Origin of the sequence: Mesorhizobium sp. M7A.F.Ca.MR.245.00.0.0 (genome assembly GCF_003997415.1) — a bacterium.
Lineage (GTDB): Bacteria > Pseudomonadota > Alphaproteobacteria > Rhizobiales > Rhizobiaceae > Mesorhizobium.
Map to the genome: position 1 here is coordinate 17,491 of NZ_RZTE01000005.1, position 57,671 is coordinate 75,161.

46 protein-coding genes and 2 pseudogenes (2 of these 48 only partly in view) are annotated in these 57,671 nt (G+C 62.9%); 29 read left to right on the forward strand and 19 right to left on the reverse strand.

The features are described from left to right. Window positions 1–608, reverse strand: a pseudogene (recG, locus tag EOB80_RS08035) (ATP-dependent DNA helicase RecG) (it extends 1,499 nt beyond the left edge of the window). A 94-nt stretch (window positions 609–702) separates the two neighbouring features. Here recG and EOB80_RS08040 point away from each other — a divergent pair. The 3 genes from EOB80_RS08040 (at window position 703) to EOB80_RS08050 (ending at window position 6,069) form a co-directional block, all read left to right on the forward strand. Further along, window positions 703–990: a succinate dehydrogenase assembly factor 2 gene (locus EOB80_RS08040; RefSeq protein WP_127327276.1), complete on the forward strand. Its 288-nt coding sequence runs from the start codon at window positions 703–705 to the stop codon at window positions 988–990. A 71-nt stretch (window positions 991–1,061) separates the two neighbouring features. Then, on the forward strand, window positions 1,062–4,559 hold the full coding sequence (mfd, locus tag EOB80_RS08045) for a transcription-repair coupling factor (RefSeq protein ID WP_127327277.1): 3,498 nt from the start codon (window positions 1,062–1,064) through the stop codon (window positions 4,557–4,559). 136 nt (window positions 4,560–4,695) lie between these two features. Next, entirely contained in the window at window positions 4,696–6,069 is a 1,374-nt protein-coding gene (locus tag EOB80_RS08050) for a 3-deoxy-7-phosphoheptulonate synthase class II (protein ID WP_127272015.1), read from the forward strand. 104 nt (window positions 6,070–6,173) lie between these two features. Here the strand turns inward: EOB80_RS08050 and EOB80_RS08055 are convergent, their stop codons facing one another. Then, entirely contained in the window at window positions 6,174–7,244 is a 1,071-nt protein-coding gene (locus EOB80_RS08055) for a diguanylate cyclase (protein ID WP_127327278.1), read from the reverse strand. A 405-nt stretch (window positions 7,245–7,649) separates the two neighbouring features. On the opposite strand from EOB80_RS08055, the gene EOB80_RS08060 reads away from it, so the two are divergent. The 3 genes from EOB80_RS08060 to EOB80_RS08070 all read left to right on the forward strand — a co-directional run bounded on the left by EOB80_RS08060 (window position 7,650) and on the right by EOB80_RS08070 (window position 9,135). Beyond that, window positions 7,650–8,066 carry a GFA family protein gene (locus tag EOB80_RS08060; RefSeq protein ID WP_127327279.1) on the forward strand — a complete coding sequence of 139 codons (417 nt, stop codon included), beginning with the start codon at window positions 7,650–7,652 and terminating at the stop codon, window positions 8,064–8,066. A gap of 81 nt (window positions 8,067–8,147) precedes the next feature. After that, complete coding sequence (locus EOB80_RS08065; protein ID WP_023810560.1) at window positions 8,148–8,507, forward strand: diacylglycerol kinase; 360 nt, start codon at window positions 8,148–8,150, stop codon at window positions 8,505–8,507. A 40-nt stretch (window positions 8,508–8,547) separates the two neighbouring features. Next, on the forward strand, window positions 8,548–9,135 hold the full coding sequence (locus EOB80_RS08070; protein ID WP_127327280.1) for a hemerythrin domain-containing protein: 588 nt from the start codon (window positions 8,548–8,550) through the stop codon (window positions 9,133–9,135). Window positions 9,136–9,138: 3 nt separating this feature from the next. Here EOB80_RS08070 and EOB80_RS08075 read toward each other — a convergent pair whose 3' ends face one another. After that, window positions 9,139–9,726 (reverse strand): DedA family protein, encoded by a 588-nt coding sequence (locus EOB80_RS08075; protein ID WP_127327281.1) that lies wholly within the window; start codon window positions 9,724–9,726, stop codon window positions 9,139–9,141. Further along, window positions 9,723–10,286, reverse strand: coding sequence for a DUF1003 domain-containing protein (locus EOB80_RS08080; RefSeq protein WP_127327282.1), 564 nt, complete (start codon window positions 10,284–10,286; stop codon window positions 9,723–9,725). The genes EOB80_RS08075 and EOB80_RS08080 overlap by 4 nt, the downstream gene beginning before the upstream one ends. A 92-nt stretch (window positions 10,287–10,378) precedes the next feature. On the opposite strand from EOB80_RS08080, the gene EOB80_RS08085 reads away from it, so the two are divergent. The 6 genes from EOB80_RS08085 (at window position 10,379) to gltX (ending at window position 18,679) form a co-directional block, all read left to right on the forward strand. Beyond that, the gene (locus EOB80_RS08085; RefSeq protein WP_127327283.1) at window positions 10,379–11,095 is read left to right on the forward strand and encodes a DNA-3-methyladenine glycosylase I; all 717 of its coding nucleotides are present in this window, start codon (window positions 10,379–10,381) and stop codon (window positions 11,093–11,095) included. A 129-nt stretch (window positions 11,096–11,224) separates the two neighbouring features. After that, window positions 11,225–12,901 carry an NAD+ synthase gene (locus tag EOB80_RS08090; RefSeq protein ID WP_127327284.1) on the forward strand — a complete coding sequence of 559 codons (1,677 nt, stop codon included), beginning with the start codon at window positions 11,225–11,227 and terminating at the stop codon, window positions 12,899–12,901. 39 nt (window positions 12,902–12,940) lie between these two features. Then, complete coding sequence (locus EOB80_RS08095; RefSeq protein ID WP_127327285.1) at window positions 12,941–13,351, forward strand: GNAT family N-acetyltransferase; 411 nt, start codon at window positions 12,941–12,943, stop codon at window positions 13,349–13,351. A gap of 378 nt (window positions 13,352–13,729) precedes the next feature. Further along, complete coding sequence (locus tag EOB80_RS08100; RefSeq protein WP_127327286.1) at window positions 13,730–15,535, forward strand: ABC transporter ATP-binding protein; 1,806 nt, start codon at window positions 13,730–13,732, stop codon at window positions 15,533–15,535. Between the two features lie 249 nt (window positions 15,536–15,784). After that, window positions 15,785–16,972, forward strand: a complete 1,188-nt coding sequence (locus EOB80_RS08105) for a hypothetical protein (RefSeq protein WP_245466286.1) — start codon at window positions 15,785–15,787, stop codon at window positions 16,970–16,972. Window positions 16,973–17,305: 333 nt separating this feature from the next. Then, window positions 17,306–18,679 (forward strand): glutamate--tRNA ligase, encoded by a 1,374-nt coding sequence (gltX, locus tag EOB80_RS08110; RefSeq protein WP_127327287.1) that lies wholly within the window; start codon window positions 17,306–17,308, stop codon window positions 18,677–18,679. On the opposite strand, the gene EOB80_RS08115 is transcribed toward gltX, so the two are convergent. The 3 genes from EOB80_RS08115 to EOB80_RS08125 all read right to left on the reverse strand — a co-directional run bounded on the left by EOB80_RS08115 (window position 18,597) and on the right by EOB80_RS08125 (window position 23,183). Further along, the gene (locus EOB80_RS08115; protein ID WP_127327288.1) at window positions 18,597–19,811 is read right to left on the reverse strand and encodes a DUF2865 domain-containing protein; all 1,215 of its coding nucleotides are present in this window, start codon (window positions 19,809–19,811) and stop codon (window positions 18,597–18,599) included. The genes gltX and EOB80_RS08115 overlap by 83 nt on opposite strands. 90 nt (window positions 19,812–19,901) lie before the next feature. Beyond that, window positions 19,902–22,226, reverse strand: coding sequence for an NADP-dependent malic enzyme (locus EOB80_RS08120; RefSeq protein ID WP_127327289.1), 2,325 nt, complete (start codon window positions 22,224–22,226; stop codon window positions 19,902–19,904). A 177-nt stretch (window positions 22,227–22,403) separates the two neighbouring features. After that, entirely contained in the window at window positions 22,404–23,183 is a 780-nt protein-coding gene (locus tag EOB80_RS08125; protein WP_127327290.1) for an SDR family oxidoreductase, read from the reverse strand. Window positions 23,184–23,301: 118 nt separating this feature from the next. On the opposite strand from EOB80_RS08125, the gene EOB80_RS08130 reads away from it, so the two are divergent. Next, window positions 23,302–24,117: a UDP-2,3-diacylglucosamine diphosphatase gene (locus EOB80_RS08130; RefSeq protein ID WP_127327291.1), complete on the forward strand. Its 816-nt coding sequence runs from the start codon at window positions 23,302–23,304 to the stop codon at window positions 24,115–24,117. A gap of 124 nt (window positions 24,118–24,241) precedes the next feature. Then, a pseudogene (locus tag EOB80_RS08135) lies at window positions 24,242–25,457 on the forward strand (MFS transporter). Here EOB80_RS08135 and dgcA read toward each other — a convergent pair. After that, entirely contained in the window at window positions 25,428–26,411 is a 984-nt protein-coding gene (dgcA, locus tag EOB80_RS08140) for an N-acetyl-D-Glu racemase DgcA (RefSeq protein WP_127327292.1), read from the reverse strand. The pseudogene EOB80_RS08135 and the gene dgcA sit on opposite strands and share 30 nt — an antisense overlap. A gap of 76 nt (window positions 26,412–26,487) precedes the next feature. On the opposite strand from dgcA, the gene EOB80_RS08145 reads away from it, so the two are divergent. The 4 genes from EOB80_RS08145 to EOB80_RS08160 are packed head-to-tail and all read left to right on the forward strand — an operon-like array spanning window position 26,488 to window position 30,574. After that, a complete protein-coding gene (locus EOB80_RS08145) occupies window positions 26,488–27,675 on the forward strand; it encodes an ABC transporter permease (RefSeq protein WP_023810578.1) in 1,188 nt (395 codons plus the stop codon). A 1-nt stretch (window position 27,676) separates the two neighbouring features. After that, complete coding sequence (locus EOB80_RS08150; protein WP_127327293.1) at window positions 27,677–28,498, forward strand: ABC transporter ATP-binding protein; 822 nt, start codon at window positions 27,677–27,679, stop codon at window positions 28,496–28,498. A 14-nt stretch (window positions 28,499–28,512) separates the two neighbouring features. Continuing rightward, entirely contained in the window at window positions 28,513–29,886 is a 1,374-nt protein-coding gene (locus EOB80_RS08155; RefSeq protein WP_127327294.1) for an MlaD family protein, read from the forward strand. After that, window positions 29,867–30,574, forward strand: coding sequence for an ABC-type transport auxiliary lipoprotein family protein (locus EOB80_RS08160; protein ID WP_127327295.1), 708 nt, complete (start codon window positions 29,867–29,869; stop codon window positions 30,572–30,574). Before EOB80_RS08155 ends, EOB80_RS08160 begins: the two co-directional genes overlap by 20 nt. A gap of 52 nt (window positions 30,575–30,626) precedes the next feature. On the opposite strand, the gene EOB80_RS08165 is transcribed toward EOB80_RS08160, so the two are convergent. Both EOB80_RS08165 and EOB80_RS08170 read right to left on the reverse strand, forming a co-directional pair. Further along, complete coding sequence (locus tag EOB80_RS08165) at window positions 30,627–31,241, reverse strand: 3'-5' exonuclease (protein ID WP_127327296.1); 615 nt, start codon at window positions 31,239–31,241, stop codon at window positions 30,627–30,629. Between the two features lie 187 nt (window positions 31,242–31,428). Next, on the reverse strand, window positions 31,429–37,740 hold the full coding sequence (locus EOB80_RS08170) for a kinesin (RefSeq protein WP_127327297.1): 6,312 nt from the start codon (window positions 37,738–37,740) through the stop codon (window positions 31,429–31,431). A 272-nt stretch (window positions 37,741–38,012) separates the two neighbouring features. Between EOB80_RS08170 and EOB80_RS08175 the strand changes: the two genes are divergently transcribed. The 3 genes from EOB80_RS08175 (at window position 38,013) to EOB80_RS08185 (ending at window position 40,035) form a co-directional block, all read left to right on the forward strand. Next, a complete protein-coding gene (locus EOB80_RS08175) occupies window positions 38,013–38,381 on the forward strand; it encodes an Hpt domain-containing protein (RefSeq protein ID WP_127269546.1) in 369 nt (122 codons plus the stop codon). A 111-nt stretch (window positions 38,382–38,492) separates the two neighbouring features. Further along, a complete protein-coding gene (locus EOB80_RS08180; RefSeq protein WP_056582251.1) occupies window positions 38,493–38,813 on the forward strand; it encodes a 2Fe-2S iron-sulfur cluster-binding protein in 321 nt (106 codons plus the stop codon). 193 nt (window positions 38,814–39,006) lie between these two features. Beyond that, complete coding sequence (locus EOB80_RS08185) at window positions 39,007–40,035, forward strand: NAD(P)/FAD-dependent oxidoreductase (protein WP_127327298.1); 1,029 nt, start codon at window positions 39,007–39,009, stop codon at window positions 40,033–40,035. A gap of 3 nt (window positions 40,036–40,038) precedes the next feature. On the opposite strand, the gene EOB80_RS08190 is transcribed toward EOB80_RS08185, so the two are convergent. Continuing rightward, window positions 40,039–41,520 carry an MDR family MFS transporter gene (locus EOB80_RS08190; protein WP_127327299.1) on the reverse strand — a complete coding sequence of 494 codons (1,482 nt, stop codon included), beginning with the start codon at window positions 41,518–41,520 and terminating at the stop codon, window positions 40,039–40,041. A gap of 204 nt (window positions 41,521–41,724) precedes the next feature. Then, the gene (locus EOB80_RS08195) at window positions 41,725–42,363 is read right to left on the reverse strand and encodes a DUF922 domain-containing protein (protein WP_245466287.1); all 639 of its coding nucleotides are present in this window, start codon (window positions 42,361–42,363) and stop codon (window positions 41,725–41,727) included. A 124-nt stretch (window positions 42,364–42,487) separates the two neighbouring features. On the opposite strand from EOB80_RS08195, the gene folP reads away from it, so the two are divergent. Genes folP through folK form a run of 3 tightly spaced genes read left to right on the forward strand, consistent with a single transcriptional unit; the run spans window position 42,488 to window position 44,198 of the window. Then, the gene (folP, locus tag EOB80_RS08200) at window positions 42,488–43,339 is read left to right on the forward strand and encodes a dihydropteroate synthase (RefSeq protein WP_127327300.1); all 852 of its coding nucleotides are present in this window, start codon (window positions 42,488–42,490) and stop codon (window positions 43,337–43,339) included. Window positions 43,340–43,342: 3 nt separating this feature from the next. Continuing rightward, window positions 43,343–43,702, forward strand: a complete 360-nt coding sequence (gene folB / locus EOB80_RS08205) for a dihydroneopterin aldolase (protein WP_023813034.1) — start codon at window positions 43,343–43,345, stop codon at window positions 43,700–43,702. Further along, window positions 43,686–44,198 carry a 2-amino-4-hydroxy-6-hydroxymethyldihydropteridine diphosphokinase gene (folK, locus tag EOB80_RS08210; RefSeq protein ID WP_023813033.1) on the forward strand — a complete coding sequence of 171 codons (513 nt, stop codon included), beginning with the start codon at window positions 43,686–43,688 and terminating at the stop codon, window positions 44,196–44,198. Before folB ends, folK begins: the two co-directional genes overlap by 17 nt. A gap of 151 nt (window positions 44,199–44,349) precedes the next feature. Here folK and EOB80_RS08215 read toward each other — a convergent pair whose 3' ends face one another. Both EOB80_RS08215 and EOB80_RS08220 read right to left on the reverse strand, forming a co-directional pair. Further along, on the reverse strand, window positions 44,350–44,895 hold the full coding sequence (locus EOB80_RS08215; RefSeq protein WP_127272684.1) for a DUF924 family protein: 546 nt from the start codon (window positions 44,893–44,895) through the stop codon (window positions 44,350–44,352). Between the two features lie 14 nt (window positions 44,896–44,909). Next, a complete protein-coding gene (locus tag EOB80_RS08220) occupies window positions 44,910–46,745 on the reverse strand; it encodes a monovalent cation:proton antiporter-2 (CPA2) family protein (RefSeq protein WP_127327301.1) in 1,836 nt (611 codons plus the stop codon). Between the two features lie 161 nt (window positions 46,746–46,906). Between EOB80_RS08220 and EOB80_RS08225 the strand changes: the two genes are divergently transcribed. The 3 genes from EOB80_RS08225 (at window position 46,907) to EOB80_RS08235 (ending at window position 49,614) form a co-directional block, all read left to right on the forward strand. Beyond that, window positions 46,907–47,896, forward strand: a complete 990-nt coding sequence (locus EOB80_RS08225; RefSeq protein ID WP_206516798.1) for an AraC family transcriptional regulator — start codon at window positions 46,907–46,909, stop codon at window positions 47,894–47,896. Between the two features lie 60 nt (window positions 47,897–47,956). Beyond that, window positions 47,957–49,165, forward strand: coding sequence for an MFS transporter (locus EOB80_RS08230; protein ID WP_127327303.1), 1,209 nt, complete (start codon window positions 47,957–47,959; stop codon window positions 49,163–49,165). Between the two features lie 182 nt (window positions 49,166–49,347). Beyond that, on the forward strand, window positions 49,348–49,614 hold the full coding sequence (locus EOB80_RS08235; protein ID WP_127271315.1) for a hypothetical protein: 267 nt from the start codon (window positions 49,348–49,350) through the stop codon (window positions 49,612–49,614). Between the two features lie 109 nt (window positions 49,615–49,723). Here the strand turns inward: EOB80_RS08235 and EOB80_RS08240 are convergent, their stop codons facing one another. From EOB80_RS08240 to EOB80_RS08255, 4 genes are all read right to left on the reverse strand, one after another. Further along, window positions 49,724–50,278: a hypothetical protein gene (locus EOB80_RS08240; RefSeq protein ID WP_127327304.1), complete on the reverse strand. Its 555-nt coding sequence runs from the start codon at window positions 50,276–50,278 to the stop codon at window positions 49,724–49,726. 135 nt (window positions 50,279–50,413) lie between these two features. After that, window positions 50,414–51,502: a YcjF family protein gene (locus EOB80_RS08245; RefSeq protein ID WP_127327305.1), complete on the reverse strand. Its 1,089-nt coding sequence runs from the start codon at window positions 51,500–51,502 to the stop codon at window positions 50,414–50,416. Continuing rightward, window positions 51,499–52,977, reverse strand: a complete 1,479-nt coding sequence (locus EOB80_RS08250; RefSeq protein ID WP_127327306.1) for a YcjX family protein — start codon at window positions 52,975–52,977, stop codon at window positions 51,499–51,501. Before EOB80_RS08250 ends, EOB80_RS08245 begins: the two co-directional genes overlap by 4 nt. Window positions 52,978–53,040: 63 nt before the next feature. Further along, window positions 53,041–53,544, reverse strand: coding sequence for a histidine phosphatase family protein (locus EOB80_RS08255; protein WP_127327307.1), 504 nt, complete (start codon window positions 53,542–53,544; stop codon window positions 53,041–53,043). Window positions 53,545–53,874: 330 nt separating this feature from the next. Here EOB80_RS08255 and dksA point away from each other — a divergent pair, with 330 nt between their 5' ends. Next, entirely contained in the window at window positions 53,875–54,291 is a 417-nt protein-coding gene (gene dksA / locus EOB80_RS08260) for an RNA polymerase-binding protein DksA (RefSeq protein ID WP_013531862.1), read from the forward strand. Between the two features lie 204 nt (window positions 54,292–54,495). Here dksA and EOB80_RS08265 read toward each other — a convergent pair whose 3' ends face one another. Then, entirely contained in the window at window positions 54,496–55,236 is a 741-nt protein-coding gene (locus EOB80_RS08265) for a flagellar biosynthetic protein FliO (RefSeq protein WP_127327308.1), read from the reverse strand. A 223-nt stretch (window positions 55,237–55,459) separates the two neighbouring features. Between EOB80_RS08265 and EOB80_RS08270 the strand changes: the two genes are divergently transcribed. Continuing rightward, a protein-coding gene (locus EOB80_RS08270) for an ATP-binding protein (protein ID WP_023813021.1) crosses the window boundary here: on the forward strand, window positions 55,460–57,671 show its 5' portion. 362 nt of this gene lie beyond the right edge of the window; only the first 2,212 of its 2,574 coding nucleotides appear in the window; its start codon is at window positions 55,460–55,462; the stop codon falls past the right edge of the window.

Below are 57,671 nucleotides of genomic sequence, written 5' to 3' on the forward strand. Positions count from 1 at the left end.
GAGGGAGACGTGTGGCGGCGCATGAAGGCGCCGTCCTGCCATTCGGGAAATTCAGGCACACGCGCCAGCGCCTGGCCGATCGCCCGGCGCAGCACCTTGCCCGAGAGCCCGGCTGTCAGGGGATAGACCGGTTCGACCAGCGGCAGGTTTTCCGCCTCGCTGGCCAGCGCAATATGGTCGGGGTGGACCATGCTCGGGCGGCCATTGAACCATTCCATGCGGCCCGAGACCACGACATGCTCGCCCTCGGGCATCGCCTTTTCGAGATAGGAAGCGTGAGCATGGAAGAAGGTCAGCGCGATCTCGCCGGTGTCGTCATGGGCGAAGACGCGGTAAGGCACCGACCTGTTGCCGCGCGGCGGCGGCTGGTGGCGGTCGATGCGCACCTCCAGCGTCACGATTTGGCCTTCCGCGGATCCTGCGATGCCCGGGCGGCTGCGCCGGTCGATGACGGTGTGCGGCAGCACGAACAGAAGGTCGCCCGCGCGGGCGGGGCGGTCACCCAGATCGGCCGGGACAACCTTCTCGATCAGCGCGCCGACTTTCGGTCCGACGCCTGCAAGCGACGTGATCGGTACAAACAAGGGATCGAGGATGGTCGGGCGCATGATGTCAGCTTATGTTGCGATGGCGGCAGCGCAAGGCTGACAGCCCCTTCTATCCACGCTATATGCGCCGCAGCAAGCAAGGATGCGGCACACGATGACCGGAACGACGAGATCAAGCGAGGGGCTCGACGTCCGCCGCCGCAAGCTTCTGTTTCGCTCCTGGCATCGCGGCATGCGCGAGATGGACCTGATTCTCGGTACTTTCGCCGACGCTGAGATCGGCGCCTTGACGGCCGAGGAAATCGACCAATATGAGAGGCTCCTCGACGTTCCCGATACCGAATTCCTGCCCATGGTCACCGGCGAACGCCCGGTGCCGGCCGATATCGATTGTGTCGTCCTGCAAAAGATCCTGGCTTTCCGCCATTCTCTGACATTCTGAACACAAGCAATTCCAGGAAAAGTGCAAAGCGCTTCCCCTAGTGAATTGCGATAAAACAAGACCGTGATTTCATGAGCCTCATTCCCACCATCGGTCTGCCGAAAGACCGCGCCGGCCAGTTCATCGTCGACGGCGTCGCCGATGGCTACGAAGCCTTTGCGCTGGTGCAGGCGGCACTTGAGATCGCGCCGGACAAGCCGGTTCTGTTCGTCGCGCGCGACGGTCAGCGCCTGCCGGCGATCGTTGAGGCGCTGTCTTTCGCTGCCCCCGGCCTGCCGGTGCTGGAACTACCGGCGTGGGATTGTCTGCCTTACGACCGCGTTTCGCCCGGTTCGGATGCTGCCGCCAAGCGCCTCGATGCGCTGACCGCCATGATCGCGCTGGCGAAGAAGCCGCACCGCGCCGTCATCCTCACCACCGCCAATGCGCTGCTGCAGCGCATTCCGCCGGCGGATCTCGTCGAGGCACAGACGTTCCACGCCAGGCCCGGCAACCAGATCGACATGAACGTACTGGTGTCGCGGCTGGAAACGTCCGGTTTTGAGCGCGTGCCGACCGTGCGTGGCATCGGCGAGTTCGCGGTGCGCGGCGGCATTCTCGACCTGTTCGCGCCCGGCTGGACCGAAGCACTCAGGCTCGACTTCTTCGGCGACACGCTGGAATCGATCCGTGTGTTCGACGCCGCCACACAGCGCACCACCGGTCAGCGCAAGTCGATGGCGCTGCAGGCGATGAGCGAAGTGGCGCTGACGCCCGAAACCATCAGCCGTTTCCGCCGCTCCTATATCGAAGCCTTTGGCGCTCCACAGCGCGATGACGGGCTCTATGCAGCAGTCAGCGAAGGCAGGCGGTTTGCCGGCATGGAACACTGGCTGCCGTTTTTCTATGAGCGGCTGGAGACGGTGTTCGACTATCTGCCTGACACGCCTGTCATCTTCGACCATCTGGCGCATGAGGCGTTGGCCGAACGCCACACGCTGATCCTCGACCATTACGAGGCGCGCAAGAAGCAGGCGGACGGTGCCTTGAAGGACGCCGTGCCCTACAAGCCGGTCGCACCGGACCTGCTCTATCTCTCCCCGGAAAACCTGATCGCCTCGCTAGGACTGCGTGAAGCGATCGACTTCACGCCATTCGACGCGCCCGACGTTGGCGCCAAGAAGGTCTATCACGCCGGCTCGCGCCACGGCCGCAGCTTCGTCGAGGAGCGCGCCGATCCGAACGCCAATGTGTTCGATGTCGTCGTCAAACACATCGCCGATGAGCGCGCGGCGCGCCGCCGCATTGTCATTGCCGGCTGGACCGAAGGCTCGCTCGACCGGCTTGGCCAGATCCTTGCCGAACACCATCTCGGCAATCTCAAGAAGGTGGCGACGCTGGCGGAAGCCGAAAAGCTCGAACCGGGGCAGGCGGCCCTGGCCGTACTGCCGCTCGAATCCGGCTTCGAGACCGAAAAACTGGTCGTCGTCGCCGAACAGGACATTTTGGGCGACCGGCTGATCCGGCGCTCGAAACGCAAGAAGCGTCCCTCGGATTTCATCGCCGAGGCCTCGGCGCTGTCGGCCGGCGACATTGTCGTCCACGCCGATCATGGCATTGGCCGTTTCATCGGCCTGCGCACCATCGAAGCGGTCGGCGCACCGCATGACTGCCTGGAAATCCACTATGCCGGTGACGACCGGCTGTTCCTGCCGGTGGAAAACATCGAGCTTCTTTCGCGCTACGGTTCTGACACAGCCGAGGCGACGCTGGACAAGCTTGGCGGCGGCGCCTGGCAGTCGCGCAAGGCGCGACTGAAGAAGCGCCTGCTCGACATGGCCGGGCAGCTGATCCGCATCGCCGCCGAACGGCAGATGCGCTCCGCACCGCCACTGGTGCCGGCAGAAGGCCTCTATGGCGAGTTCGCCGCCCGCTTCCCTTATGAAGAGACCGACGACCAGCAGACGGCCATCGATTCAGTGCGCGACGATCTTGCTGCCGGCAAGCCGATGGACCGGCTGATTTGCGGCGATGTCGGCTTCGGCAAGACCGAAGTGGCGCTGCGTGCCGCCTTCATCGCGGCGATGGAAGGCTTTCAGGTGGCGGTCGTGGTGCCGACGACATTGTTGTCGCGCCAGCATTTCAAGACCTTTTCGCAGCGTTTCTCCGGCCTGCCGATCCGTGTCGGCCAGGCGTCGCGGCTGGTCGGCGCCAAGGAACTGGCCGAGACCAAGAAAGGCATCGCCGAGGGCCAGGTCGACATCGTCATCGGCACGCACGCGCTGCTTGGTTCCGCGATCTCGTTCAAGAACCTTGGCCTGCTGATCATCGACGAGGAGCAGCACTTTGGCGTCAAGCACAAGGAGCGGCTGAAGGATTTGAAGACCGACGTGCACGTGCTGACGCTCTCGGCGACACCGATCCCGCGCACGCTGCAACTGGCGTTGACCGGGGTGCGCGAGCTGTCGCTGATCGCCACGCCGCCGGTCGACCGAATGGCGGTGCGCACCTTCATCTCGCCGTTCGATCCCCTGGTCATCCGCGAGACGCTGCTGCGCGAGCGATATCGCGGCGGCCATTCCTTCTATGTGGTGCCGCGCATCAGCGATCTCTCGGAAATCCATGATTTCCTGAAGGAATCCGTGCCGGAGTTGAAGGTGGCGGTGGCACATGGCCAGATGCCGCCGGGCGAACTCGACGATATCATGAATGCCTTCTATGACGGCCAGTACGACGTGCTGTTGTCGACGACCATCGTCGAATCCGGTCTCGACATCCCGACCGCCAACACGCTGATCATCCATCGCGCCGACATGTTCGGCCTGTCGCAGCTTTATCAGTTGCGCGGCCGCGTCGGGCGTTCCAAGGTGCGCGCCTATGCGCTGTTCACGCTGCCGGCCAACCGCAAGCTGACCGACACCGCCGAGCGCCGGCTGAAGGTGCTGCAATCGCTCGACACGCTGGGCGCCGGCTTCCAGCTCGCCAGCCACGACCTCGATATCAGGGGCGCCGGCAATCTTCTTGGCGAAGAGCAGTCCGGCCACATCAAGGAGGTCGGCTTCGAGCTCTACCAGCAGATGCTGGAAGAGGCCGTCGCCGAGGTGAAGGATTCCGGCGAAGTGCAGGATGGCGGCTGGTCGCCGCAGATTGCCGTCGGCACGGCGGTGATGATCCCGGAAAGCTATGTTCCGGACCTGCAGCTCCGGCTGGCGCTCTACCGCAGGCTTGGCGATCTCGAAAACACCGAGGAAATCGACGCTTTCGGCGCCGAGCTGATCGACCGCTTCGGCCCGCTGCCGGACGAAGTCAAGCATCTGCTCAAGATCGTCTTCATCAAGGCGCTCTGCCGCAAGGCCAATGTCGAGAAGCTCGACGCCGGGCCGAAGGGCGTCGTCATCCATTTCCGCAAGCGCGAATTCTCCAACCCGGTCGGGCTCGTCCGGTTCATCGGCGAGCAGGGCTCGCTGGCCAAGATCCGGCCGGACCACAGCGTCGTCTTCGTGCGCGATTGGCCAACCCCCGAGAAGCGATTGGCGGGCTCGGCGGTCGTCATGACCCAGTTGGCGCGGCTGGTGGAGAAGGCGGCGTAGCCGGCCCAGGCCATTCGCCAGCGCTTGAATTCCGGTCTAGAATAGGAAATCGGCTTCGTGTATGGAGCCGCCATCCCATATAGGGGCGGGAAATGGCAGGCGAGGGTGCTTGCCGGAAAGAGCGTTGGGTGCAGCGATGACGAAATGGTCGCCGAATTCGTGGAGAGCAAAGCCGATCAAGCAGGTTCCTGCCTATCCGGACCTTGCCGCGCTGAAGAACACGGAGGCCCAGCTCGCAACCTTTCCGCCGCTGGTTTTTGCCGGTGAGGCGCGCAAGCTGAAGAAGCAGCTCGCTTCTGTCGCCGCCGGTGACGCATTCCTCCTGCAGGGCGGCGATTGCGCCGAGAGCTTCGCCGAGCATGGCGCGGACAACATCCGCGACTTCTTCCGCGTCTTCCTGCAGATGTCCGTGGTGCTCACCTTCGCCGGCGCGCAGCCGGTGGTGAAGGTTGGCCGCGTTGCCGGCCAGTTCGCCAAGCCGCGATCGTCCGACAACGAGACCAAGGGCGAGGTGACGCTGCCCAGCTATCGCGGCGATATCATCAACGGCATCGAATTCGACCCGAAGTCGCGCATTCCGGATCCCGCTCGCCAGGAAATGGCGTACCGCCAGTCGGCGGCGACGCTCAACCTTCTGCGCGCTTTCGCGCAAGGCGGCTATGCCAGCCTGGAGAACGTGCACCGCTGGATGCTCGGCTTCGTGTCCGACAGCCCGCAGGGCGAAAAATATGAGTCTCTCGCCAACCGCATCACCGAGACGATGGACTTCATGAAGGCCGTCGGCATCACTTCGGAAACCAACTACGCGCTGCGCGAGACGGATTTCTACACCAGCCATGAGGCGCTGCTGCTCGGCTACGAGGAGGCACTGACGCGCGTCGATTCGACCTCCGGCGACTGGTACGCCACGTCAGGCCACATGATCTGGATCGGCGACCGCACCCGCCAGCCCGATCATGCCCATGTCGAGTATTGCCGTGGAATCAAGAACCCGCTCGGGCTGAAATGCGGTCCTTCGCTGACGCCGGACGGCTTGCTGGAGCTGATCGACCTGCTCAATCCCGAGAACGAGCCCGGCCGGCTGACGCTGATCGCCCGCTTCGGTTCCGACAAGGTCGCCGACCATCTGCCGAAGCTGGTGCGCGCGGTGCAGAAGGAAGGCCGCTCCGTGGTGTGGTCGTCGGACCCGATGCACGGCAACACGATCGAGGCCGCCGGCTACAAGACGCGGCCGTTCGACCGCATCCTGAAGGAGGTCCAGACCTTCTTCGAGGTGCACCGCGCCGAAGGCACGCATCCGGGCGGCATCCATGTCGAAATGACCGGCAAGAACGTCACCGAATGCACCGGTGGCGCGCGCGCCATCACCGCCGAGGAATTGCAGGACCGCTACCACACCCATTGCGATCCGCGCCTTAACGCCGACCAGGCGATCGAACTGGCCTTCCTGGTCTCGGATCTGTTGAAGAAGAGCCACCCGGTGCAGCACAAGCAGGCGGTCAACGGCTGATTTTCGCGCAGTCCGAATAAGATCCATGAAAGGGCGTCCGAGAAATCGGGCGCCTTTTATGTCTGCGCTAGTCCAGTGTTCCCGGCACCAGCGGGCAGGGACTGTCAGTCCTTCTTGTAGAGCAGCCAGCTCTTGCCGGCCCGGCCTGCCATCGTCGAGTGCCTGGTGACCCGGTTGCGGCCGCTGACCTTGGAGCGATAGAGCGCCCGGTCGGCCTTGGTGTAGAGATCTTCGGGTCCTTCGGCTTCGGACGCCATGCAGATACCCATCGAGACGGTGACGGTGCCGTAATTCGTACCGGTCTGGCTGCTGGTGAACGGCGTCTGCTCGATCAGGGCGCGAATGCGCTCTGCGACGTCATAGGTGGCGTCCTCGCTGGCGCCCTCGATGATCAGCGCGAACTCCTCGCCGCCGGTGCGGGCGACGAACATGTCGCCGCGAATGCTGGTCTGGAAAATATCGGCGATGCTCTGGATGATCTTGTCGCCGACCGGGTGGCCATAGCGGTCGTTGATATCCTTGAAGCGGTCGATGTCGACAAGAACCAGGGCGTTGAACAGGATACCCCTGTTGCTGTTGTAGATCCTGGTGATCTCCTTGTCGAAGGCGCGCCGATTCCAGATATGCGTCAACGGATCGGTGTCGGCCAGCCGCTTGTACTCCTCAAGCTTCGACTTGACGCTTTCGAGTTCGGCCGTCTTGTCGCTGAGCGTCGAGGCCACCTGCCGGCCGTGATCGATCGTCGAATTGGTGGCAACCGCCATGGCGTTGGCGATCTTCTGCAGGAGATCCTGGGAGAGAAGGCTGCGTCCGCTGAGGCCGCTCGATGTCTCATCGAGGATCCTGCCGTATTTCTCGATGTGGCTGCGCTCGCTCCGCAGCAGCGAAGCAACCTCCTCGAGCTCCCTGGCAATGACGTCTCTGGCATGCTCGACGATGCCAGGGCCATGGTTGTGGGCAAAGAAAGTGCGCCCGATCTGGTCCAGTTCATCCTGTGTCGGCCGGCTGGCCAGCGAAACGACGGCCAGGCTGAGTTCGCGATTGGTGCCGCTCAGGGCCTCATAGAAGATCTCGTAATTGCGCGGCAGGCCGAGCACGCCCAATTGGCGCATTGTCGCGACAACAGTGGCTGCGATGTCGGTGCTTCGTTCGGTCGGGACAGCTGCCGGCTGCATCTTGGTTCTTCCCCTCGGATCCTCCGCGGAATTCGCGGTTTCCTTTGTCGCCGAGCCCTGGGGAATGCGACCGACGCTTCGAACAACTTGCGAAGGGATGCGTCCCCACCCACGGCCTTCGCTTGCAGGTGACCATAAATGCGCCGTCGCTAAAGTTTCCTTAACTGGCAGAGGTTCAGCGGGTTTTCTCTGTCTGCGGGCTGTAAAAGCCTTGGTCCGTGCGTCCAACAGTTGGAAACAACGCCGGTGCGGCGGCTTGAATTCGCGATTCGCGCATCGCACTCTTGAAAATGAAACCGAATTTCGGATTCTCCACGCCAGCACATGTCGCATTTGCTTGCGTGCTTGCGCGGCAAAGCTGGAATCCTAAGCCATGCCCGGCACTTTTCTTCAAGGAGGATCGACGTGAGTGATGGTCACCAGGGATCGTGTCTGTGCGGAGCCGTCCGCTTCAGCACGAACGGAGCGCTGCGTGGCGTCGTCTATTGCCATTGCTCGCAATGCCGCAAGCAGAGCGGACATTTCTATGCCGCGACCAATGTTGCCAACGCCGACATCGTGATCGAGGGCACGGAAAGTATCACCTGGTACGAAGCCTCTACCTTCGCCAGGCGTGGGTTCTGCAAGGCATGCGGATCGGTGCTGTTCTGGAAGCCGCGAGACCAGGACTACGTTTCGGTCATGGCGGGATCGTTCGACAAGCCGACAGGTCTTGAGGGCGAATGCCATATCTTCGTCGGTGACAAGGGCGACTATTATTCGATCGACGACGGGCTGCCACAGTTTGAAAAGTCGACACCGTCCATACCGGTTGCTGAATGAATCTTGGACAAGTCACCTTATTCCATTGATCTGGCCAGCCATTGCATTATCCCGTGCCGGTGATTCGCAAAGGGGTTTGGCATGCAGCGGCTGATCGATGCTTATTTCAATTCGGTGCGGGCGTTTCGCAAGCTGGCCACCAGCGAGAAGGCTTTCCAGCAGGAGCTGATGCTGCTGGCGCTTGCCTTGCCGCTCGGCTGGTTCGTTTCGATCTCGTGGCGCGGTTATGCCTTGCTGATCGGCGCCGTGTTGCTCTTGATCATGGTCGAAGTGCTGAACACCGGCATCGAGGCGGCATGCGACGCTTTCAGCCGCGAGTTCAATGTCGATATCCAGTTGGCCAAGGATTGCGGTTCGCTGGCGGTGCTGATTTCGGTACTCATCGTCGCCGGCGTCTGGGGCATTGCCATTATCGAGCGGATCACCGGGCTACCGATCTAGCCTTTCGATGCCTATATGCCAGTCACCAAAGGAGACTGTCATGGCCGGGGCCGCCAATTTTCTGCTTCTCGAACGCGTGGGCCTGCCGGATGATCTGCGCTGGCTGGCCGAGAAATATCCGCGTGAAAACTGGCAGGACCATGCCAACATCCACGGCATCGCCAATATGTGGCTGCAGCGGCACGACATGTTCCGCGAACTTGGCGGCATGCTGGCCAACGGCATCGGCGACTACCGTGAGGGACGGCTGACGGCGCCTGATTTCGCGCGCTGGTTCGCGCCCCGCCTCAATCATTTTCTAGGCAACCTCGACGGTCACCACAACGTCGAGGATTATCAATATTTCCCGGTCTTCGCCAAGGCCGAGCCCCGTTTGAAGCACGGCTTCGAGATACTCGATGCCGACCATCACACCATCCATGAGGGGCTGGAGCGTAATGCCGAGGCGGCCAATGCGTTCATCAAGACGCTTCAGGAGAGCGAAGACAGACAGCGCTTTGCCGCCGACGCCTATGCCGACGAAAACAGCCGGCTGATCGCCATGCTGACAAGGCATCTTGCCGACGAGGAAGACCTGATCATCCCGCTTATCCTCGATCGGGGGGATCGGGCGCTCGGCGTGGATTGACGATCAGCCCTCCCTGGCGCGTTCCTTGCTGGCGATGTGACGGGCGACGAGCCATGCCAGAACGGCCACGGTCAAGCCGATGCCAAGCCCGATCAGCAACCGTTCGTGATGCATCAACGCCTGGCCGATGACGTGCTCGGCGCCAAGTCCAAAGACATAACCGATCGTACCGAACAGCACCGCCCAGACCGCCGATGAAAGCGCGTTGAGGATGACGAAGCGCGGCGCAGCGATGTTGGAAAGCCCGGCTGCAATGCCGCCGACGAGGCGGATGCCGTAGATATAGCGGTTGGACAGCACGAAAATGTCGGGATGGGTATTGAGCAGACGAAAGGCGCGGCGGAAGCCGGGCCGTTTGCGCAACCTGACGACATAGGGATGGTCGGCGAAGCTTCGTCCGAGGATGAAGAAGAAAGTATCGCCGACGAAGGCGCCGAGCGCCGCCGCAAGAACCGTGTGCCACAGGACGAAGACCTGCTGGTGGGCGAAGAAACCGCCAAGAATGGCGGCACTTTCGCCCTCCGCGACACAGCCGATAAAGACCGCGAGCAGCCCGTATTGTTCGATGAAATGATGGATCGCGTCGGTCATGAAGCCGACTGCTGCGAAGACAGCCTTTCGTCGATCCGCTTGATCATTTCGGTCAGTTGCACGATCTCGTCGCGCATACCGAGAATCTGGCCGTGGCGCAGTTCATCCAGCTTTTCATGCAGCGCCATGATCTCGATCTCGGCTTTCAGGTTGACCTCGTAATCGTGGGCGGCGTCGATGCGGTCGCGTTCGGTCTGGCGGTTCTGCGCCATCATGATCACCGGCGCCTGCAAGGCGGCGACCATCGACAGAACGAGATTGAGGAAGATGAACGGGTAGGGATCGAAGGCGCCACGCGACAGCAGCCAGACATTGCCTGATGTCCACAGGATTAGAAAGGCGATGAAGGTCAGGATGAAGGACCATGACCCACCGATGCGGGCGATCGTGTCGGCGAGCCGGTCGCCGAAGGTCTGGTGGAAGGCGACGGCCTTGTTGGTGTCGCGCGAGATGGTGGTGCGTTCGAGCGTCGATTGCAGCACCCGGCTTTCGAGCTGGCTGAGGCCGTCCGGCCGCCGCTTGAGCCAGCGGTTCGCCAGGTCGTCGATCGTCTTGTTCATGGCCATCTCCAGGGTCTTTGGCTTGCCGTAAGAGGTAGAGGCTGCCGGCTCACACGGGAAGTGTTAGATTGATTCCAGTTGCCGAGGGACCAATGGCCGATTTCAAGAAAATTCGCGCACGCGCCGCAAAACGCAAGGGCGGCGAAGAGGAACTGACGTCGCTGCTGGGTCCGGCGCCTGACAATGCCGCCGTGGCTGACATGGCCGATGACCGCATTCTCTCTGTTATGGCCGAACGCGTCTTCGCCGCCGGTTTCGTCTGGCGGGTCATCGAGCAGAAATGGCCGGGCTTCGAGGAGGCGTTTCTGCGCTTCGAGCCGAAGCGGCTGTTGTTCCAGCCCGATGATTTCTGGCACGATCTGACGGCCGACCAGCGCATCGTGCGCAACCCGCAGAAGATCAGATCCGTGCGCGACAACGCCGCCTTCGTCGAGCGCGTGTCGAAGGAATATGGCGGCTTCGGCCAATTCCTTGCAAACTGGCCGGCGGACGACCAGGTCGGGCTGATGGCCTGGCTCGGCAAGCATGGCAGCCGGTTGGGCGGCAATACGGGCCAGTATTTCCTGCGCTGGCTGGGTTGGGATGCGTTCGTCATCTCGGGCGATATGGCCACGGCGTTGCGCGACGCTGGCCTCGACATCGCCGAAAGCCCGACTTCGAAGAAGGACCTGGACAAGATCCAGAGGCAAATCAACCAATGGGCAGCGGAGACGCATCTGCCGCGCCGGCATATTTCACGCATCCTGGCGATGTCGATCGGCGAGAATCATTCGCCGCAAGCGTTGCGCGAATATATGGGCGACGATTGATACCTGGTCGTCTCGCCACGATTGAAGCACGTCGATCGGTTCGCACACGATTGACGTATGTCAATCGGTCCGAATTGGTCCAAACGAACGCCATTGCCCGGGCAATTTTGCCGCGCTAAGTCAGCAGGCATGACCAAGAAGCTCGACATCCTGCGCATCGCCGTCGCCCAGCTCAATCCGACTGTCGGCGACATATCAGGCAATCTCGCCAAGGCCCGCGAGGCGAGGGCGGATGCCGCACGTCAGGGCGCCGATCTCGTGCTCTATACCGAGCTTTTCCTCGCCGGCTACCCGCCGGAGGATCTGGTGCTGAAGCCGGCCTTTTTGAAAGCCTGCGAAAAGGCGGCACAGGACTTTGCCGCCGACACCGCGGATGGCGGTCCCGGCGTCATCATAGGCACGCCGTTGAAGCGCAAGAGCGGCACGCACAATTCGATCGTCTTCGCCGATGGCGGCAAGATCATCGCCGAACGCTACAAGCTCGATCTGCCGAACTACGGCGAGTTCGACGAGAAGCGCGTCTTCCAGGCCGGACCCGAGATCCAGGGGCCGGTCAATTTCCGCGGCGTGCGCATCGGAGTTCCGATCTGCGAGGACATCTGGGGCGACGTCGATATCTGCGAGTCGCTGGCCGAAAGCGGGGCGGAAATCCTGCTGGTGCCGAACGGCTCGCCCTATTATCGCGCCAAGATCGATGTCCGCCACCAGGTCGTCATCCGCCAGGTCATCGAATGCGGGCTGCCGATGATCTATGCCAACCAGCTTGGCGGGCAGGACGAGTTGATCTTCGACGGCGCGTCGTTTGCCATTGGCGCCGACAAGACGCTTGCCTTCCAGATGAGCCAGTTCGAGGAAGCGGTCGACATCACCACCTGGAAAAGACAAGGGGATCACTGGGTCTGCTCGGAAGGGCCGATGTCGAAAATCCCGGACCGGGAGGAGGCCGACTATCGCGCCTGCATGTTGGGCCTGCGCGACTACGTCAACAAGAACGGCTTCAAGAATGTGGTGCTTGGTCTGTCCGGCGGCATCGATTCGGCGATCTGCGCGGCGCTCGCCGTCGATGCGCTCGGCGAGGAACGCCTGCGCGCCGTCATGATGCCCTATCGCTACACCTCGAAGGACTCGCTGAAGGATGCCGAGGATTGCGCCCGGGCGCTCGGCTGCCGTTATGACATCGTGCCGATCTTCGAGCCGGTCGAAGGGTTTCTGCACGCGCTGACGCAGATGTTCGAAGGCACCAAGGAAGGCATCACCGAGGAGAATTTGCAGAGCCGCGCGCGCGGCACCATCCTGATGGCGATCTCCAACAAGTTCGGCTCGATGGTCGTCACCACGGGCAACAAGAGCGAGATGTCGGTTGGCTACGCCACGCTCTATGGCGACATGAATGGCGGCTTCAACCCGATCAAGGACCTTTACAAGATGCAGGTCTACGCGCTGTCGCGCTGGCGCAACAGCCACGTGCCGCCGGGCGCGCTTGGCCCCTCGGGCGAGGTGATCCCGAAAAACATCATCGACAAGGCGCCATCGGCGGAATTGCGCGAGAACCAGACCGACCAGGATTCGCTGCCGCCCTATCCGGTGCTGGACGACATCCTCGAATGCCTGGTCGAGAATGAGATGGGTGTCGACGACATCGTCGCGCGCGGCCATGACCGGGCGACGGTGACGCGCATCGAGCATTTGCTCTACATCGCAGAATACAAGCGACGGCAGGCGGCGCCGGGCGTGAAGATCACCAAAAAGAATTTTGGCCGCGACCGCCGTTATCCCATCACCAACCGGTTCAGGGATCGCAGCTAGGTACCGAAAGCGCGCGCGGCGGTGCGGTCGGAGACAGCCATGCCCGATTGTGAGATCAGCTTCGACATGTCACGGATCGATTTCCGCGCGACATCGGACCTGTTGATGGCAAGCTATTGGGGCGCCGGACGCACTGACGAAGTCCATCGCCGCGCCTTTGCCAATTCGCTTTGCGTCGGCGCCTATGTCGATGGCAGGCAAGTCGGCTTCGGCCGCGCGATCACCGACCGCACGGTGTTCGCCTATCTCGCCGATATCATCATCTGGCCGGAGAATCGCGGGCAAGGCATAGGCAGCCGGCTTGTTCAGGCCCTGATCGATCATCCGGAGGTCAGGACCGTTTTCCATTGGAGCCTGTCGACCAGCGATGCCCATGGAATGTATGAAAAGCTCGGGTTCAAGCCATCGACCGATGGCCGCTACATGCGCTTGGATCGCATTCCTGAATGAGGCGCGGCTTGCCCGCCATTGTTGCAAAATAATCGCAGTGGTTGGACCAGATACGCTTTTGGCGTCAGCCCGTCTTGGCGATTTATAGGAGCGTCTCTATAAGGACCCCTCCGCAATTGTCTTGCGGGAGGTCCGAATGGCAGTATTTCACATGGTAATGCGAGGCCGCGAAGCCTAGGTCTCATCCGGCGCTCCGCGAAGGTTTCCCCTTCGTGCCGATGCCGGACCGAGCACAGGCTTATGCCGATGCCGATCGCCGCCCGATTTGGGCGATACGCCAAATATGCCACTCCGCTTCCGGGCACTCATTGGCTCCTTGCGCGGCTTCTTCAATTTTCGACCTACTGGGATCGGGCTCGTTTGTGCCCGAATGACATCATGGCTCGTTTCAAGATCGATTTGCGCGCGAGCGCCTTTCGCAGCGTTCTTGGCTTCACGCTCACTCATTGGCGGCGTCAGCCCTGGCGGCTCTCGCTCATCATGGGCAGCTTCCTGCTGTCGACGCTGGCCGATGTGCTGACGCCGCTCTACTCCGGCCGGCTGGTCGACGCCGTCGCCAGCAGCGCCGGCGCCGACGCGATTGCCTGGAATGCCGCGATGACGGCGTTCTCGATGCTGATGGCGCTCGCGCTGGCCGGCGTCGTGTTGCGCAACCTGGCGTTCATGGGGATCGTCGAGCTGACGTTGAAGATGATGGCCGACATCGCCGCCGATGCTTTCCATCGCGTCCAGCGCTTTTCCACCGACTGGCATGCCAACAGCTTTGCCGGCTCGACCGTGCGCAAAGTGACGCGCGGCATGTGGGCGCTCGACCTGCTCAACGACACCATCCTCATCGCGCTGCTGCCGTCGGTCGTCATGCTGGTCGGCTCGACATTGCTGCTTGGCTGGTTCTGGCCGTTGATGGGTGCGGTCGTTGCTGCCGGTTCGGTGCTGTTCATCACGGTGACGGCGCTGCTGTCGCTTGGCTATGTCGCGCCGGCGGCAAGGCTCGCCAACACCTGGGATACCCGCCTCGGCGGCTCGCTGGCCGACGCGGTCAGCTGCAACGCCGTGGTCAAGGGCTTTGGCGCCGAGGAGCGCGAAGAACGCCGACTGGCCAAGGTCGTCGCCAAATGGCGTGCGCGTACACGGCGCACCTGGGTGCGCGGCACCATCAACGGCACCACGCAAGGGGTGCTGCTGCTGGTCATGCGCGCCGCGGTGATCGGCCTGGCGCTGATGCTGTGGTCGTGGGGGCAGGCGAGCGCCGGCGACGTTGCCTTCGTGCTGACCTCGCTCTTCGTGCTGCAGGGCTATCTCAGGGATGTCGGCACGCATATTCGCAATCTGCAGCGCTCCATCAACGATATGGAAGAGCTGGTCGATTTCCAGTCCGAACCGCTCGGCATCGAGGACCGGCCCGGTGCCAAGCCGATCCGGATCACCGAAGGACGGATCAGCTTTGACAACGTCACCTTTCACTATGGCCATCACCGATCGGCGCTTTACCGCGACTTTTCGGTCGATATCGCACCGGGTGAGCGCGTCGGGCTGGTCGGCCATTCGGGATCGGGCAAGACGACCTTCGTCAAGCTTATCCAGCGGCTCTATGACGTGAATGCGGGGAAAATACTGGTCGACGGTCAGGACATCTCGCAGGTGGCGCAAGCCTCGTTGCGCGGGCAGATCGCCATCGTTCAGCAGGAGCCGATCCTGTTCCACCGGTCGCTGGCCGAGAACATCGCCTATGCCAGGCCGAGTGCGACGCAGGAGGAGATCGAGCATGCCGCGAAGCTGGCGAGTGCGCATGACTTCATCACCAACCTGCCGAAGGGTTACGGCACGCTGGTCGGCGAACGCGGCGTGAAACTGTCGGGCGGCGAGCGTCAGCGCGTGGCGATCGCGCGCGCCTTCCTTGCCGATGCGCGCATCCTGATCCTCGACGAGGCGACATCGAGCCTCGATTCGGAGTCGGAGGTGCTGATCCAGCAGGCGATGGAGCGGCTGATGGTCGGCCGCACGACGCTGGTCATCGCGCACCGGCTTTCGACGGTGAGGGCGCTGGACCGGCTGCTGGTCTTCGATCGCGGCAACATCGTCGAGGAAGGCTCGCATGATGAACTGATCCGGCTGAAAGGCGGCATCTACCGCCGCCTGTTCGAGCGCCAGGCATTGGAACTGACCAAGGGACTTGTGAGCTGAATTGAGGCGGCCTTCAGCTTCGGCCGGAGGCCGCCTCTGTCCGGTACGGTCAGCCCAGCGGGCTGGAGCAGGACATGCGATCGCAAGGCCGCGGCCAACCCGCCGATCAGCGCATCGATGCTGGCCGACTTGATTTGCCTGTGAAGCCCTGTCCGGATAGTAAGTCTTGAGACCTCTGTTCATCATACTGACCGAGATACGTTGTTTCTACCATTGGTTGATATATATCCGATGGAGGGCAACCCACGGATGTTCTTCACGATGCATCTTTCTGCAAATGCCGAGGAGAAGTTCGCTGCGCCGTCAGTGCTGGAATCTCAGCATGGCTCGGTTCGGCCACTGGCTGCCGAAGATCTCGAGCGCGTCGCCGCACTCTTCCTGACGAAGTTTCGCCGGCGCCGGCGTCACCTCCTCGATCGCGCGATCGCGGAGACGGCCGCGTATATGAGAGAGATTTACCTCGACCCTGCCGGCCAGTCCGGGGAAAGCAACGCTCTTGTCCAGATCAACCGGCACGGTCGTCTGGGTGGATTCCTCGGCGTTCTGAAAGCCCGCTACGAGCTCAATGGAGCGGCATTGAATGCGGCGATCATCGGGCCGCTCATGGCCGACCCCGGCACCGATGACGGCTCGGCCGGACCCCAATTGCTGCGTGCCTTGCATCAAGGCGAATTCGATCTGCAGCTGACCGATTCGGCCAACCGGACATCCTTGGCCTTCGCGCGCCCGATGAAGTACCAACTCCTTCCTGTGCATTGTCTGGGATGGACATATGTTTTCCGGCCGGCGGCGATGGCCGCCTCCGCACTGCACCGTAAATGGCCTGGCCTGCCTCGCCTTGTACTCGATCCATGCGCAAGAGCATTCGATGCTCTCGCGAAGAAAAGGTTCGAGCCACCGGTCCTCCATTCATCGTCGCATCGCACCCACCGTGAGCCGATCGATGCCGTTCAATTTGCCGAGAAGCTGCCGACCCTCCTGTCTGGTTACGCTCTTCGGCCGAGTTGGAAGGATGGGGAACTTGCACGGCTGCTTGCGCTGGCGGCCGAGAAGCGGGCCGACGGCCCCCTTCATTTCGGTGGGACCTACGACGAAACGGGCAAAATGCTCGGTTGTTATGCCTTCTATGGTCAAGCCGGCGGCGTGGCGAACCTGTTGCAGATCCAGGCATCCGGATTGCACTGGGGCGCGACGCTGGATGCGCTTGTCGCCGCCGCATGGGAGATGGGCTGCGTGGGCATCACCGGACAGACGCAGACCAAATTCATACCTCAACTCTTTGGCTACAAGAATGTCTTCTTCCGCTATGCCGGGGGAACAATGGTCCGCTCGCGGATCGCCGAGGTCACGGAAGCGGTCCGCTCCGGCGACATCTTTATCGGTGGATTGGTGGGCGACCGCTGGACCCGCCTCAGTTCCGATGATTTCGGCCGCTGATCGCCTTCAAGCGCTACAAACTTGGGTTAATGGGTTCCTTCGGAGCCTTCGCCGACGCGTTGGCTGACGGAGCATCAAACGAAAAACCCGCCTGTGCGGCGGGTCGCTGGCGCAAATCAGCACCATAGCCAAATATGTACCATAGCTGAGGGCACCGAGTCAAGAAAAAATTCCTATCGTGAAAAGCTGCCGGCACAAAATGGGCACCGCCGGCCTGGGCGCCGTCGGAGCGTCCACCGCCGGTCTTTTCATTCCAGCCGCCATGTTCTATGTCTGCCGGCCAGCGCGGGGGCGCGTCTTGTCAACCACAAAAGCATCCGGTACGCCCCGTTCATGACAGTTACCGTTCGTTTCGCCCCGTCGCCGACCGGCCGCATTCATATCGGCAATGCGCGCACGGCGCTGTTCAACTGGCTGTTTGCCATGAACAACAAGGGCCGATTCATCCAGCGCTTCGACGACACCGACATTGCGCGCTCGAAGCAGGAGTTTTCCGACGCCATCCTCTACGACCTGCATTGGTTGGGCATTTTTCCCGACGCCACCGAGTACCAGTCGCGGCGCTTCGAAGTCTATGACGCGGCGGTCGAGAGGCTGAAGACGGCAGGCGTTCTCTATGCCTGCTATGAAACGCCGGAGGAACTCGATCTCAGGCGCAAGGTGCGCCGCACGCGCGGCCTGCCGCCGGTCTATGGTCGCGAGGCGCTGACGCTGACGCACGAGCAGATCGCCGAATACCAGACCGATGGCCGCCGGCCGCACTGGCGGTTTCTCCTCCCCAATTTCTCAGGCGATCCACAACAGCCCGAACGCACCGAAATCCACTGGAACGACCTGGTGCGCGGTGAGGAAACTGTCGATCTGGCCTCGCTTTCCGACCCGGTCCTGGTGCGCGAGGACGGCACCTATCTCTATACGCTGCCTTCCGTGGTCGACGACATCGAGATGGGCGTCAGCCATGTCATCCGCGGCGACGATCATGTCACCAACACCGGCGTGCAGATCGCCCTGTTCCAGGCGCTGGCTGCGGAGCCGCCAGTGTTCGGCCACCACAATCTCCTGACCACCGCATCGGGCGAGGGCTTGTCTAAGCGCACCGGCGCGCTCTCCATCGAGAGCCTGCGCGAGGACGGCATCGAGCCGATGGCCGTCGCATCATTGGCCGTCCTGGTAGGCACTTCGGAGAATGTCGCGGCGGTGCCGACGATGGGCGAACTCGCCGAACGCTTCGACCCGGCGGCGACATCGAAATCCGCCGCCAAGTTCGATCCCGACGAGCTGTTCGTGCTCAACCGGTCGCTGCTGCACCACATGCCGTTCACCGAGGCACAAGATCGTCTGATCGTGCTCGGCGTCTCCGGCGAGCAGGCCGAACCGTTCTGGATGGCGGTGCGCGGCAATCTCGACAGGCTGGCCGATGCGGTCAACTGGTGGCGTATCCTGCGCGACGGACCGCAGGAGAAGCCGGAATTTTCCGGTGACGACCGCGATTTCCTTCGACAGGCCTTCGATCTGCTGCCGGAGGAACCCTGGAGCGCGGCGATCTGGAAGGACTGGACGGGCAAGATCAGGGAAGCGACCGGCCGCAAGGGCAAGGCGTTGTTCATGCCGCTCAGAACAGCCCTTACCGGACTGCCTTCGGGGCCGGAGCTTGCAGATCTATTGCCGCTGATGGGTCGGGAAGGAACGTTGGCCCGACGACCCTGACCTTGCGCTGTTCCGGAGGCAGCGCGGACACAGGTGACGTCACCGGCTTGGCGGAAAGCCGCTTGATCGCCTCGCGGTCGAGCCCGCCTTCCAGATTGGCCAAAGTTTCCGGATCGGCACCTGGATCCGGTTTGGAGATCGGCACCGGAATGAACGGTGCGGAGTCCGTCTCGGGTTGCAACTGTTCCGGATTCGGCGGGTTGCCGGCGATGATCTGAAAACCCTGCGCGGCGGCGTTGCAGCCGCAAGCCGGCGGCCGCGACATATCGGGCTGCTTGTAGAGATAGGCGGTCGGCAATTCGCTGTAGGGCCGGCCGGTGACGGATGACGTCATCGAGGCCGAATCGTCGCCCATGGCGCGCGAATAGAAAACCTGCATCTCGGTGCCGGGGCAGCTCGATTCGCAATTCTTCTGGTCACGTTCGAAATCGCCTGCCGAGGCTGAGTTCGACATCGGGAAGAAGTAGCCGTCGCAGGTGCGCACACAGGAAGTGTGGAACTCACCGCCGACGCTCGGAAAATCGGGTATGCCGGGCTGGTTGAGCACACGGCGGACATTGCGCTCCTCGCCGGGATCGTCGGGCTGGTTGGGCTCATCAAGCATATCGAGCTGCTGGCTGTTGCCGCCAAAAAGCTGATCGAACAGGTTTGCGCTGCCGCCCTCGCGGTTGGCTTCCTGCAAAGGCGCCCGCTGAGGCGCAACGGCGTCGTCGCGGCAGCCATTGGCGTCAAGCGCCGCCAGGATGCGTCCGCGGTCGCGGCGCGAGCCGCCGCCGGCCAGCCGCTCGCGCTTGTTCTGCAAGGCGTCGAGATTGGCATTCATGCGATCGATGGTGGCGTTTAGCCCGGCGCATTGATTGAGGTTGCGACCAAACAGCGAAAAACCGCATCCGGCCCGGCTCGCCTGGCCGCGAGCCTTCGAAATCTGCTCATGTTGCCGGGCAATTGCGGAATCGTATTTCCGGACTAGCGCCGGACCGCCACCGCCGCCACGCGAGGACGCGGCAAGATCGGCTTCCAGCTGGCGGCAGACCCGCGAAGCAGCCTGCGGCTCGGCTATCCCCCAGGTTGCGGACAACAGCAGGCCAAGCAGCACGGCAGCATGCGCCTGCTTCCACCCTCCGCTTGCCATCCGCCCAAACTCCACCTTCCAAATCCGACTGTTAGCCCCGCATAGGCTACCGTGTTCGCGGTTAACTGCAGTTTACCGCGAAATCCGTGTTCAGCCCAGATTGACGACCGCTTGTGCCTTGTGGGCGGCTTCGACCACGGCAAGCGCCGTCATGTTGACGACGCCGCGCGAGGTGACAGACGGCGTCAATATATGCGCCGGCATGTCAGTGCCGAGCAGGATCGGCCCGACATGCAGCGCATCCGTCATGGTTCTGAGCGCCGTCAGCGTGATGTTGGCCGAATCGAGGTTGGGGAACACCAGCAAATTGGCTTCGCCCTTCAGTCTCGAATGGGGATAGACGCGCTGGCGCAGGTGCTCCGACAGAGCAGTGTCCGCATGCATCTCGCCATCGCATTCAAGCTCAGGCGCGATGCGCGCCAGGATCGCCGCTGCTTGCCGCATCTTCAGGGCGCTGGGCGAATCGCGCGAGCCGAAATCGGAATGCGACAAGAGTGCTGCCTTCGGCTCGATGCCGAAGCGCTGGATTTCTTCCGCCGCCAGCACCGTCATCTCGGCGATTTCTTCCGCCGTCGGGTCGACGGAGACGTGGGTGTCGGTCAGGAAGATGATGCCGCGCTGCGAGATCAGCATCGAGAGCGTCGACAGGTCGCGATCCTTGACGCCGGTGCGCGGGCCGATGATCAAGGTGACGTTGCGCAGATGCCGCTCGAAGCGCCCTTCAAGGCCGCAGACCATGGCGTCGGCATCGCCGCGTTTCAGCGCAAGTGCTGCGATCACCGTGTTGTCGGTGCGGACCATGGTGCGCGCGGCTTCCGTCGTGACGCCACGCCGGCCGGCGAGTTCGATCAAAAGGTCGACATAGTGGCGGTAGCGCGGATCGTCTTCCGGGTTGATCAGGCCGAAATCGACACCGGGCTTGATGCGCAAGCCGTAGCGTTTCAGGCGCACTTCGATGACGTGCGGCCGGCCGATCAGGATCGGCTCGGCGATGCCTTCTTCGAGCACCACCTGGGCGGCGCGCAGCACGCGCTCATCCTCGCCGTCGGCATAGATGACGCGCTTGGCGCTCGATGCCTTGGCGGACGAGAACACCGGCTTCATCACCAGGCCGGAGCGGAAGACGAAGCGGTTCAGCTTGTCGATATAGGCGGCGAAGTCGGTGATCGGCCTTGTCGCGACACCGGTGTCGCAGGCGGCCTTGGCGACCGCGGGCGCTATACGCAGGATCAGGCGTGGATCGAAGGGCGAAGGGATCAGGAATTCAGGGCCGAAGATCGGCGTCTCGCCGGAATAGGCGCGGGCCGCGACATCTGAAGGTTCCTCGCGTGCCAGCGCTGCGATTGCCCGCACCGCCGCCATCTTCATCTCCTCATTGATGGCGCTGGCGCCGCAGTCCAGCGCGCCGCGAAAGATGTAAGGAAAGCACAGTACGTTGTTGACCTGATTGGGAAAATCGGACCTGCCTGTGCAGATCATCGCATCGGGACGCGCCGCACGCGCCGTTTCCGGCATGATCTCCGGATTGGGGTTGGCCAGCGCCAGGATCAGCGGTTTTGGCGCCATGTGCTCAAGCAGTTCCGGCTTCAGCACGCCTGCCGCCGACAAGCCGAGGAAGACGTCGGCACCCGATATGACGTCGGCCAGCGTGCGCGCCTCGGTGTCCTTCACATAAGGGTCTTTCCAGCGGTCCATCTCGTCGGTGCGCCCCTTGTAGGCAACGCCGAAACGGTCGGTGACCCAGATGTTTTCGACCTTGGCGCCGAGCGAGACCAGCAGGTTGAGACAGGCAAGGGCGGCAGCCCCGGCGCCGGAGGTGACGATCTTGATTTCCGATATGGTCTTGCCGACAAATTCCAGCCCGTTGAGCACGGCGGCAGCGACGATGATGGCGGTGCCATGCTGGTCGTCGTGGAACACCGGTATCTTCATGCGCGCCTTCAACTGTTCCTCGACCTCGAAGCATTCTGGCGCCTTGATGTCCTCGAGATTGATGCCGCCGAAAGTCGGCTCGAGCGCCGAGATCGTCTCGACCATGCGCTCGATACCGGGCGCGTCGATCTCTATGTCGAAGACATCGATGCCGGCGAACTTCTTGAACAGGACGGCCTTGCCTTCCATCACCGGCTTGGAGGCCAGCGGGCCGATATTGCCGAGGCCGAGCACCGCCGACCCGTTGGTGACGACACCGACCAGATTGGCGCGCGCGGTGTAGTCGGCGGCGGTCGCCGGATCGTCGCGGATTTCCAGGCAAGGGGCGGCGACGCCAGGCGAATAGGCGAGCGCGAGGTCGCGCTGATTGCCGAGCGGCTTGGTCGCCTGTATCTCGAGTTTTCCCGGCCTTGGGTGCTTGTGGAAGTAGAGGGCGGCTTCGTCGAGGTCCGAACGTACCGTCTTTTTGCTCTCGCCTTCCATGCGGCCGCTCCCTCGAAATCTGGCTGGAGATTCCCTTTTAGCATGCAGCCGTGGTTTTTCGCGACGCTAATTGACGCGCCGGCAGCTTTACCCGGCGGCGCGTACAAAGCCTTGAACGATCAAATGCTTATGCCGATTTTCTGATGGATAGTTCCTGCAGTTTCACGGACAAGTTGATCAAAAGGCGCTGACGTAGAGACCACCATCGACCGGTATGTTCTGCCCGGTCAGATAGCCCGCATGGACCGAGCACAGGAAGGCGCAGATCTGGCCGAATTCTTCCGGCGTGCCGAGCCGCTTGGCCGGAACGTCGGCGCTGATGCGAGTCTTGCGCGCGGCTGCGGCCTCAGGGCTTTCGACGCTGCCGGCTTCATGCGGGCCGCGCAGCCGGTCGGTGTCGAGCTTGCCCGGCAAAAGACTGTTGATGGTCACGTTGCGGTCGATCACCGTTCTGGCCACGCCGGCAAGAAACGAGGTCAGGCCGGCGCGCGCGCCGGACGACAGGTCGAGGCCGGGAATGGGCACATAGACCGACAGCGATGTGATGTTGACGATGCGGCCGAAGCCGCGCGCCGCCATGCCGTCAAGGACAGCCTGGACCAGCTCGATCGGCGTCACCATGTTCTGGGTGACGCCTTCGAGGATCTTTTCGCGATCGAGCGTGCGGAAATCGCGAAGCGGCGGGCCGCCATTGTTGTTGACGAGGATGTCCGGCTCGGGGCAAGCCGCGAGCAGCGCCTTCTGCACCTCCGGCTTCGAAACGTCGCCAACGACTTCCGTCACCGTGACGCCATATCGCTCGCGCAACTCCGCGGCGGTTTTCGCCACCAGCTCGGCATTGCGCCCGTTGACCACGACATCGCAGCCGGCTTCCGCCAGCGCCATGGCGCAACCGCGCCCAAGTCCCTTGCTCGAAGCGCAGACGATGGCCTTCTTTCCGCGGATACCGAGATCCATGACGATTTCTCCTGTGATTTGGCCGGCAAGCTAGTCCTTCGGCTGGACCAATCGCAACCGTCATACGGTTGTTGCATGAATCGGGGCATAGGCTCGCGAAAGCAACGGTGAAATCGCGATGTCCGGCCAAGAGCCCCGCACTTTCCGCAGCATGTTCATTTCCGATGTCCATCTGGGCTCGAAGGCGGCCAAGGCCGAGTTCCTGATCGATTTCCTTCGATATCACGATGCCGATATCATCTATCTGGTGGGCGACATCGTCGACGGCTGGCGGCTGCGGCGGAGCTGGCACTGGCCGCAAAGCCACAATGACGTCGTGCAGAAACTGCTGCGCAAGGCGCGCAAGGGCGCCAACATCACCTACATCGCCGGCAACCATGACGAGTTCGCCCGCCAGTTCCAGGGCGTGCATTTCGGCGGCATCGTTGTCGCCGACCGCGCCATCCACGAGACTGCCGACGGCAAGCGCCTGCTCGTCATCCATGGCGACCAGTTCGACACCGTGGTCCACAATGCGCGCTGGCTCGCCTATCTCGGTGATCACGCCTATGACGCGGCCATGCTGGTCAATCGCGTGGTGACGCGGCTGCGGCAACTGCTCGGCCTGCCGTATTGGTCGTTTTCGTCCTGGGCCAAGCACAACGTCAAGAAGGCGGTGAACTTCATCGGCTCGTTCCAGACCATGCTTGCGGATGAGGCGCGTCGTTCACACGTCGACGGCGTCATTTGCGGCCACATCCATCATGCCGTCATCGAGAATTTTGGCGATGTCCAGTACATCAACACCGGCGACTGGGTGGAAAGCTGCACGGCCGTGGTCGAGCATTTTGACGGCCGCATGGAAATCCTGACCTGGGCGCAGGTGCTGCCAGAAGCGCCGGACGAGCCCTTTGTCCCGTTGCTCATCGAGGACCGGGTAGGGCAGGCGGCATAGTCCGAAGTCTTTTCAGGCTTCGGAATCGATCAATTAGTCCAACCGGTTTCGTCCGGTTTTCGTCCATGTTAAGGGATCGATACGCGTTGCCGTCCGGTCGAATACAGCGCGATTGGATCGATTCATGGCCCTGCCGCAGCTCTCGCCCGAACAACTCGTCAAGCCGCGCCATTTCGAACTGCGCATGAGCCTGATCTTCGCGACGCTGTACGTGCCGCTCGGAACGCATTTGCCTTATTTTCCACTGTGGCTGCAGGCCAAGGGTTTTCACGCCGAGCAGATCGCCGTCATTCTGGCGGCGCCGATGTTCCTGCGCGTGGTGACGACGCCGTTACTGACCGCGTTGGCCGACCGTGCCAGGGACCGCGCCGATGTCTATGTCGCGCTGATGGCTGCATCACTGCTCCTGTCGGCAGGCTATTTCCTGCCGCCGACCTATGCGATGGTGCTGGCGGTCTCATTGGCGTTGACCATTGTCTGGACGCCGCATTCGCCGATCGCCGATTCGCTGGCGCTTTCGGGTGTGCGCCGCTTCGGTTCGAACTACACAAGCATGCGCAAATGGGGCTCGATCTCCTATCTCTGCGCCAATGTCGCCGGCGGCTTCATTCTGTCGGCAGCCGGCTCGCAGGCCGTTCCGGTTATCATTCTGGCGGCGTTTGCCGCGGCCCTTGCCGCCGGCCTGCTGGCGGCGCGTCTAGGCCGTCCGCGGCGCGCCTCACCGCTGTCGGCCACCGACATCCAGCATTCGGCGCCGAAGCTTCTCAACCCGTATTTCCTGTATTTTTCCGTCGGCGTCGGCGTCATAACCGCCAGCCACGCATTCCTCTACGGTTTCGTCTCCATCTACTGGAAATCGATCGGCCTCAGCGATTCGGTTGTCGGTCTCTTATGGGCTTGGGGCGTGGTGTCGGAAGTCTGCATGTTCATGATGTTCACCCGCTTTTTTGACCGGTTCTCCGTCGTGTCGATCATGGTGATGGCGGGGATCGGCTCCATCGTGCGCTGGATCGCCTTTCCGCTGGTCTGGCCGCTCGGCCTCGGCATTCCCGGTTTCTTCGGTGTCCAGTCGCTGCACTCGGTCTCGGTGGCGCTTGGGCTGATCCGGCCTGCAGAAGATGATCGGCGAAACCGTCTCCGAGGAGCGGACAGGTGCCGCGCAAGGCATTGCCTATTTCTCCAACGGCTTCTTCATGGCGGTGGTGACGCTGGCGTCCGGCCCGCTCTACGACCATCTCGGCGTGGACGGCTTCTTTGCCATGATCCCGATCGCCTTGATCGGCCTCGTGCTGATCGGCCTTGCAGCGTGCTCAGCCCCACAGCGCCACATCGGGCGGTGACACCATCGATCCCTGGTAGACAAGGCCCGGTACCCGGTCGCGGGCAAGCAGCAGCGGACCGTCGAGGTCGACGAAATCGGCATGCTGGGCAAGCAGCACCGCTGGCGCCATCGCCAATGACGTGCCGACCATGCAGCCGACCATCACGCCGAAACCGAGTTCGCGGGCGCGATCGCGCAGCACCAGTGCCGCAGTCAGGCCCCCCGACTTGTCGAGCTTGATGTTGACGGCATCGTAGAGACCGACAAGCGCTTCGAGATTCTCAGCCTCGTGCACGCTTTCATCGGCGCAGATCGGCACGGGATGGGCGATATGGCGCAGGATTTCGTCATGACCGGCCGGCAGCGGCTGCTCGATCAGCGCGATACCTTGTTCGGCGGCAAAGGCGAGGTTCGCAACGATGTTGTCGTCGCTCCAGCCCTCATTGGCGTCGAGGATGATGCGGCTGTCTGGCGCTGCCTGCCTGACCGCGCGGATGCGGGCGATGTCGTTGTCGCCGCCGATCTTGACCTTGAGCAGCGGCCGCGCCGCATTGGCGCGAGCCTGCGCCGCCATCGCCTCCGGCTCGCCCAGCGACAGCGTGTAGGCGGTTTCGAGCGCCTGCAAGGGAAGAGCACCTATCGCGACTGCTACCGAGGTTCCGCTGAGCTTTGCCTCCAGGTCCCACAGGGCGCAGTCTATGGCGTTGCGGGCGGCTCCGGCCGGCATAGCATCGAGCAAGGCGGTCCGGCCGATGCCACCGGCGATCCGGCCGCGCATGGCCTCGATCGCGTCGCGCACGCCCTCCATGGTCTCGCCATAGCGCTTGTAGGGGACGCATTCGCCGCGGCCGAGGTGGCCGCCCTCGCCGATCGTGCAGGAGATCACTTCGGCTTCGGTCTTGGAACCTCGCGAAATGGTGAAGGTTCCGGCGATGGGAAAACGCTCGGCCTCGACCGAAATGACACGCGCCATATTTTTCTGCTCCTGCTGTGCGACAAGCGTTGTCGGCAAATCGACAGGTCAGACCCGTCAGGCTAAACAGGACGCCATGTTGACCATCGGCAAGCGCGACGCAAGCGGCACGACCGCAGGGGAGGCTGACCACGAACCGCGCGTGGCGATCGGCGAGGAGGACGGCGTTCTTGGCTGCGCTTTCTCCGGAATCTGGACCACAAGGACCGTCGCGCTCATCGACGCCGACATGCGCAAGATCGAGAAGCGAAGCGGCTTCAAAACCTTGGCGCTCGATGTTTCCAAGATCGAGAAGATGGACACCGCCGGCGCCTGGCTGATCGACCGGCTGGTCAGCGCCTTCGAGAAGAAGGGCGTCGAGATCCAGATGCAAGGCCAGAGCGAGATCGCTTCGATCCTGCTCGAAGCTGTCGGCGAGGCCGTGCGGCGCGAACCCGAATCCGGCCCGGCGCGGCCGCCCAACATCGTCATTCGCGCTCTCGAGGCGGTCGGCCGCCGCGTCTACGAGATGCGCGACGATTTTCTCGCCTCGATGAACATCCTCGGCGCCACCATCCGTGGCGCGCAGATGAAGCTCGGCCGTGGCCATGCCGTCAACCCGGCGGCGATTTTCAACCAGATCGACCGCATGGGCGTCGGCGCCATTCCGGTGGTGGTGCTGATGTCGGCGATCGTCGGCGCCATCGTTGCCCAGCAAGGCGCCTATCAGCTCAGCTATTTCGGCGCCGATATCTTCGTCGTAGACCTGGTCGGCGTGCTGATCCTGCGCGAACTCGGCGTGCTGATGACGGCAATCATGATCGCCGGCCGCTCCGGCAGCGCGATCACCGCCGAGATCGGCTCGATGAAGATGCGCGAGGAGGTCGACGCGCTGAAGGTCATCGGGCTCAACCCGATCGGCGTCCTGGTCTTTCCCCGGCTCGTGGCGCTGGTCATCGCCTTGCCGTGCCTGACCATCATCGCCAATTTCGCCGCACTCGGCGGCGGCATACTGGCTGCCTGGCTCTATTCCGACATCCCGCCCGCCGCCTTCATCGACCGGTTGCGCGTCGCCATCGATCTCAGCACCATCTTTGCCGGCCTGATCAAGGCGCCGTTCATGGCCATGATCATCGGCACGATTGCCTCGGTCGAAGGCATGAAGGTCGGCGGCAGCGCCGAATCGCTCGGCCAGCATGTTACCGCTTCGGTTGTGAAGTCGATCTTCGTCGTCATCATCCTCGACGGACTTTTTGCCATGTTCTACGCAGCGATCGAGTTCTGAGATGAACCTGCGAAACAGGAAAAGGGCGGGCGCATTGGCGGATGACGCGGGTGAGGGCGACATCGTGCTATCCGCGCACGACATCAGCGTGTCCTTCGCCGACAAGCTTATCCTCGACAGACTGTCGCTCGACATAAGGCGCGGCGAAATCCTTGGATTTGTCGGCGCCTCGGGTGCTGGTAAATCCGTTCTGCTGCGCACCATTCTCGGCCTGACGCGCAAGCAGTCGGGTACGATCAAGCTGTTCGGCGTCGATGTCGAGAAAGCTGATGATGCCGAGCGTCTGCGCATCGACATGCGGCTTGGCGTGCTGTTCCAGCACGGCGCGCTGTTCTCGGCGCTGACAGTGCTGGAAAACGTCCAGGTGCCGATGCGCGAATATCTCGACCTTCCGCGAAAGCTGATGGACGAACTGGCGATGCTCAAGATCGAGCTGGTCGGGCTGCCGCCCGATGCGGCGCAGAAATTCCCGTCCGAACTGTCCGGCGGCATGATCAAGCGCGCCGCGCTGGCCCGGGCACTCGCGCTCGATCCCGACATCGTCTTCCTCGACGAGCCGACATCGGGCCTCGATCCGATCAGCGCGGCGGAGTTCGACGAGCTGGTGGTCAAACTGCGCGATACGATGGATCTGACCGTCTACATGGTGACGCACGATCTCGACACGCTGTTCACCGCTTGCGACCGGGTGGCCGTGCTCGGCAAGAAGAAAGTGCTGGTCGAAGGCACCATCGACGACATGCTGAAGAGCGAGGAACCGTGGGTAAAGTCCTATTTCCGCGGAAAACGCGCCCGGCAACTTGATCTTGCGGCGCGCGCATAGCCATAAGTGGGACAATGGAAACTAGAGCCAACTACGTCATTGTCGGCATCTTCACGCTGGCTGCGATCCTGGCGGCGTTTGCCTTCGTCTACTGGACGGCGGCGATCGGCGACAAGGGCGAGACGACGTTGCTGCGCGTGCGCATTCCGGGCTCTGCGTCCGGGCTTGGCCGCGGCAGTTTCGTGCTGTTCAACGGCGTCAAGGTCGGCGACGTCAAGCGCGTCTATATCGACGTCGACAATCCGACGGTTGCCATCGCCGATACCGAGATCGACCGCATGACGCCGATCACCAAATCGACGCAAGCCGATATCGGGCTTGCCGGCCTGACCGGGCAGGCCAACATCGAGCTCAAGGGCGCCGACCCCAAGGAAGTGAAACTCCTCGACCAGGCGGAAAAGGAAGGCAAGGTCGCCGAGATCGTCGCCAACCCGTCGGCGGTGACCAACCTCTTGCAGACGGCGCAGAATATCTTCACCCGCGCCGACAAGGTGCTGACCGAGCTCGAAGGCTTCACCAGGGACGTTCGCGGGCCGCTGACGCAGACCGTCCAGAATGTTCAGACCTTCTCCGATGCGCTGGCCAAGAATTCGGATGGCATCGACAAATTCCTGTCCGCCGCCAGCACGCTGGCGGAGGAGCTTAAAGGCGTTTCCGGCAAACTCGACGGCACGCTGAAAGCAGCCGAAGGCCTTCTCAACGCCGTCGACAAGGACAAGATCAAGAGCATCGTCGCCAATGTCGACGCGGTAACCGGTAACCTCAAGGAGACGTCGAAGCAGCTCGACGGCGTGATCAAGAACGTCGATACAGCCGTGGGATCGGTCAACGACTTCGCCAAACGGACGCAAGGCACGCTGGCCAAGGTCGACAAGGTGATCGACGGTATCGATCCCGCACAAGTGCGCTCGGCGCTCGCCAACATCCAAAAGGCCAGCGAGAGCGCCGACAAGGCCGCCGCCGACATCGCGGAGGTGACCCACAAGTTCGCCAACCGGGCCGACGACATCGACCAGACGATCAAGGACGCAAAGCAGCTCGCGCAACGGCTCAACGATGCCTCGGTGCGCGTCGATGGCATTCTTGCCAGGGTCGATACCTTGCTCGGGTCGGGGCAGGCCGACGGCGTGATGGCGGATGCCAGGGCGACGCTGAAGTCGTTCAAGCAGGTTGCCGACACGCTGAATGCCCGCCTTGGCGTCATCACCGACAATCTGGCGCGCTTCTCTGGACAGGGGCTTTCGAATGTCGAGGCTTTGGTGCAGGACAGCCGCCGTTCGATCAGCCGCATCGAAGAGGCGGTGACCGATCTCAGCCGCAATCCGCAGCGCATCCTTTCGGGTGGCGACGGCGAGGTTCGGCAATTCGATGGCAGGGCGCGGCGTTGACTTCGGCGACGGCGCGCCCCAGAAACATGAGCCGCGAAAGCGGGTCGATCTTACGATCCGGGGACAACGGGGATCGCGCGTGAAGTCTGTATGGGTGAAAACGGGCGGGTTGACTTCGGCTGCGGCACTGCTTGCCTTGACGCTGGCCGGCTGCGCGGCGTTGGGCGGCAAGCCCGCGCCGCTCGATACGTTCGAACTGTCAGCGCCTTCGGTCGACGCGCATGGCCATAGCCGCCGCCAGATCCTGATCGCGCAGCCGTCGGCGCTCAAGGCGCTGGACAGCCAGAATATCGTCATCAAGCCGTCGGATCGGTCGATCCAGTATCTCAAGGGCGCGCAATGGGCCGACCGGCTGCCGTTGATCGTGCAGGCGCGGCTGGCCGAGACCTTCCAGCGTTCAGGCAGCTTTGCCGGCGTCGGCAAGCCGGGCGAGGGCCTGGCGATCGACTATCAGGTGATCGTCGAAATCCGGTCCTTCGAGGTGCGTGTCGACGGCGGCGAACATGCCGAGGTCGATCTGTTCGTGCGGATCCTGAACGATCGCAACGGCGAGGTCCGTGCCTCCAAGAGCTTCACCGCAGCCGCACCCGTCTCGGGCAGCGGCAATCCTGCCTATGTCAGCGCGCTCGACAAGGCGTTCGGCGACGCCGCCGGGCAGATCGTGCACTGGACGGATTCGGTGATCTGAGCGCGGGGCGCGCCGGAATCCCACAAAGCTTCATCCCTCCAGGCTTCTCTGCCTACAAGCGGTCAAAGATTTCCGGGCGGAGCTTCCCGGTCTTCATCAGGTGCTGCAGGGTATAGGTGACGGACAGCGCGTCATCGAGCGCGTCGTGCCCCTGCAATGGCGGGTGTTCGACGCCGTAGTAATCGGCGAGCTTGTTGCTCGGCGTTCTCGCCAGATCCTCGATCGGCATTCCGGCCGCGATCAGCAGCTTGACGGCATTGTCAAACCGGCTGGCCGGGATCGGAGGCTGAATGTCCGCGACATAGCAACTGATGGCGATCATGTTCAATTCGTCCTTGCCCCAGGACCAGAAACGCGCCCCGCCGGAAAAACGATCGACGTCGGCGAGGGCGTCTCCTAGCGCCACCCCCTCGGTCTCCAGATCTTCCTCGGTAATGCCGGTCAGTTTGGTGAAGAACGGGTCGAGGGCGTATCTCTTACCAAACCGGTCGACCGGTCTGATGTAGACCTTGTGTGTGCCGAGCATTGGAAAATCGCCCTCGAGTCCAAGCCTGACGGCGCCGATCTGTGCGATCACCGGGTCAGGATCGTGTGCCGCGCACCAGAATCGGCGTTGCGAGCCCTCCAGGCAAAGAAACTCGCAGTCGAAAATAATTGCCGTCTTCACGATCACACCCTTCGAACGTCAGGGCAGCGGGTATTGTCGGTGGATTTCAGTGCGTCGGAAATCCGACTTTGGACGAGTCCCGAACGCATCGATAGGCTCGGAAAACTTGCTGCGGGCAGGTCGGCGCGTGACGGAGGTTCAGCGCAGTCACAGGCGGGACCATAGCCCCGCCTGTTCAATTCCTGTCTTAATGCAGGCGGCCGCTCGCATGGGCCAGCATGGTGTAGACCTTGCCGGTGTCCGACGTCAGGTAGGTCTGCGCCATGATGTTGTCGCGGTCGTTGCGCGAGACATCCTTGAGCAGCTTCTCGAAATCGTCGCAGTAGCGGTCGACGGCGGCGCGGAACTCGGCCTCGGCCTGATACTTGCGACGGATCTCGTCGAACGTCTGCTGTCCCTTCAACGTGTAGAGCCGCCGCGTGAACACGTCACGCTCGCCACGCCGGTAGCGGTTCCACAGCTCGATCGAAGCCTCGTGGTCGATGGCACGCGCGATATCGACGGAGAGCGAGTTCAGCGATTCCACGACATGCAGGGGCGAGCGCTGCGCGGGGGTAGCGCGCTGCGCTTCCACGGGGGCCGTAGGGGCTGCCGACCTGAGGTCCTCATCGTTCGATGCCGCGGTAAGCAGATCGCGCACCCAGCCGCCCTGGGGCGTGCGGGCGCTGGCATCGCCGCGCGGACGCGGTGCAGCCTCGGCAGGACGCTCAAGGTCGAGCGTGCCGCGCAATGCAGGGCCGCCCAAGGGCGCCTGAGGCGTGCGCAGATCCGGCTGCGGTGCCGGTGCGCGGCGCGGCGGCTCGGCAGCGCGTGCGGCCGGCGCTTGCGGCGCCGGGCGCAGGTTGCGTGGTTCTGATCCCTCACCGCCGCCGCGGCCGGATTTGGCCACGATGTCCGAAAGCTCCTTGAGGGCGTTGATCTGCTCGGAAACGGCGCGGCGGATGGCCGAGGTCGATTCCTTTGCCTCTTCCGGCATTTCGATGACGCCCTTCTTGAGCTCGGCCCGGGTCAGGTCGAGTTCGCTCTTGATCGAGCCGGCGGTGCGCCGCATCTCCTCGGTGGCATCGGCAAAGCGCTTGGTTGCCGAATCGACGACGTCGGTGATGGCGTTGCGGATCTTGTCGGCCGACTCCATCGTCTTGCCTTCGGCGTTCTGCAGCGTCTGGCCGACGAGATTTTCGAACGAGCGCATGACCCTTTCGAGATCTTCCGACTTCTTGACCAGGCCGACGGCGAGGTCTTCGAGCGACGATTGCCTCTCGAGCGTGTGCTCGAGATTGCTCTGGGCCGAGCTCAGCAGGTCCGAAGCGCTGGACAGCAGACGGCTGTGTTCGTCGAACTTGGTGGCGATCGACGCCACCTCGCGCAAGGTGGACGACGACAGTTCCGTCAGCCTCGTCGTGTTCGAATCGACCAGACGTGCCGAGCTGGCAAAGGTCTGCGCGGCCTTCTCGGTGGTGGCGGCGAAGCTTTGCGTGCTGCCGCTCAGGCGTTCATCGACCTGGCCGAGATTGACCGCGGCCTGGTCGATCAGCTGACCGAGCTGCGAGCTGGACTTGGTCATGCGGCCGATGAGATCAGCGACGCTGTCGGACAGCGACGAGCGGGCGCCTTCGACCGCCGACAAGGTTTCGGCGGTGCGGCTGGCGAGCGCGTCGACAAGCGCGGCATTCTCGCTGCGCAGCTTCTCGGTGGCGCGTTCGGTGACCTCTTCCATGCTCTTTTGCAGGTCCGAGCCGCCCTGGGCGAAGCGCTCGACCAGGGGCCGTGCGGTTTCGTCGAGGATCTTCGACATTTCGGCCGAACGTGCGGCGAGCATGGTGTTGAGTTCGCGGGTGTTGGCGCCGATCGTCTTGGCGGCATCGTTGGTGCTTTGGCCGATATGCTGGCCAACCGCGGTGAAGGTCTCGGCGATCACATTGGCGCGCGAGACGAGTTGCGCCTCGGCATTCGACACCTGTTCGTTGAGCTTCTGGCCCATCGTCTCGGCTGTGAAGGCGAGGCGGTTCTCGACGCCTGAGACCTGCTCTTCGACACGGGCTGCCGCGGCCGCGGCACTCGACGCGAAACGCTCGTCCGCACCGGCAAGCGCCTGCTCGATTTCGCGGGCATGCACGGCCATTTCCTGGCCGGTCCGCCTTGCGCGTTCGGCAACCCGTTGCTCGGTATCGGCAAAGGCACCGACGATTGTCTCGGCATGCTCGCCGATCGTGGAGGTGCTGCTGGCGATGCGCGACACCAGACGCTGATCCGCCTCGTCGAAGATACGGCCGATTTCCGAGGCACGGCTCGACAGCGCTTCCGAACCTTCGGCGATGCGCGAGACGAGTTGCTGGTCGGCGGCATCGAAAATGCGGCCAAGGTCCGACGCGCGTGCGGCAAGCGCTTCGGCCGATTCGCCGATGCGCATGCCGAGCCGCTGGTCGGCGCCTTCGAAGTTGCGCAGGATGTCGCCGGCACGCGCGGCCAGCGACTGGGCGGTCTCGATAGCGCGGGCAACCAGCTTCTGGTCGGCCGCATCGAACGTGCCGGCAATCTCGCTTGCACGGGCGGCCAGATGATCCGCGGTGTCCTGAGCCCGGGCAGTCAGCTGATCGGCGGCTTCCTGGGCACGGGCGGCCAGCTTCTGATCCGCCGCGTCGAAGGTGCCGGCGATCTCGCTTGCGCGAGCGGCCAGCTGATCGGCGGTTTCATGCGCGCGGGCCAGCAGCGAGCTGGACGTATCGTCGGCACAGGCAAGCAAGGCGTTGGACGTGTCTTCGGCGCGAGCGTGGAGGCGACGGTCTGCATCCTCGAAGGTGCGGGCGATGTCTTCGGCCCGCGCCAGCAGGGCGGCGGACGTCTGCTCGGCGCGCTCGGCGATCTTGCGGTCGGCGTCGCTGAAAGCGGCACCGGCCTGCTCGTGCAGGGTGCTGGTGACTTCCAGCACCTTTTCGCGCAGGGCGCCGGCGACAAACACGGCGCTCTTCTCAAGCACGGCGCGGACGTTGTCCACGCCTGTCGAGAGCGCACGCTCCATGGTGCCGGCACGCTCCTCGATGATGCCGGTCTGGCGGCTGAATGCCTGCTCGATCTTCTCGACATCGCCTGCGATAGCGGCAGAGATGTCCGAGCTTCTGGCGGCGATCTGGTCGATGTGGCCCGACAGTGAGCGGTCGACATCCTTGCGGGTCTCAGCCAGCTTGCCGAGATCGTCTTCCAGTGCGAGGGTCAGCATATTGCGGCCTTCGGCGAGCTTGCCGACATGCCCGGCGATGATGTTGTCGATATCGCCGCGGCTTTCGGTGAGCTTCTGCAGGTCAGCTTCGAGGGCGCGTTTGAGAATGTCGCGACCCTCGGCCAGTTTCTCCACCTGGCCGGCGACCAGGCCGTCGATGCTGGAGCGGCTTTCGGCCAGCTTGGCGAGGTCGGCTTCCAGCGCGCGCTTGAGAACATCGCGGCCCTCGGCGAGCTTCTCGACCTGGCCGGCGACCAGGCCATCGATGCTGGAGCGGCTCTCGGCCAGCTTGCCGAGATCGTCCTCAAGCGCTTTCGACAGGGTCGAGCGCTCCTGGACGAGCCTTTCCGCGTGGCTGTTGACGAGGCCGCCGACGTTTTCGAGGTCGGCTTCAAGCGCTTTCGACAGCGTCGAACGGTCCTGCACGAGCCTTTCGGAATGGCTGTTGACCAAGCCGTTGACGCTTTCGAGATCAGCCTCGAGCGCCCGGGCGAACTGTGCCCGGTCATCGACCAGTTTCTGCGACTGATCGGCAATGGTGCCCTTGATCGCATTGAGGTCGGATTCCAGAGCACGCCGCAGGATATCTCGGCCCTCGGACAACTTCTCGACCTGACCCGCAACCAGCCCGTCGATGCTGGAACGGCTGTCGGCCAGCTTGGCGAGGTCATCCTCAAGGGCCCTCGACAGTGCGGAGCGGTCTTGGACGAGCTTGTTCATGTGATCGGCGATGACGCTGTTCACATTCTGCAGATCGGCTTCCAGGACCCGGGAAAGCTGACCGCGATCCTCGGCCAGCTTTTCCGACTGGCTCGATATGACGCCCTTGATCGTGTTCAGATCGGATTCCAGGGCTCGCTTGAGAATGTCGCGGCCTTCCGCCAGCTTCTCGACCTGACCGGCGACCAGACCGTCGATGCTCGAACGGCTTTCAGCCAGCTTGGCAAGGTCGGCCTCAAGCGTCTGGGACAGCAGGCCGCGGTCCTCGGCCAGCCGTCCCGAGTGGCTTTCGATCAGGCCGCGTATTCCGGACAGATCGCTGTCGAGCGAATGAGAAAGCTGCGTGCGGTCCTCCGCCAGTTTGGCGGAATGGGTTTCGATGAGGCTCTTGATGCCGACGATGTCGTTTTCCAACGCCTTGGCGAGCACGGCGCGGCCCTCGGCGATCTTCTCGACCTGACCGGCGACCAGACCGTCGATGCTGGCGCGGCTGTCGGACAATTTGCCGAGGTCGGCCTCCAGGGCGCGTGACAGAATGTTGCGGCCCTCGGCGAGCTTACCGACATGGCCCGCGACCATTTCATCAATAATCGTACGGGCTTGCACCAGTTTTCCGGAGTCTTCGTTCAAGGCAGTGGAGAGCCTGTTGCGGCCTTCTTCCAGCCTTTCGAGATGGCTGCCGAGCGATGCATCGATGGCCGCCCGCGATTCATTGACCTTGCGCAGGTCCTCTTCGAGAGCGCGCGAGATCAGGCTGCGGCCTTCGGCCAGCTTCTGCACCTGGTTGGTTACCGCCGCATCGATGCCGGCGCGGCCCTCGGCGAACTTCGCCAGGTCGGCCTCCATGGCCGCGGCCATGCGCTCGCGGCTTTCGGACAGTTTCCTGCTGTGGTTCTCGACGGCTTCCTCGATGCCGACGCGGGCGTCGGCGAGCCGCTGGATGTCGCTGTCGAACGAACGCGACACGACATGGCGGGCGGCCTCCATGCGCCCGGCGAAGTCGCTGGCGCGGGCTTCGAGCATGGAGGAGGTCGAGGTGACGATGTCGGCCATGTCGGCGCCGATCTGGGTCTTGCCCTGATCGATCATTGCCGACAGCGTGTCCTTGCTCTCGGCGAAGGTGTGCGCGATTTCGCGGGCGCGCTCGACCAGCGTTTCGTTGATCTGGCGGGCGCGGGCCTCGAGTGCCGCATTGAGCTTCTGCGTTCCGGTGTCCAGCGCCTCGGCGCGGGTCTGGAACTCGCTGATCAGGGCCTGGCCGCGTTCGGCGAGCGTCCGCTCGATGCCGTTGAGGCTGGCCTCGAACTCGGAATTGAGGGTGCGTGCGGCGCCGCCGAGCAGCGACACCATGCCGGTGGTGCGATCGTCGAGCAGATCGGTCAACGACCGTGTCAGGCCGTCAGTGGTGTCCGTCAGCTTGGCAATGCGGGTGTCGAGAAGGCTGGCGAAGGCTTCGCCTGAGGTCGACAGACGGTCGGTGATCGAATCGAGCCGGCCTTCGACGGAATCGAAGATCGACATCGAGCTTTCGTTGATGCGATCGATCAGCGTGTCGCCGGAATTGGTGATCGTCATCGACAATTTGGTCGACGCATTGAGGATCGAGTCGCGGATGATGTCGGAGGCGGCGCCGATCTCGTCCTTCAGCGTCTCATGCGCGCCGGTGATCGAGGCGCGGACGCGCTCGGCATGGGTGACGACGGCTTCGCGCTCGCTGCCGAGCCCGTCGACCAGCGAGCGGATGCGGGATTCATTCTCGGAATAGGAGCGTTCGATCTGGTTGACTTCGCTGTGGACCAGCGTTTCCAGTTCGACCGCGCGGGCAAGCGTGCGTTCGATGCCTTCGCCCATGGCCGCGACCTCGCGACGAACGGCCTGGCCGATCATCATGACGCGATCCTGGGCAAGGTTTTCCGGCTCGGTCAGGCGGAAGGCCACTTCGGTCATCGACTGTGCGGCGATGCGCATTTCCTGGGCGCGGCGAATCATGGCGGCGAAGGCCCAGAACAGGATGACGGGCACGATGGCCGCGACCGCAAGGCCGATCAACTCCGGACGGGCAAGGAACTGGTCGAGCGTACGGATTCTCCAGATGCTCGGTCCGAAAAGCAGATTGGCCAAACCGCCGGCGCCGGCGAACCAGGCGAGCGAAACGAAGGCGACGACCCAGTAAATGGTGTTCGAGGCACGCCTGTTGAGGCTGTGCAGAAGCGTCTTATAGTCCTTCTGGCGATCGTCATTGGCCGGCGCGAAACCCGCGGGCTGGACGCCATTGCGCGGTCCCACGGGGCGCAATTCGGCAGGCTTTGCCTTCGGCGCGGGTTTCGCGGCGTGGTTCTGATTGACTACGGGCTCCGGGTTTTGTTCCGGCTTATGATTGCGTCCCTCGCGCGCCAACTCGTCGGCCGCCTGGGATATCTGAGCTTCCAGATCCTCCATAGAAGCCGCGATGTCGAGGTCGCCGTTGCCGATCTCGCTGCTGAGGTCGAGATCGAGCGCCTTTTCCAGTTCCCTGGCCACGTCGCTGTCGAGAGTTCTCGTCGTCGTTGGTTTCTTTGCCATGCCTTCGCTACCCTGTACTAGCTGCCGCGGGCTTATAATTCTGTTTGTCTTGCCCCGCGCAGGAGGCTGAAAATGGACCCCTCGTATCGTAATGACACAGGGGGGTAAAGAAAACATGCATTCCGCGGGATACGTAAAACTTTAAATATAAGGTTAACGGAACTGTGATTTGGGCGCCGCTTTGGCAACATTTTTCCCGGCCATTCATTAACCCGTTGTCCATTGGATTCGCCTAGGTTTTTGGGCGAATCGAAGAAACGGAGTTCGAGTTCATGCGTGGCGAAAGCGGCATTGCCTTCTCAATGCCCGGGGGCGACGTATCCGGACCAAGGCGGTCACGGCCGGTCGATTTGGCACACCTTGCCCGCCAGACGATGGGTGACCGCAGCCTTGAGCAAGAGGTGCTGGCGCTGTTTGTACAGCAGGCGCTGTCCGTGCGCGACAGAATAGTCGACGCCGACATCAAGGACCGGCTTCTGCTCGCCCATGGATTGAAGGGTTCGGCACGGGGCGTCGGCGCCTTTGCCATCGCCGATTGCGCCACCGAGATCGAGCACCGGCCGGAAGACGGCCAGACGCTCAAACGGCTTGGCATGCTGATCGACGAAGTGCGCGATTTCATCGCCGCCATCAACCGCTGAATCCGCGCTGAACCCGATTTGCGGAAAAACGTCATCGGGCGGCGCTCTCGTGCGGCAGTTGACTTGTCAGCCGGAGTGATTATCTCGGCTGGAACTCCCTTCAGGTGACAAATGACCAAGCTGACTTTCATTGCCCATGACGGCACGCATTTCGACATGGACGCCGAGAACGGCTCTACGGTCATGGAGAACGCGATCCGCAACGCCGTGCCCGGGATCGAAGCCGAATGCGGCGGCGCCTGCGCCTGTGCCACCTGTCACGTCTATGTCGACGAAGCCTGGACGGCTGAAGTCGGCGAGCCGGAAGCGATGGAAGAGGACATGCTGGACTTCGCTTACGACGTCCAGCCGAACTCACGGCTGTCGTGCCAGATCAAGGTGCGAGACGCGCTCGACGGTCTCATTGTGCGGGTGCCTGCCCGCCAGGGATAAGCGGTATCTTTGCCAACTGATTTTTCCCGCTGTGGCTTGGCAGCGGAGCGATGGTCATGCAGTGTCCTGCTGTTTCACTCCAGCGCCGCGCGTCCTCCTGGACGCGCAAAGGACGCTGTAGGACTTTTATTTGCGCATGATCCTTTCCGAAAATCGATCCGATTTTCGGGGTCATGCGCAGCGAGGCACAGGCATGACCGACATTATCAGGACAGACGTGCTTATTGTCGGGGCAGGGCCGGTTGGCCTGTTTGCCGTGTTCGAGCTCGGCCTGTTCGACATGAAGTGCCACCTGATCGACATTCTCGATCGGCCGGGCGGCCAGTGCGCGGAGCTCTATCCGGAAAAGCCGATCTACGACATTCCAGGCTGGCCTTCGATCTCGGCGCAGGGGCTGGTCGACAAATTGCTCGAGCAGATCGCGCCGTTCAAGCCTGATTTCAGCTACAACCGAATGGTTTCCAGCCTGGAAAAACTGGAGGACGGCAGTTTTCGCGTCACCACCGACGAAAACGAGGTGTTCGAGGCCAAGGTGGTGGTGATTGCCGCCGGCGGCGGCTCCTTTCAGCCCAAGCGTCCGCCGATCCCCGGCATAGAGCCCTATGAAGGCAAGAGCGTCTTCTATTCGGTGCGCCGGATGGAGGATTTTCGCGGCCATGACCTCGTCATCATCGGCGGCGGCGACTCGGCACTCGACTGGACGCTGAACCTGCAGCCGGTGGCAAAGAGCGTGACGCTGGTGCACCGGCGGCCCGAGTTCCGTGCCGCCCCCGACAGCGTCAACAAGATGTATGCCATGCAGGAGATGAGGCAGCTGGAGTTCCAGGTCGGGCAGGTGACCGGATTGACCGGTGCCGACGGCCAACTGTCATCGGCCACCATCAAGGGACCTGACGGCGATGTCGAGGTGCCTTGCACGCGCATGCTGCCGTTCTTCGGCCTGACCATGAAGCTCGGACCGATCGCGGAGTGGGGTCTCAACCTTCACGAGAACCTTATTCCGGTCGATACCGAGAAGTTCCAGACATCGGTGCCCGGTATCTTCGCGGTCGGCGACATCAACTGGTATCCGGGCAAGCTGAAGCTGATCCTGTCTGGCTTCCACGAAGTGGCGCTGATGGCGCAGGCCGCCAAGCGCATCATCAGCCCCGGCGAGCGCATCGTTTTCCAGTACACGACCTCCTCGACCAGCCTGCAGAAGAAGCTCGGCGTCTCCGGCTGAAGCTTACTCGGCGAGGATGGGCGCCGCATTGTCGGCGTAACCGCGAAGCTCCTTTTCGGGCATCAGCGTCAGCGTGATCAGCCCCAGCAGCAATGTAACGGCGGCGACGGCAAAGATCATCACGAACGGCTCGACCGTCGCGCTATGGCCCACGATCCGCACGCCTTCACCGGCAAGTGGCAAGCCGTAGCCCAGAGCGACCGCGCCGAGCATCGCGACACCAAGCGCACTGCCAAGCGAACGCAGGAATGTCAGCACGCCCGTCGCGACGCCGAGATGCACGCGATCGACGGCGTTCTGGACCGACACGGTGGTGACCGGAAACGTCGTTCCGGTTCCAAACCCGATGCAGATCGTCAAGACCTCTACCTCCAGCAGCGTTGCATATCCTGCGACGACGGCCAGCAGGCAGAGGCACAGCATGCTGAAGACGACGCCCACCATCGCAATGCGCTTGTAGTGGGTGAAATGCGGTATCATACGGCCGCTGAATGCCGCGCCGCCGACGGTCCCCAGCAAAAGCCCAAGCATCGCGATGCCCGACTCTGCCGCCGACAGGCCGAGCACCGCCTGAAGATAGACGGGCAGGTACACAGCCATGCCGACGCTTGCGGCCTGAAGCAGGAACATCGAAAGCGTCCCCGCCAGAACGATTGGATTGCCAAGCACTTCGAGGGAAATGAGCGGCTCTGCGGCTCGCCTAAGCCGCAAGGCAAAAGCGCCCCAGAAAATCGCCGAACCGCAGAGAACGCCGATGACTTCAAGCGAAATCCAGGGATAGGCGCTGCCGCCCCAGTTCAATGCGAGCAGCAGCAGCGCCGTGGCAACGATCAGAAGCAACGCGCCCAGGCCGTCGATGCGGTGGCGCTTTGCGGCAACCGGCAGCTTCTTGAGCGGCTTGTTGATGATCGCCATCGCAAGAACACCAAGCGGAATGTTGATCCAGAAGATCAGGGACCAGTGCAGGTGCTCTGCGAAAGTGCCGCCGAGCAACGGACCGGCAACGCTGGCGACAGCCCATGTGCCGGAGAACCAGGCGGCATAGCGTGCCCGCTCGCGCGGCGGAACGAGATCGCCGACGACGGTCTGCGTCAAAGCGAACAAGCCGCCGCCGCCGGCGCCCTGGATCGCCCGCCCGACAACCAGCACAAACATGTTGGGAGCCATCGCACTGACCAGCGATCCCGCCAAAAAGATCAGGATCGCGGCATAGACGGTCGGCCGGCGGCCGTAGACGTCGGAAATCTTGCCGTAGAGCGGGGCCACGGCGGTAGCGGTCAGGAGATAACCGGTGACGATCCATGGCAGATAGTGTGCGTTTCCGAGCGCATGCCCGATGGTCGGCATGGCCGGTGCGACAATGGTCTGATCGAGTGCCGCCAACAGCATCGACAACAGCACGCCGCCGATGATGGCGTTCTTTTCGCTCTCTGTTATCGGCGTGCCGGTTTCCGCCATCGTTTTGTTATCGACAGCCTGGTCCATGATCGTTCATCCATAAGCTTGCGATTTGACCGGCCCTGTTCAGCCGTTCCGGTTTCTTGACCGTTTGGATCGCATTGGTGTTTTAAGCTCGCGTCTGGCGAGCCTGACATATGTCGTCCCATATAGGCCGGTTTCGACAGGGGCTCGAAAGTTTTTCGAATCTGGCACTACCTCCAGCGAATTTGACTTTCAGTTCGGGTGCGTTCAGGCCGGCGGCAGTCGGCCGTTGCCGATGCGCTCCATGCGGTAGCGCAGCAGCCGCAAGATGCGGCTTTCGAAATTGACGCTTTCGACGCGGTCGAACTGAAGCTGGGCGCGGTCGTGCCTGGCCAGAACAGCCGCGGTGATGGCTGCCGCCTTGGCCTTGGCGGCATCGCAGTTCCTTTGCGGGTAGGTGGCCTTCAAGGCCTCTTCGAGTTCGCCGCCATGGTTCTTGGCGATTTCGACATGGCGCTCCTCATGGCGCTTGATGTCGGCGGACAGCGTATCCCAGAACAGCCTGACATCGGCATCGGCCTTGCGCGGGCGGCGCCACTCGGGAAGGATCACCTTCACCTTGACGGTCACCGCCGCGTCGGCGATCCGGCAGGAACTCGGCGTCTGCGCATAGCTGACACGGGTGGTGAAGGCCATTTGCGTGGCGCCCGGGTGCCGGTTGCCGGTACTTTTCACCTCCGGCCCGCGTTTGGAGAGTTGTGCCTCGATGTCGTCGAGGGTGCTGCCGCCGATGGCGAAATAGCTGTACGTCTTGACGAGATTGGCGGTCGCCGCCGGAAGCGGGGTCATGGCGAGCAGCAGCGCGCAAGCCAAGGATCGTTTCACGCCCAGGGACCGTCTTTTCATGCCAAGCATGGCTCGCTTCATCATGTTGCCTCTTCGATCACCTTGCTTTACGGCCGTTGCCGGCGCAATGAAATTGATCCGCCAGGGATCACACATGATTGATGAACTCCATGGTCGATGAGCAATGACGGCCCGGCGATGGCAGTTGGCGCATGGACGCCATCTCGACCTTGGCGGCAAGGCCGTGGTCGTCGGCATCCTCAATGTCACGCCCGATAGCTTTTCCGACGGCGGCCAGTTCGACGCCCCTGAAAAGGCGCTGGCCCAGGCGCGCCGCATGATCGGGGAAGGGGCACTGGTTGTCGATGTCGGGGGAGAATCGACGCGCCCAGGTGCTGCCGCGGTATCGGCCAGCCAGGAACAGGAGCGCATCCTGCCGGTGATCGAAGCGCTGGCGGGCGTGAGCGAGGTGCTGATTTCGGTCGACACCTATCGTGCCGACACGGCGCGGCTGGCGGTCGCCGCCGGCGCGCATATCGTCAACGATGTCTGGGGTTTGCAGCGCGAGCCCGATATTGCGCGTGTCGCCGCCGACACCGGCGCGGGGCTTGTCATCATGCATACTGGGCGGGATCGCCAGAAGCTGCCGGATGTGATTGCCGATCAACTGACGTTCCTGCGAAGGTCGCTGGAAATCGCCCGCCAGAACGGCATCGCCGACGATCGTATCGTGCTCGATCCTGGTTTCGGATTCGCCAAGGAGACGGCGGAGGAAAATCTCGACCTGATGGCACGCTTTTCGGAATTGCATGCCCTCGGCCTGCCGCTGATGGCCGGTACGTCGCGAAAACGCTTCATCGGCACGGTCACCGGCCGTGATGCCGCCGACAGAGGGGTCGGAACAGCGGCGACCAGCGTTATATTGAGGCTCCAGGGCGCCGATCTGTTTCGCGTCCACGATGTCGCATTCAACGTGGACGCGTTGGCGCTCGCGGATGCTATGCTGGCGCGTCGGACGGACCGGGCGAGAAACTGAGCGATGTATGTCATCCGCATGAAGAACTGCGCTTTCTTTGCCCGGCACGGCGTGCTGGACGAGGAGGAAAGGCTCGGCCAGCGCTTCTATGTCGATGCTGTTCTCACCGTCGATCCAGGCCGCGCACTTGCCGAGGATTCGATCGAGGATACAGTCCACTACGGCATTGCATTCACCGTCATTGAGAAGATCATCACCGGGCAGCGCCGTTTTCTGATCGAGTCGCTGGCGCTCGAAGTGGCCCGTGCGCTGACGGCGCGTTTTCCGCAGATTAAGAAAGCCGAGATCACGGTGCGCAAGCCGAACGCACCGGTGCCCGGCGTGCTCGATTATGTCGAGGTGACCGTTGTCTGGCCCGAATAGTACCGTTTATCTCAGCCTTGGCGGCAATCTTGGCGATCCGGCGAAATCCATGGGCGCGGCGCTGCGCATGCTGGATGCCGACGCGGATACGCGTGTCACCGGCGTCTCCTCGCTTTATCGCACGCCGCCCTGGGGCAAGCTCGATCAGCCCGATTTTCTCAATGCGGCCGCCGAAATTTCCACCGTGCTTGCACCGCGTGCCTTGCTCGACCTTTGCCTCGATGCGGAGCGCAAGCTGAAGCGGGTGCGGGAGGAGCGCTGGGGGCCGCGGCTGATCGACATCGATATTCTGGTGTTCGGGGACCGCGTCATCCACGAGACCGGGCTGGAGGTACCGCATCCGCGCATGCTGGAGCGCGCCTTCGTGCTGGCGCCGCTGGCCGAGATCGCGCCCAGCCTGGTTGTCAGCGGTCGCAGCATCACCGACCGTCTGGTCGCCGTCGATACCTCAGGCATCGAGCGATTGTCCTCCGGCCGGGATTGGTGGTTGGCCTAGGTGCGTTGATATTCAGGTGATGCCGGCCTGCAAACGGCGAGTTCCTGCGCTTCCGGTGCTCACGTACCCAAATGTACGCACCCCGGTTCTCGGAACCCACCGTTTTCGACTCGGCCTGACCTGAATCTCAACACACCTTGGAGCGGGGTCTTTAACCGGAGAAACCGCCGCCATCCAGGAACGTCTGCTCCTGCGGGGTGGTTTCGCGGCCAAGCATCTTGTTTCGGTGCGGAAAACGGCCGAAATTCTGAATGATATCGCGGTGTTCGACAGCGTACTTCAGGTATGGCTCGGCCCAGGCCTGCGTCAGCTCGACCGAAATGTCCTGGTCGGCCAGCAGTTCCGAATGCTCGTAAGGCAGGTAGAGGAAAACGCGGAGTTCTTCCTCGAGTGCCAGGTCATGACCAGCCGCGATCGCCCTCTCCGCGAAATATCTGGCGAGCGGATCGGTCGCGTACATATGGCCGGTGCCGCGAAAACAGTTCCGCGGAAACTGGTCGAGCAGGATCATCAGCGCCAGCGCGCCTTCGGCATGTTCCAGCCAGTCGTCGCATTCACGCCGCGCGGCGGCGTAGTGCAGGCCGAGAAAGCGGTCGCGGAACTCGGCATCGAATGCCTCGTTCTTCTCGAACCAGGCATCCTCGCCGGCATCGCGCCAGAATTTGGTGACCGACAGGGCCCTGCTGTCCAATTCCATGCCTAATTCCTTGCTCAATCGGCGGGTTCGGACTTGTGCAGCACACCCGCGGTTTCTTCATTGAGTGCCTGACCAGGCCGGCGCGGCGTGGAGAGCGGTGTCGGAATCGGCGTACCGATATTGCCTCTCAGGAAGCGCTGTCCGGCGCGAATGCCTTCGGCAAGCTGGGTTTCGAAGCGATCGGTGTCGCGGCGCCTGACGTCTTCGATCGTTTCAGCCACGTCTTCGGGATCGACGCCCAGCGATTCCAGGGCCGAGCCGCCGAAAACAAGTGCGGATTCGAAGGTTTCGCGCAGCTGGTAGTCGACGCCGGCGCGAATGAGCTGCAGCGCGGTACCACGATCGAAAGCGCGGGCCAGCACGGTGAGCAAAGGAAACTCAGCCTTGATGAGCTCCGCGATGCGAACAGCCACATCGGCCTTGTCGACGCAGATCAGCACGGCACGCGCACGGCCGGCGCCGGCGGCATGCAGGATGTCCAGTCGCGTGCCGTCGCCATAATAGACCTTGAAGCCGAAATCGGCCGCCGCCTGGATCATTTCGACGTCATTGTCGATGATCGAGACGTCGATGCCGCGCAGCAGCAGCGGCTGGCTCGCGATCTGGCCGAAGCGGCCGAAACCAATGACCAGCACGCTGCCGGTCAGGCCATCGGCGACATCGACCCCGTCGAGCGACTGCTCGTCACGCGGCGTCAGATAGCGCAAGGCGATGATGGCCAGCGGCGTCAGCACCATGGAGATGATGACGATCGCCGTCAGCGTCGCGTTGGCCTGGCCATCGATGATGCCGACCGCCGCGGCCGCCGAGTAAAGGACAAAGGCGAATTCGCCGCCTTGTGCCATGAAGACCGCGCGCTCCAGGGCTTCGCGGTGGCCTGATTTCAGGATGCGGGCGACGATGTAGATACCGAATGCCTTCATCACCATGTAGGTGACGACATAGATGGCGATCAGCCGCCAGTTCGCCGCGACCACATGCAGGTCGAGCGACATGCCTACCGCGAGAAAGAACAGGCCAAGCAGGATGCCGCGGAAGGGTTCGATGTCGGCTTCGAGTTGGTGACGGAAGGTCGATTCGGACAAAAGCACGCCGGCCAGGAAGGCACCCATCGCCATCGACAGGCCGCTGAGTTGCATGGCGAGGGCGGAGCCAAGGACGACCAGAAGTGCCGCCGCCGTCATCACCTCGCGGGCACGGGCATCCGCCAGGATGCGGAAGAACGGGTTGAGCAGATAGCGGCCGGCCACCACCAGGCCGATGATCGCGGCAAGGCCGATGCCGATTTCGGTCAGCCGCTCCATCAGGCTGGTGTCGGTACCGCCGGGCGCCAGGAACGCGATCAGGGCCAGCAGCGGCACGATGGCAAGATCCTCGAGCAGCAGGACCGATACGATGCGCTGGCCTTTCGGTGCGGCGATTTCACCGCGTTCCTCCAGGAGTTGCATGACGATCGCCGTCGAGGTCAGCACGAAGCCGGCGCCGGCGACGAAGGATTGCGCGATCGGAAACCCTCCAGCCATGCCGACACCGGTCAGCAGAAGCGCGCAGACGCCGACCTGCAGCGCACCGAGGCCGAAGATCTCACGGCGCAGGCCCCACAGCCGCGACGGCTGCATTTCCAGCCCGATGATGAACAGGAACATCACCACACCGAGCTCGGCGACATGAAGAATGGCTTCCGATTCGGAAAAGACGCCGAGGCCGAACGGACCGATCACCACGCCGGCGGCCAGATAGCCGAGGATCGAGCCAAGGCCCATGCGCTTGAAGATCGGAACGGCAACGACGCCGGCAGCAAGCAGTGCCACCACCTGAATCAGATCACTGCCCGATGCTTCCGCCGCCATGCCTCTTGTCCCTGTGTCTAGCAGAAACTCCTTGCATGCAGTTGGAGTGGGAGGCAAGGCGAGAAATCTGCCGGGAAGGGTAGGGCGCCGCTGCAACGATTCACCTGGTGGAACAACGGTCCCCGCTTGCCTGCCGGACGTTCGGCATCTATATCAGGCACATGCCTGACTATTCGTCCCGACCGCCTTCGACGCCACATATCCCGATGGATGCGCTCAGCGAAGTTTTACAAGACTTTCGCTTGAGTGGTGTCAACTACGGCCGCTGCGAGCTCCGGCACCCATGGAGCATAGACTTTCCGCAACAACAGCTGCTTCGGTTTCACTTTGTCGGCCAGGGCCCGTGCTGGATTCATACTGAATCGCAAGGCTGGCAGGAGTTGCGCGATGGCGATCTGGTGCTGCTGCCGCAAGGCATTGCCCATCGGCTGGCGAGCGCGCCGGACGTTGCAGGGGACTCGCTCGAAGGTTGCAAGGTGATCAAGTTGGGGGGCAACGTCTGCGAAGTGGTACGGCAAGGAACGGGCGCCACGAGCACCCTTTTCTGCGGCTCCATGGCCTTGGACTCCTATGCACTCAACCCATTGATAACGTTGATGCCGCCTGTCATCAAGGGTTGCGACGTGGCCGGCAATGACCCGGTCGTCGGTCCTTTGCTGGCGGCCATGACGGTGGAGGCCTCGCAACCGCAGATGGGCAGCGCCACGATTCTGTCGCGTATGGCCGACTTGCTGACGGCCCGGCTCATACGCTGCTGGGTCAATTGCAACGGAGCCTCGACCACCGGTTGGCTCGCAGCCATCCGCGACCCCCATATAGGCCGCGCTTTGGCGGCCATGCACCGCAGCCCCGGCCACAACTGGACGCTGGGAAGCCTGGCCGGCGTGGCAGGCCAATCGCGTTCGATTTTCGCCGAGCGTTTCAGTGCGGTATTGGGGGAGGGTGCCGCACACTATCTCGCCCGCCTGCGTATGCAGCTTGCCCGCGAATTGCTGGGCCAAAACGGCTTGTCGGTTGCCGAAGTCGCTACCCGTTTGGGCTATGATTCCGAGGCATCCTTCGCGCGCGCGTTCAAGCGCATCACCAATGTCTCGCCGGGCGTTGTGCGCCGCACAATTCCCGGACGAATGGATATGAATTTCGGATTCTAAGATACATATCATCCGGGCGGACTCGCCTATTTAAGACCTCCAAACTTTGGAGATCTTTCCGTGACTGACACAACATTACAGATTGAAGACGCCGCGATTGGCCTTGATGCCGATGCACCAGCCGCGTGGAGTTCAGCCACCTGGTTCGCGGTCATTTCATTGGCGGCCACCAGCTTTGCCCTGGTGTCGGCCGAATTCCTGCCCGCAGGTCTGCTGACGCCAATGGCACGTGATCTCGGCATCAGCGAGGGGACGGCCGGCCAGGTCGTCACCGCCACCGCTTCCGTCGGCGCCGTGACGGCCATGTTGAGCAATGTTCTCATCGGCCGCTTGAACCGCAAGGCGGTGCTGGTTGGTCTCAGCGCTCTTGCGGTCGGTTCCAATATCCTGGCGGCGCTGGCGACCGATTTCTGGCTGTTGCTGTTGGGCCGGGCCGGGCTGGGCATCGCTCTCAGCGCTTTCTGGGCACTTTCGGTCGCCGTCGTGGCGAGGCTGGTTGGCGCCAATGCGACAGGTCGGGGCATGGCGATCGTCACCCTCGGCGTCTCGCTTGCCACCATTGCCGCACCGTCGATGGGCGCGTTGATCAGTGACTGGATAGGGTGGCGCAGTGCCATGGCCATGACGGCGGGGCTGGCCGCGCTTGCCATGCTGCTGCAGTTTCTCAGCCTGCCGACCTTGCCTGCAACGGCTAGCAACAGCCTTGCAGATGTATTTCGGCTGACCCGGCGGCGCGGCATCCAACTCGGCATGCTGGCTATTGTTTTGCTGATGACGGGGCATTTTGCCGGCTCGGTCTATGTGCGTCCCTTCCTCGAACAGGTGACACTCCTTACAACCGGACCGATTGCCCTGGCTCTGCTCGGGTTTGGCATCGCTGCCGTGATCGGTAATGTTGCCGGCGGCCGCATGGCCGACACCAACATCCACATGGCCCTCGCAGTCACCGCAGCGTTGATGGCGGTTGCGGCACTTACTTTGGTGCTTTGGGGCTCGCATATCGGCGTTGCCTTCGGCTTCGTTACGCTGTGGGGTTTCGCCTTTGGCATGGCGCCGGTGGTGCTGCCGACCAATATGTCGCGCGCGGCGCCTGATGCGCTGGAGGCAGCGGGTAGCCTGATGGTCACCTCTTTCCAAATTGCCATCACCATCGGCGCGGTTGTCGGCGGCTATGTCGTGGACACCTATGGCGCGACCGGGCCTTTGACTCTGACTGCTGTCCTTGCCGCATCGACCGCCGTCTTGGCGCTGCTGCAGCCACGCAGCTGAACTTTGCTGCCGCTGACAAAATAGCCTGAATCCGGGCCGCCGCCGATGTTGCAGGCGCGATACACAAGTTGAGGCCGGGAACACGTTGCATCTTGCCGCAATCGAAGGCTAAGGACGCTCGGCTTCGGCCATTGGAGGGTGATCGACGATCAAGTCGCGCCCTTTTTGAGGAGATGACTGACATGAAGAAGTTTTTGTTTGTTGCCGTCGGCCTGGCGGTGCTTGCCGGTTCGGCTTGCTCGAAGGCGCCCGAGTGCACGGCGGAAATCGCGACCAAGAAGGCGCAGGACATGGCTACCGCGCTGCAGGAAGCGATTACCAAGGACCCGTCCAAAGCGGCTGATCTGACGGCCAAGGTCCAGGCGGTGACAACCAAGTATCAGGGCGCTACGACATTGGCCGACGCCTGCAAGGCCTATGACGAACTGACGGCCACAATCAAAGGCTAACGCCCTGATTTGAGATCAAGGCCTAAGCGCCTGATTCGATGGGTCAAGGGAGAGGGCGGTGACCGTTGGGTCGTCGCCTTTTTTTCGGATTTTTCAGTTCGGCGCGATTTCAGTTCGGCGCGATGGAGCCGACTTCGACTGCATCGACGCGCTTCAAGCTCATGCCGATCACCGGGACCAGCTGGTCGTCGACGCGCACGGCAATGGTCACTGTCATCGAATTGTCGTCAGGGATGCGAGCCTGCATGACGCCGCGCAGTTGGTTGCGGTTGATGGTGAAGACCACTTTGCGGGGATCGACGACGTTGCCGCCGATGATGTCGAGGCCGGAACCGGTCGCGCCACCCATAAAGCTGCCCTTGTAGCCCTCACGGCCCTTGCGCTCGATCTTGGCCGACATCTGCTGGGTAAACATGCCAACCCGGCAGCCGCCGTCGAGCGACATGCCGACCTTGCCGTCGGGCGTCGAGCCGGTAAAGCTGCAGTTGAACTTGGTGCCTTTGTACTTGCCGGCGACGATTTCGCCGGGACCGATCCACTTGCCTTCAGCGGACTGGAAGAACTGCTTGTCCGGCTCCGCCGCAGAGGCCACTCCGGCAATGCCGACGACTGCCGCAATCACCGTTGCCAAGGGCAGGACGCTGGATAGAATTACGCTTTTCATCGACGACACCCGGCAACAAAGATGCTGTTTGGAACCCGTCTGACCATGAACAAGATTGGTTAATGCTTCGTCACCGAGGGGCCGCCGCAGAGCAGTCCGGTAACGATTCCGAATGTCCGGACACTCCAGCCCGTCTCACTTGCCGGATGGGGTCGTTTCACCATCTTTCCTGGTTGCGAACGATGTCAGCGCCGAGAGGAAGTCGCCCAATCCGGGACGCTTGGCGGCGCTGAAGGGCAGGGGTCGCGCCGTCTCCATCGCGGCGATGCCGATGCGCGCCGTCATCATGCCGTTGACGACGCCCTCGCCAAGCTTGGCCGAAAGGCGCGCGGCTAGGCCGTGGCCGACGATCTGCTGGACGAAACTGTCACCGACCGCGATCGAGCCGGTAACCGCCAGATGCGCCAGCACGCTGCGCGCCAGGCGGAAGAAACCCAGCGTTCCGGGCCGTCCGCCATAGAGCTCCGACAGGCGGCGAATGAGCCGTCCCGCCTCGAACACGACATAGGCGACATCGACCAGTGCGCGCGGGCTGACCGCCGTCACCAGCGAAACGCGTTTGGCGGCCTCGAGGATCATCACCTTCGCCCTGGCATCGAGAGGGCCCAGAATTTCTGCCTCGGCCAGGCGCACGAGATTGCCGCCGTCGATGATTTCGCCGCGCAGTTCGGCCAGCGCGCGCCGGCCGGCCGCGGTCTCGGGTTTGGCCGCGACAAAGGCCGACAATTCGTCGACGACCGATCGTGCCGCCTTGGGATCGTCACGGGCGATCGCATCAAGCGCGCGCTTTTGCAGCTTCTCGACCTCGGCGAGGCGGCCGATCGCCAGGAATTCGCGAATCAGGATCACCATAAGCGCCAGCACGGCGATGGCAGCCATGCCGGCGGCCAGCCAGCCCAGCCATTCGGCGCGCGCAAAGAGGTCGCGTATGAGCTGGTCGGTCCACAAGCCGACAGCCAGCGAAACCAGCACGCCAAAGGCGCCGAAGAAGATGCTGCCGAGCAGCGAGCGTTTCCTGGGGGCAATGGCCGGTGGCGGCTCCGCGGCAATGATGTCGGGCTCGTCGAAGACATCGACTTCCGCCGGGAGGACCATCGCGACATCGGTCTTCATCGCGCGCGGTTTGCGCTGGGCATCGGCCTGGGGGCGCGGTTGTGGGTGCATTTGTCTTGATGTGGCTTCCGGCTCGATGCGGAATGCCGCCGGCTTGCGGGGCGCGATCATGCCAAATGATCTCCAATCAGGAACTGCAAGGCACGGTCGAGTCTGATATGCGGCAGCGACAGGGTGATACCTTCGGCCGTGCGTTCTAGCTTTGGGGGACGGAAACGGACGAAGCGGATTGCAGGGTCCGCGGCATCCTGCTTGTGATCGGCTCCCGAAAGATCAAAAACCGCATCAATTTTCTCCGGTAAGTCACCAGGAAATATGGCTGTTTCAGTTTTTCCATCGAAGGTTTCGCCGTTGATCTTCTCGCCGGCGATCGGCGTGCCGATAATGACTGGCAACGTCTCTCGGCCTTGCTTGACGGTGCCTTCGCGCGTCGCGCGCACCGCCGCCATGGCGACCACATCGACGTCGGCGCCGGTGAAATTCGCCCGTGCCACGGCGCGGTCGGCAAGCCGCCGCACGATCGACTGCAGGCGGTCATGGCTTTCGTGATGCAGATGGTCGGCTTTGGTCGCGGCAACCAGGATGCGGTCGATGCGCCGCGAGAACAGGTCGGTGAGGAAGCTGCCCCGGCCAGGTCGGAAACAGCTGAGGATCTCCGTTACCGCGCGTTCCAGGTCGGCCATGGCGCCGGGGCCGGCGTTCAGCGCCTGCATGGCGTCGATCAGCACGATCTGGCGATCGAGGCGGGTGATGTGTTCGCGGAAGAAGGGTTTGACGACATGGGTCTTGTAGGCCTCGTAGCGCCGGTCCATCATGGCGTGCAGCGACCCTGCGCGCGGACGCCTGTCGCGAATCCCGGCCAGGGGCGCGAAAGTCAGTGCCGGCGAGCCTTCGAGATCGCCCGGCATCAGGAAACGGCCGGGCGGCAAGGTCGAAAGCGCCCGCTCGTCGAGCTTGCAGGCCTTCAGATAGGCGGCGAAGCTTTCGGCCAGGCGGCGCGCCGTCATCTCGTCGGCATCCGCGTCCGGATCGATCCCAGCCGACAGCGCCCGCCAGGCCTGCGACAGGTCCTCGCGCACCGGCAGAACGGCCATTTCAAAGGCTTCGTGCGAAAAATCGGCGAAGGATTTGCCGAGCAGGGGCAGATCGAGCAGCCATTCGCCGGGATAATCGACGATATCGACCGACAGTCTGCCTGAAGAAAACATGCGGCTCCAGCCGGAAGCCGATTCATATTCGATGGTCAGCCGCAGTTCCGAAATGGCGCGCGTCGAATCGGGCCAGGCACGATCGTTGACCAGGGCGGCAATGTGGTCCTCGTACTGGAAACGCGGCACCGCGTCGTCGGGCTGCTGCTCGAGGAAGGCGCGGGCGATGCGCCCAGATTTCTGCGCCTCGAACAGCGGCAGGCGGCCGCCATGGATCAAATTGTGGACTAGGGCCGATATGAACACCGTTTTGCCGGCGCGGGACAATCCGGTCACGCCGAGGCGCAGCGATGGGGAAAAAAGCCCGGTGGCGCGGCCTGACAGCGTGTCGAGGGCAATCCTCGCCTCGTCGGTGAAGGTGGTCAGCGATGATGCCAAAATATGCTCTCTCGGACTTCGGTCCGCCCGATATAGGCTCTACAACCAGGCTTTGAAATGGCTTCAGAGATCGGCCGGCGTCAGGAACGCTTCGAGATAGCCGGCGCCTTGGGCGGCGCTGGCAAGATCGCCGTCGAAGCGGACGACCGCCAGGCCCGCGGTCGGAAACCCGTGGTTCAGCGTGGCCCGCGCGGTTTCGTCGCCGTCGCCCGAAACTGCCATGGTGAGGTCTTCCATCATCGGGTTGTGGCCAATGACCAGCAATGAGCCCGATCCGCCATTGTCGCGGATAAGGTGGAGGTAACCGGCCGCGTCCGCGCTGTAGAGCGCGTCGAAGAACAGGACCCGGCCGGTGTCGGTCTGGCCTGCCAGGCTTTCCAGCGTCTCCTTGGCGCGTTTGGCATTGGAGCAGAGCGTGCGGTTCGGAACATAGAGGCGGGAGCGCATGGCGGCGCCCATCATTTCGGCATCGGAACGGCCGGACGCGTCGAGCGGGCGATCGAAATCCCGCATGCCGGGCAGTGCCCAGCCAGCCTTTGCATGTCGCAACAGATAAAGCCTGCTCACCCAACCTCCGAATGCCGAAGCCTCCCGGGATTAGCCACGAGAACGGCGTTGCGCACAATGCCCGTGCTCTTCAAACACAGCGAATCACCCAATGCTGCTTGCTGCAAAGGCGCTTGCGTATCGCCCCGGGATCACGGCCGATCTCGGAAAGCATGTGCCACCGGATCCAAAGTGTCTCGGCGGAGTTTGTACCGAAGCGACCGTACGCGGCTGCAAAGACCCGTGGCGGGGTACTTTAACAATTGCGTGAAACAGCGGCCGATTGCGCTTGTGCAGGCGTCGGACGACGAATATATAGGCGCCAAATTTGGGGCAGTTTGGGTGAGTCGAATGAACGACATCGTTACCGCCGATTACGTACCCTCCGAAGACGAGCCGTTCATGAACGAGCGGCAGAAATCCTACTTCCGCTCAAAGCTCGTCACCTGGAAGAATGACATATTGCGCGAAGCGCGCGAAACACTGGAAATCCTGCAGCAAGAAAACGCCAACCACCCCGATCTGGCCGACCGCGCCTCTTCGGAAACCGACCGTGCCATCGAACTCAGGGCCCGTGACCGTCAGCGCAAGCTCATTGCAAAGATCGACTCCGCCCTGCAGCGCATCGACGAAGGCACTTACGGCTATTGCGAAGAGACCGGCGAGCCGATCGCGCTGAAGCGGCTCGATGCGCGTCCGATCGCGACATTGTCGATCGAAGCGCAGGAGCGGCATGAGCGCCGCGAAAAAGTCTATCGCGACGACTGAAGGTCAAGGCCGGCGGCGCACGGCCGGCTGTCCCGAACGAACTCGATCCTGAAAATGGCCGGTTTTCCGGCCATTTCTATTGGTGCGGCATCCACCGCTCGGGGGCGCGTGAAGGCCGCAAACCCTTGATATTTGGCGCTTGGACGAGGTGGTTCGGCAGCGGACCGGCGGCGATGTTTCGCGGGATAGCGACCCGGCCGCCGCTCATCTCTTCTGACTGGAGAGTTCGCCGAGAAGCTTGGTCATCTCGTCGTCGAGCGACTGCGGCGCCGCCGGCTTACCCACCGGGCCGCCCGAACGGGGCTGGTCCAGCGACACTTCGAGTTCCCTCATCAGCGTGTCGTCGATGCTGTCTTGCACCGGCTGCGGTGGTGGCGCGTGCCGGGCGGTGTTGGCATTGGCGGAGCCGTAGGCCGGCAACGGCGTGACATTGGTCGGCTGATAGCTTTGCGTTGCCGGCTTCGGTGCAGGTGCCGGCGGCGCTGTTGGACGCGGGCGGGCGGGCGTCGTGTTCACCGGCTGTGGAGCGGGTGCCTGTCTCGCCGGCGGCGGAGCGGGTAGCGGCGGACGCGGCCTTGTTGCTGCCGGGGCCGCGGTGGCCGGAACCGGCTGCAAGCCACCGTCTCCGGTCAATGCCGGCCGGCGTAGCGCCGAAAGTCGGATATCGCGTTCGACGACGACGTCGGTCGGGCCGCCGATCAGAAGCAGGTGCTCGATATCGTCGCGGCGTATCAGCACCAACCTGCGATGGCTGTCGACGGCGGTGGCATCCATGACGGCCAGTCGCGTCTTGCGGTTCCGGCCGCCGGCGACGAAGGTTCCGAATGTCAGGTTGCGCACCAGCTTGATGATGACGAGAACGATGACCAGCAAGACAAGCGCTGCAAACGTCCACAGCAATGCTGCGGCATAACCGGGACCTGCCACGCTATCGAGCCATTGCATTGGGTTCCCCTGATCGCCCTTGGAAGTGACGAGACACTAGACCGTTGCAGCGGGCCACCGCAAGTTGCGTTTCACGCCGGTGAACAGCTAGAAAAACTCCGAAGCCCGGAAGACATCATTTTTATCCGACATTTGCCGCCCAGGCCTTTTCCGGACTAGGAGAATGTGATTCAACCCGCTAGGGGCGGGTGTCGGAACACCGGAATTCACGAGCAGGGGGCACATGGCCAAGGAAGCGCGCGGCGATTTCTATCCGGTACCGATCGTCGACCAGAATACGCGACCCGGCGCGGTCACCCGGCTTATCATTTTCATCGTCGTTCTGACGGGGGCGGCGATCGTCTTCGGGCTTTTCCGCGAGCGCCTCGGCGATCCTTTCCTGCTCGGCATGCTCGGCGTGCTGGCGATGATCGGCGTCGGCTTCCTGTTCGCGACGGCGATCGGCTTCGTGCAGGTCACGCCACGCTCGACAGGCGACGAACTGTCGAAATCCTTCGTCGATTCGATGTCGCAGGGACTTCTCGTCACCGACACCAAGGGCCGCGTCGTCTACGCCAATCGCGCCTATGCGGATATGACCGGAGCATCGTCCGCTGCCGACCTGAAGACCGTCGAGGGATTGCTCTCGGATGTCCCCGAAGCCTCGGTGACGATCTATCGCCTGGCGTCCGGCCTGCGCGACGGCCAGCCGGGCGACGGCGAGTTTAGGCTCGCACAGTCCATTCGGCCCGGTGCCGAGCCTGGCGCCCGCTGGTACCGGGCACGCGCCCGCGCCTTCAGCGTTCCAGGCCAGCGGCTGCCGATGCTGGCCTGGCAGCTTGCCGACATCTCGCAGGAACGGGCCGAGCAGGAGCGCTTCTTCCTCGACCTGCAGAAGGCGATCGATCACCTCGACCACGCGCCGGCCGGCTTCTTTTCGGCCGACCAGGAGGGCCGCGTCACCTATATCAACGCCACGCTCGCCGAATGGCTGGGCATCGACCTCACCAGCTTCACGCCCGGCGCCGTGTCTCTGTCGGAGATCGTGGCCGGCGACGGCATGGCGCTGGTCCGCTCGGTCAAGGCCGATCCCGGCACCACACGCAACGCGGTGATCGATCTCGACCTGACGACCACGACGGGCGAAGCGCTGCCGGTGCGCTTCATGCACCGTGTTTCGGCCAGCCGCGAAGGATTGAACGGGCCGACACGCACGATCGTGCTCAACCGCACGCAAGGCGAGGATGCCTCTGCCGATTTGCGGGCTTCGGAAGTGCGCTTCACCCGCTTTTTCAACTCGACACCGATGGCGATCGCCGGCGTCGACCACAATGGGCGCATCCTGCGCACCAATGCGCCGTTCCTGTCGCTGTTTTCGTCTGTCGTCGATCGCGACGCCGTCGACCGTCGCGTAAGGCTCGACACGGTGATCCACGAACGCGACCGGCCGGCCTTCGCGGCTGCCTTCGAGAAAGCGCAGCAGCGGCAGGCCGACATCGAGCCGATCGACACGCTTTTGCCCGGCAACGACGAACGGCACATCCGCTTCTACGTCAACGCCGTCGCCGACGGCACCGGTGGCGAGGGCGCCGAGGAGTCGGCCATCGTCTACGCCGTCGAGACGACGGAGCAGAAGGCGCTCGAAGGGCAGATGGCGCAGAGCCAGAAGATGCAGGCGGTCGGCCAGCTTGCCGGCGGCATCGCGCATGATTTCAACAATGTGCTGACCGCCATCATCATGGCGTCCGACCTTTTGTTGACCAACCACCGTCCGTCGGACCCCTCCTTCCCCGATATCATGAACATCAAGCAGAACGCCAACCGGGCGGCTTCGCTGGTGCGGCAGCTTCTGGCCTTCTCGCGCAAGCAGACATTGCGGCCGGAAGTGCTCAACCTGACCGACGTGCTCGCCGATCTCAGGATGCTGCTCGCCCGCCTGGTCGGCAACGACATCAAGCTGAAGGTCGACCATGGCCGCGACCTGTGGCCGGTCAAGGTCGATATCGGGCAGTTCGAGCAGGTGGTGGTCAACCTTGCGGTCAACGCGCGCGACGCAATGCCGGCGGGCGGCGATCTCACCGTGCGCACCCGCAATGTGACCGCCGAGGAGTGCAAGGCCTTTTCCTACCGCGAACTCGCCCCGGCGGACTATGTCGTGGTCGAAGTCGAGGACACCGGCAGCGGCATCGCGCCCGACGTGCTGAAGAAGATTTTCGAGCCTTTCTTCACCACCAAGGAAGTCGGCAAGGGCACCGGCCTTGGCCTGTCGATGGTCTACGGCATCATCAAGCAGACCGGCGGCTTCATCTTTTGCGATTCCGAAGTCGGCAAAGGCTCGACCTTCCGCATTTTCCTGCCGCGTCACATCGCCGAAGCGAAAAAAGCAGGCGAGCCCGGCGATGCGCCGGCGGCGCCGGCAAAGGTCGCCGATCCGGCCAAGGATCTGTCGGGCTCGG

Coding starts and splice junctions, on each gene's coding strand:
- EOB80_RS08040 (WP_127327276.1), top strand. CDS start 703: ATGACCGGAACGACGAGATCAAGCGAGGGGCTCGACGTCCGCCGCCGC.
- mfd (WP_127327277.1), top strand. CDS start 1,062: ATGAGCCTCATTCCCACCATCGGTCTGCCGAAAGACCGCGCCGGCCAG.
- EOB80_RS08050 (WP_127272015.1), top strand. CDS start 4,696: ATGACGAAATGGTCGCCGAATTCGTGGAGAGCAAAGCCGATCAAGCAG.
- EOB80_RS08055 (WP_127327278.1), bottom strand. CDS start 7,244: ATGCAGCCGGCAGCTGTCCCGACCGAACGAAGCACCGACATCGCAGCC.
- EOB80_RS08065 (WP_023810560.1), top strand. CDS start 8,148: ATGCAGCGGCTGATCGATGCTTATTTCAATTCGGTGCGGGCGTTTCGC.
- EOB80_RS08070 (WP_127327280.1), top strand. CDS start 8,548: ATGGCCGGGGCCGCCAATTTTCTGCTTCTCGAACGCGTGGGCCTGCCG.
- EOB80_RS08075 (WP_127327281.1), bottom strand. CDS start 9,726: ATGACCGACGCGATCCATCATTTCATCGAACAATACGGGCTGCTCGCG.
- EOB80_RS08080 (WP_127327282.1), bottom strand. CDS start 10,286: ATGAACAAGACGATCGACGACCTGGCGAACCGCTGGCTCAAGCGGCGG.
- EOB80_RS08085 (WP_127327283.1), top strand. CDS start 10,379: ATGGCCGATTTCAAGAAAATTCGCGCACGCGCCGCAAAACGCAAGGGC.
- EOB80_RS08090 (WP_127327284.1), top strand. CDS start 11,225: ATGACCAAGAAGCTCGACATCCTGCGCATCGCCGTCGCCCAGCTCAAT.
- EOB80_RS08095 (WP_127327285.1), top strand. CDS start 12,941: ATGCCCGATTGTGAGATCAGCTTCGACATGTCACGGATCGATTTCCGC.
- EOB80_RS08100 (WP_127327286.1), top strand. CDS start 13,730: ATGGCTCGTTTCAAGATCGATTTGCGCGCGAGCGCCTTTCGCAGCGTT.
- EOB80_RS08105 (WP_245466286.1), top strand. CDS start 15,785: ATGTTCTTCACGATGCATCTTTCTGCAAATGCCGAGGAGAAGTTCGCT.
- gltX (WP_127327287.1), top strand. CDS start 17,306: ATGACAGTTACCGTTCGTTTCGCCCCGTCGCCGACCGGCCGCATTCAT.
- EOB80_RS08115 (WP_127327288.1), bottom strand. CDS start 19,811: ATGGCAAGCGGAGGGTGGAAGCAGGCGCATGCTGCCGTGCTGCTTGGC.
- EOB80_RS08120 (WP_127327289.1), bottom strand. CDS start 22,226: ATGGAAGGCGAGAGCAAAAAGACGGTACGTTCGGACCTCGACGAAGCC.
- EOB80_RS08125 (WP_127327290.1), bottom strand. CDS start 23,183: ATGGATCTCGGTATCCGCGGAAAGAAGGCCATCGTCTGCGCTTCGAGC.
- EOB80_RS08130 (WP_127327291.1), top strand. CDS start 23,302: ATGTCCGGCCAAGAGCCCCGCACTTTCCGCAGCATGTTCATTTCCGAT.
- dgcA (WP_127327292.1), bottom strand. CDS start 26,411: ATGGCGCGTGTCATTTCGGTCGAGGCCGAGCGTTTTCCCATCGCCGGA.
- EOB80_RS08145 (WP_023810578.1), top strand. CDS start 26,488: ATGTTGACCATCGGCAAGCGCGACGCAAGCGGCACGACCGCAGGGGAG.
- EOB80_RS08150 (WP_127327293.1), top strand. CDS start 27,677: ATGAACCTGCGAAACAGGAAAAGGGCGGGCGCATTGGCGGATGACGCG.
- EOB80_RS08155 (WP_127327294.1), top strand. CDS start 28,513: ATGGAAACTAGAGCCAACTACGTCATTGTCGGCATCTTCACGCTGGCT.
- EOB80_RS08160 (WP_127327295.1), top strand. CDS start 29,867: ATGGCAGGGCGCGGCGTTGACTTCGGCGACGGCGCGCCCCAGAAACAT.
- EOB80_RS08170 (WP_127327297.1), bottom strand. CDS start 37,740: ATGGCAAAGAAACCAACGACGACGAGAACTCTCGACAGCGACGTGGCC.
- EOB80_RS08175 (WP_127269546.1), top strand. CDS start 38,013: ATGCGTGGCGAAAGCGGCATTGCCTTCTCAATGCCCGGGGGCGACGTA.
- EOB80_RS08180 (WP_056582251.1), top strand. CDS start 38,493: ATGACCAAGCTGACTTTCATTGCCCATGACGGCACGCATTTCGACATG.
- EOB80_RS08185 (WP_127327298.1), top strand. CDS start 39,007: ATGACCGACATTATCAGGACAGACGTGCTTATTGTCGGGGCAGGGCCG.
- EOB80_RS08190 (WP_127327299.1), bottom strand. CDS start 41,520: ATGGACCAGGCTGTCGATAACAAAACGATGGCGGAAACCGGCACGCCG.
- EOB80_RS08195 (WP_245466287.1), bottom strand. CDS start 42,363: ATGAAAAGACGGTCCCTGGGCGTGAAACGATCCTTGGCTTGCGCGCTG.
- folP (WP_127327300.1), top strand. CDS start 42,488: ATGACGGCCCGGCGATGGCAGTTGGCGCATGGACGCCATCTCGACCTT.
- folB (WP_023813034.1), top strand. CDS start 43,343: ATGTATGTCATCCGCATGAAGAACTGCGCTTTCTTTGCCCGGCACGGC.
- EOB80_RS08215 (WP_127272684.1), bottom strand. CDS start 44,895: ATGGAATTGGACAGCAGGGCCCTGTCGGTCACCAAATTCTGGCGCGAT.
- EOB80_RS08220 (WP_127327301.1), bottom strand. CDS start 46,745: ATGGCGGCGGAAGCATCGGGCAGTGATCTGATTCAGGTGGTGGCACTG.
- EOB80_RS08225 (WP_206516798.1), top strand. CDS start 46,907: ATGCCTGACTATTCGTCCCGACCGCCTTCGACGCCACATATCCCGATG.
- EOB80_RS08235 (WP_127271315.1), top strand. CDS start 49,348: ATGAAGAAGTTTTTGTTTGTTGCCGTCGGCCTGGCGGTGCTTGCCGGT.
- EOB80_RS08240 (WP_127327304.1), bottom strand. CDS start 50,278: ATGAAAAGCGTAATTCTATCCAGCGTCCTGCCCTTGGCAACGGTGATT.
- EOB80_RS08245 (WP_127327305.1), bottom strand. CDS start 51,502: ATGATCGCGCCCCGCAAGCCGGCGGCATTCCGCATCGAGCCGGAAGCC.
- dksA (WP_013531862.1), top strand. CDS start 53,875: ATGAACGACATCGTTACCGCCGATTACGTACCCTCCGAAGACGAGCCG.
- EOB80_RS08265 (WP_127327308.1), bottom strand. CDS start 55,236: ATGCAATGGCTCGATAGCGTGGCAGGTCCCGGTTATGCCGCAGCATTG.